The sequence below is a fragment of the Actinopolyspora biskrensis genome, from assembly GCF_013408175.1.
Lineage (GTDB): Bacteria > Actinomycetota > Actinomycetes > Mycobacteriales > Pseudonocardiaceae > Actinopolyspora > Actinopolyspora biskrensis.
Genome location: NZ_JACBYW010000003.1, coordinates 229816 through 286409 on the forward strand (window position 1 = coordinate 229816; position 56594 = coordinate 286409).

At 68.4% G+C, this 56594-nt stretch carries 55 protein-coding genes and 4 tRNA genes (1 of these 59 running past the window's edge); 14 read left to right on the forward strand and 45 right to left on the reverse strand.

Annotation, left to right across the window (positions count from 1 at the left end):
- Positions 1-145 precede the first annotated feature (145 nt).
- From FHR84_RS09390 to FHR84_RS09400, 3 genes are read left to right on the forward strand one after another with little or no spacing between them, the layout of a single operon-like run.
- Positions 146-559, forward strand: coding sequence for a hypothetical protein (locus FHR84_RS09390; protein WP_179535093.1), 414 nt, complete (start codon positions 146-148; stop codon positions 557-559).
- On the forward strand, positions 556-1488 hold the full coding sequence (locus FHR84_RS09395) for a hypothetical protein (protein ID WP_179535094.1): 933 nt from the start codon (positions 556-558) through the stop codon (positions 1486-1488). The genes FHR84_RS09390 and FHR84_RS09395 overlap by 4 nt, the downstream gene beginning before the upstream one ends.
- 50 nt (positions 1489-1538) lie before the next feature.
- A complete protein-coding gene (locus FHR84_RS09400) occupies positions 1539-1967 on the forward strand; it encodes a hypothetical protein (RefSeq protein ID WP_179535095.1) in 429 nt (142 codons plus the stop codon).
- A gap of 10 nt (positions 1968-1977) precedes the next feature.
- On the opposite strand, the gene FHR84_RS09405 is transcribed toward FHR84_RS09400, so the two are convergent.
- The 5 genes from FHR84_RS09405 to rplJ form a co-directional block, all read right to left on the reverse strand.
- On the reverse strand, positions 1978-2340 hold the full coding sequence (locus FHR84_RS09405) for a hypothetical protein (RefSeq protein WP_179535096.1): 363 nt from the start codon (positions 2338-2340) through the stop codon (positions 1978-1980).
- Between the two features lie 196 nt (positions 2341-2536).
- A complete protein-coding gene (locus FHR84_RS09410) occupies positions 2537-3304 on the reverse strand; it encodes a Mut7-C RNAse domain-containing protein (protein ID WP_179535394.1) in 768 nt (255 codons plus the stop codon).
- 118 nt (positions 3305-3422) lie between these two features.
- Positions 3423-3917 (reverse strand): STAS domain-containing protein, encoded by a 495-nt coding sequence (locus tag FHR84_RS09415; RefSeq protein ID WP_179535097.1) that lies wholly within the window; start codon positions 3915-3917, stop codon positions 3423-3425.
- 500 nt (positions 3918-4417) lie between these two features.
- A complete protein-coding gene (rplL, locus tag FHR84_RS09420) occupies positions 4418-4804 on the reverse strand; it encodes a 50S ribosomal protein L7/L12 (protein ID WP_179535098.1) in 387 nt (128 codons plus the stop codon).
- Positions 4805-4896: 92 nt separating this feature from the next.
- Complete coding sequence (gene rplJ, locus FHR84_RS09425) at positions 4897-5412, reverse strand: 50S ribosomal protein L10 (protein ID WP_179535099.1); 516 nt, start codon at positions 5410-5412, stop codon at positions 4897-4899.
- A gap of 349 nt (positions 5413-5761) precedes the next feature.
- Between rplJ and FHR84_RS09430 the strand changes: the two genes are divergently transcribed.
- Positions 5762-6598, forward strand: coding sequence for a hypothetical protein (locus FHR84_RS09430; protein WP_179535100.1), 837 nt, complete (start codon positions 5762-5764; stop codon positions 6596-6598).
- Positions 6599-6788: 190 nt separating this feature from the next.
- Entirely contained in the window at positions 6789-7199 is a 411-nt protein-coding gene (locus FHR84_RS09435) for a hypothetical protein (protein ID WP_179535101.1), read from the forward strand.
- Between the two features lie 270 nt (positions 7200-7469).
- Here FHR84_RS09435 and FHR84_RS09440 read toward each other — a convergent pair whose 3' ends face one another.
- The 6 genes from FHR84_RS09440 to FHR84_RS09465 all read right to left on the reverse strand — a co-directional run bounded on the left by FHR84_RS09440 (position 7470) and on the right by FHR84_RS09465 (position 10946).
- Positions 7470-7889 (reverse strand): hypothetical protein, encoded by a 420-nt coding sequence (locus tag FHR84_RS09440; RefSeq protein WP_343075211.1) that lies wholly within the window; start codon positions 7887-7889, stop codon positions 7470-7472.
- A gap of 140 nt (positions 7890-8029) precedes the next feature.
- Positions 8030-8743, reverse strand: coding sequence for a 50S ribosomal protein L1 (gene rplA / locus FHR84_RS09445; RefSeq protein ID WP_142078237.1), 714 nt, complete (start codon positions 8741-8743; stop codon positions 8030-8032).
- A gap of 119 nt (positions 8744-8862) precedes the next feature.
- The gene (rplK, locus tag FHR84_RS09450) at positions 8863-9297 is read right to left on the reverse strand and encodes a 50S ribosomal protein L11 (RefSeq protein WP_017976849.1); all 435 of its coding nucleotides are present in this window, start codon (positions 9295-9297) and stop codon (positions 8863-8865) included.
- 156 nt (positions 9298-9453) lie between these two features.
- Positions 9454-10278, reverse strand: coding sequence for a transcription termination/antitermination protein NusG (nusG, locus tag FHR84_RS09455; protein WP_179535102.1), 825 nt, complete (start codon positions 10276-10278; stop codon positions 9454-9456).
- A 95-nt stretch (positions 10279-10373) separates the two neighbouring features.
- Positions 10374-10763: a preprotein translocase subunit SecE gene (secE, locus tag FHR84_RS23225; RefSeq protein WP_179535103.1), complete on the reverse strand. Its 390-nt coding sequence runs from the start codon at positions 10761-10763 to the stop codon at positions 10374-10376.
- A 110-nt stretch (positions 10764-10873) separates the two neighbouring features.
- Positions 10874-10946, reverse strand: a tRNA-Trp gene (locus tag FHR84_RS09465).
- Between the two features lie 207 nt (positions 10947-11153).
- Here FHR84_RS09465 and FHR84_RS09470 point away from each other — a divergent pair.
- Positions 11154-12386: a pyridoxal phosphate-dependent aminotransferase gene (locus tag FHR84_RS09470; protein ID WP_179535104.1), complete on the forward strand. Its 1233-nt coding sequence runs from the start codon at positions 11154-11156 to the stop codon at positions 12384-12386.
- A gap of 365 nt (positions 12387-12751) precedes the next feature.
- Here FHR84_RS09470 and FHR84_RS09475 read toward each other — a convergent pair whose 3' ends face one another.
- The 7 genes from FHR84_RS09475 to FHR84_RS09505 form a co-directional block, all read right to left on the reverse strand.
- Positions 12752-13177, reverse strand: coding sequence for a MaoC/PaaZ C-terminal domain-containing protein (locus FHR84_RS09475; protein ID WP_179535105.1), 426 nt, complete (start codon positions 13175-13177; stop codon positions 12752-12754).
- Positions 13174-13638 carry an FAS1-like dehydratase domain-containing protein gene (locus FHR84_RS09480; protein ID WP_179535106.1) on the reverse strand — a complete coding sequence of 155 codons (465 nt, stop codon included), beginning with the start codon at positions 13636-13638 and terminating at the stop codon, positions 13174-13176. The genes FHR84_RS09475 and FHR84_RS09480 overlap by 4 nt, the downstream gene beginning before the upstream one ends.
- Before the next feature lie 137 nt (positions 13639-13775).
- The gene (gene rpmG, locus FHR84_RS09485; RefSeq protein WP_083921655.1) at positions 13776-13946 is read right to left on the reverse strand and encodes a 50S ribosomal protein L33; all 171 of its coding nucleotides are present in this window, start codon (positions 13944-13946) and stop codon (positions 13776-13778) included.
- A 112-nt stretch (positions 13947-14058) separates the two neighbouring features.
- Positions 14059-14130: transfer RNA gene (locus tag FHR84_RS09490), tRNA-Met, on the reverse strand.
- An 88-nt stretch (positions 14131-14218) separates the two neighbouring features.
- Positions 14219-14291: transfer RNA gene (locus FHR84_RS09495), tRNA-Thr, on the reverse strand.
- A gap of 216 nt (positions 14292-14507) precedes the next feature.
- The gene (locus tag FHR84_RS09500; RefSeq protein ID WP_179535107.1) at positions 14508-17168 is read right to left on the reverse strand and encodes a putative bifunctional diguanylate cyclase/phosphodiesterase; all 2661 of its coding nucleotides are present in this window, start codon (positions 17166-17168) and stop codon (positions 14508-14510) included.
- Positions 17169-17486: 318 nt separating this feature from the next.
- On the reverse strand, positions 17487-18470 hold the full coding sequence (locus FHR84_RS09505; protein WP_343075212.1) for an alpha/beta hydrolase: 984 nt from the start codon (positions 18468-18470) through the stop codon (positions 17487-17489).
- Positions 18471-18498: 28 nt separating this feature from the next.
- Between FHR84_RS09505 and FHR84_RS09510 the strand changes: the two genes are divergently transcribed.
- Positions 18499-18921, forward strand: coding sequence for a TIGR03668 family PPOX class F420-dependent oxidoreductase (locus FHR84_RS09510; protein ID WP_179535108.1), 423 nt, complete (start codon positions 18499-18501; stop codon positions 18919-18921).
- 138 nt (positions 18922-19059) lie between these two features.
- Here FHR84_RS09510 and FHR84_RS09515 read toward each other — a convergent pair whose 3' ends face one another.
- Positions 19060-19323 carry a hypothetical protein gene (locus tag FHR84_RS09515; RefSeq protein ID WP_179535109.1) on the reverse strand — a complete coding sequence of 88 codons (264 nt, stop codon included), beginning with the start codon at positions 19321-19323 and terminating at the stop codon, positions 19060-19062.
- Between the two features lie 276 nt (positions 19324-19599).
- Here FHR84_RS09515 and FHR84_RS09520 point away from each other — a divergent pair, with 276 nt between their 5' ends.
- On the forward strand, positions 19600-19944 hold the full coding sequence (locus FHR84_RS09520; RefSeq protein ID WP_179535110.1) for a hypothetical protein: 345 nt from the start codon (positions 19600-19602) through the stop codon (positions 19942-19944).
- 327 nt (positions 19945-20271) lie between these two features.
- On the opposite strand, the gene FHR84_RS09525 is transcribed toward FHR84_RS09520, so the two are convergent.
- The 4 genes from FHR84_RS09525 to FHR84_RS09540 are packed head-to-tail and all read right to left on the reverse strand — an operon-like array spanning position 20272 to position 25547.
- Complete coding sequence (locus FHR84_RS09525; protein ID WP_092525831.1) at positions 20272-20877, reverse strand: GTP-binding protein; 606 nt, start codon at positions 20875-20877, stop codon at positions 20272-20274.
- Entirely contained in the window at positions 20858-21478 is a 621-nt protein-coding gene (locus FHR84_RS09530; protein WP_179535111.1) for a DUF742 domain-containing protein, read from the reverse strand. Before FHR84_RS09530 ends, FHR84_RS09525 begins: the two co-directional genes overlap by 20 nt.
- 7 nt (positions 21479-21485) lie before the next feature.
- A complete protein-coding gene (locus tag FHR84_RS09535; RefSeq protein ID WP_017976863.1) occupies positions 21486-21926 on the reverse strand; it encodes a roadblock/LC7 domain-containing protein in 441 nt (146 codons plus the stop codon).
- Between the two features lie 57 nt (positions 21927-21983).
- Positions 21984-25547 (reverse strand): nitrate- and nitrite sensing domain-containing protein, encoded by a 3564-nt coding sequence (locus FHR84_RS09540; protein WP_179535112.1) that lies wholly within the window; start codon positions 25545-25547, stop codon positions 21984-21986.
- 793 nt (positions 25548-26340) lie between these two features.
- Between FHR84_RS09540 and FHR84_RS22855 the strand changes: the two genes are divergently transcribed.
- Both FHR84_RS22855 and FHR84_RS09550 read left to right on the forward strand, forming a co-directional pair.
- Positions 26341-26763, forward strand: a complete 423-nt coding sequence (locus FHR84_RS22855; RefSeq protein ID WP_179535113.1) for a DUF485 domain-containing protein — start codon at positions 26341-26343, stop codon at positions 26761-26763.
- Positions 26760-28370 carry a solute symporter family protein gene (locus FHR84_RS09550; protein ID WP_179535114.1) on the forward strand — a complete coding sequence of 537 codons (1611 nt, stop codon included), beginning with the start codon at positions 26760-26762 and terminating at the stop codon, positions 28368-28370. The genes FHR84_RS22855 and FHR84_RS09550 overlap by 4 nt, the downstream gene beginning before the upstream one ends.
- A 62-nt stretch (positions 28371-28432) precedes the next feature.
- Here the strand turns inward: FHR84_RS09550 and FHR84_RS09555 are convergent, their stop codons facing one another.
- The gene (locus FHR84_RS09555) at positions 28433-29347 is read right to left on the reverse strand and encodes a haloalkane dehalogenase (protein WP_179535115.1); all 915 of its coding nucleotides are present in this window, start codon (positions 29345-29347) and stop codon (positions 28433-28435) included.
- A 183-nt stretch (positions 29348-29530) separates the two neighbouring features.
- Positions 29531-29614 (reverse strand) — tRNA-Tyr (locus tag FHR84_RS09560).
- Positions 29615-29735: 121 nt separating this feature from the next.
- Here FHR84_RS09560 and FHR84_RS09565 point away from each other — a divergent pair.
- Both FHR84_RS09565 and rfbA read left to right on the forward strand, forming a co-directional pair.
- Positions 29736-30227: a YajQ family cyclic di-GMP-binding protein gene (locus FHR84_RS09565; RefSeq protein WP_017976868.1), complete on the forward strand. Its 492-nt coding sequence runs from the start codon at positions 29736-29738 to the stop codon at positions 30225-30227.
- 71 nt (positions 30228-30298) lie between these two features.
- Positions 30299-31189: a glucose-1-phosphate thymidylyltransferase RfbA gene (gene rfbA, locus FHR84_RS09570; RefSeq protein ID WP_179535116.1), complete on the forward strand. Its 891-nt coding sequence runs from the start codon at positions 30299-30301 to the stop codon at positions 31187-31189.
- 180 nt (positions 31190-31369) lie between these two features.
- Here rfbA and htpX read toward each other — a convergent pair whose 3' ends face one another.
- On the reverse strand, positions 31370-32242 hold the full coding sequence (gene htpX, locus FHR84_RS09575) for a zinc metalloprotease HtpX (protein ID WP_179535117.1): 873 nt from the start codon (positions 32240-32242) through the stop codon (positions 31370-31372).
- Positions 32243-32684: 442 nt separating this feature from the next.
- On the opposite strand from htpX, the gene FHR84_RS09580 reads away from it, so the two are divergent.
- Positions 32685-33578, forward strand: a complete 894-nt coding sequence (locus FHR84_RS09580) for a YceI family protein (protein ID WP_179535118.1) — start codon at positions 32685-32687, stop codon at positions 33576-33578.
- A 144-nt stretch (positions 33579-33722) separates the two neighbouring features.
- Here the strand turns inward: FHR84_RS09580 and ddaH are convergent, their stop codons facing one another.
- Positions 33723-34595 (reverse strand): dimethylargininase, encoded by an 873-nt coding sequence (gene ddaH, locus FHR84_RS09585; RefSeq protein ID WP_218862610.1) that lies wholly within the window; start codon positions 34593-34595, stop codon positions 33723-33725.
- A gap of 75 nt (positions 34596-34670) precedes the next feature.
- Between ddaH and FHR84_RS09590 the strand changes: the two genes are divergently transcribed.
- Positions 34671-35111 carry an Lrp/AsnC family transcriptional regulator gene (locus FHR84_RS09590; protein ID WP_179535119.1) on the forward strand — a complete coding sequence of 147 codons (441 nt, stop codon included), beginning with the start codon at positions 34671-34673 and terminating at the stop codon, positions 35109-35111.
- Positions 35112-35231: 120 nt separating this feature from the next.
- Here FHR84_RS09590 and FHR84_RS09595 read toward each other — a convergent pair whose 3' ends face one another.
- The 18 genes from FHR84_RS09595 to FHR84_RS09680 form a co-directional block, all read right to left on the reverse strand.
- Positions 35232-36710, reverse strand: a complete 1479-nt coding sequence (locus FHR84_RS09595) for a sunset domain-containing protein (RefSeq protein ID WP_179535120.1) — start codon at positions 36708-36710, stop codon at positions 35232-35234.
- A 90-nt stretch (positions 36711-36800) separates the two neighbouring features.
- Positions 36801-37838 (reverse strand): polyprenyl synthetase family protein, encoded by a 1038-nt coding sequence (locus tag FHR84_RS09600; protein WP_425489878.1) that lies wholly within the window; start codon positions 37836-37838, stop codon positions 36801-36803.
- Positions 37839-37885: 47 nt separating this feature from the next.
- On the reverse strand, positions 37886-39457 hold the full coding sequence (gene nuoN, locus FHR84_RS09605; protein WP_179535399.1) for an NADH-quinone oxidoreductase subunit NuoN: 1572 nt from the start codon (positions 39455-39457) through the stop codon (positions 37886-37888).
- Positions 39458-39531: 74 nt separating this feature from the next.
- Positions 39532-41130 carry a complex I subunit 4 family protein gene (locus FHR84_RS09610; RefSeq protein ID WP_179535121.1) on the reverse strand — a complete coding sequence of 533 codons (1599 nt, stop codon included), beginning with the start codon at positions 41128-41130 and terminating at the stop codon, positions 39532-39534.
- A 52-nt stretch (positions 41131-41182) separates the two neighbouring features.
- Entirely contained in the window at positions 41183-43111 is a 1929-nt protein-coding gene (gene nuoL / locus FHR84_RS09615) for an NADH-quinone oxidoreductase subunit L (RefSeq protein ID WP_179535400.1), read from the reverse strand.
- Positions 43112-43220: 109 nt separating this feature from the next.
- Complete coding sequence (nuoK, locus tag FHR84_RS09620; protein WP_142079208.1) at positions 43221-43520, reverse strand: NADH-quinone oxidoreductase subunit NuoK; 300 nt, start codon at positions 43518-43520, stop codon at positions 43221-43223.
- Positions 43517-44599, reverse strand: coding sequence for an NADH-quinone oxidoreductase subunit J (locus FHR84_RS09625; RefSeq protein WP_179535122.1), 1083 nt, complete (start codon positions 44597-44599; stop codon positions 43517-43519). The genes nuoK and FHR84_RS09625 overlap by 4 nt, the downstream gene beginning before the upstream one ends.
- Entirely contained in the window at positions 44599-45165 is a 567-nt protein-coding gene (gene nuoI / locus FHR84_RS09630) for an NADH-quinone oxidoreductase subunit NuoI (RefSeq protein WP_179535123.1), read from the reverse strand. Before nuoI ends, FHR84_RS09625 begins: the two co-directional genes overlap by 1 nt.
- Positions 45152-46486 (reverse strand): NADH-quinone oxidoreductase subunit NuoH, encoded by a 1335-nt coding sequence (gene nuoH, locus FHR84_RS09635; RefSeq protein ID WP_179535124.1) that lies wholly within the window; start codon positions 46484-46486, stop codon positions 45152-45154. Before nuoH ends, nuoI begins: the two co-directional genes overlap by 14 nt.
- A gap of 2 nt (positions 46487-46488) precedes the next feature.
- Positions 46489-49170, reverse strand: a complete 2682-nt coding sequence (locus tag FHR84_RS09640) for an NADH-quinone oxidoreductase subunit G (protein WP_179535125.1) — start codon at positions 49168-49170, stop codon at positions 46489-46491.
- Complete coding sequence (nuoF, locus tag FHR84_RS09645; protein ID WP_179535126.1) at positions 49167-50513, reverse strand: NADH-quinone oxidoreductase subunit NuoF; 1347 nt, start codon at positions 50511-50513, stop codon at positions 49167-49169. The genes FHR84_RS09640 and nuoF overlap by 4 nt, the downstream gene beginning before the upstream one ends.
- A gap of 9 nt (positions 50514-50522) precedes the next feature.
- On the reverse strand, positions 50523-51302 hold the full coding sequence (gene nuoE, locus FHR84_RS09650; RefSeq protein ID WP_179535127.1) for an NADH-quinone oxidoreductase subunit NuoE: 780 nt from the start codon (positions 51300-51302) through the stop codon (positions 50523-50525).
- On the reverse strand, positions 51303-52655 hold the full coding sequence (locus FHR84_RS09655; RefSeq protein WP_179535128.1) for an NADH-quinone oxidoreductase subunit D: 1353 nt from the start codon (positions 52653-52655) through the stop codon (positions 51303-51305).
- Positions 52656-52725: 70 nt separating this feature from the next.
- Positions 52726-53475 carry an NADH-quinone oxidoreductase subunit C gene (locus FHR84_RS09660; RefSeq protein ID WP_179535129.1) on the reverse strand — a complete coding sequence of 250 codons (750 nt, stop codon included), beginning with the start codon at positions 53473-53475 and terminating at the stop codon, positions 52726-52728.
- 6 nt (positions 53476-53481) lie between these two features.
- The gene (locus tag FHR84_RS22355; protein WP_179535130.1) at positions 53482-54186 is read right to left on the reverse strand and encodes an NADH-quinone oxidoreductase subunit NuoB; all 705 of its coding nucleotides are present in this window, start codon (positions 54184-54186) and stop codon (positions 53482-53484) included.
- 78 nt (positions 54187-54264) lie between these two features.
- Positions 54265-54630 (reverse strand): NADH-quinone oxidoreductase subunit A, encoded by a 366-nt coding sequence (locus FHR84_RS09670; protein WP_179535131.1) that lies wholly within the window; start codon positions 54628-54630, stop codon positions 54265-54267.
- Between the two features lie 160 nt (positions 54631-54790).
- The gene (locus FHR84_RS09675) at positions 54791-56089 is read right to left on the reverse strand and encodes a geranylgeranyl reductase family protein (RefSeq protein ID WP_179535132.1); all 1299 of its coding nucleotides are present in this window, start codon (positions 56087-56089) and stop codon (positions 54791-54793) included.
- 378 nt (positions 56090-56467) lie between these two features.
- Positions 56468-56594, reverse strand: the 3' portion of a protein-coding gene (locus tag FHR84_RS09680; protein ID WP_179535133.1) for a demethylmenaquinone methyltransferase. It continues 563 nt past the right edge of the window; the window shows 127 of its 690 coding nt (coding positions 564-690); its start codon lies beyond the right edge, outside the window — the gene reads right to left on this strand; it ends in the stop codon at positions 56468-56470.

Below are 56594 nucleotides of genomic sequence, written 5' to 3' on the forward strand. Positions count from 1 at the left end.
ACCCTGGGCATCGGCACAACGGCACGGAGGGAAATACGCTGCTCACGCACGTTCCAGCACGGCGTCCCACTCGGCGAGGCACACCGATGGCGGCCACGCACGGTGTCTCCTCGGACACGTCCCGCGGCACGGAGTCGTCGAAACATTGAGCGATATCCACCAGAACGACGTGGCCGTGGGACTGCACCTGGTCGTCACGACGAGAACGATGGCCGATGCCTCCAGAGAGTTCGGCCCACTGCTGTCGAAACTCGAACCGAAGCGCTGCGCGTTGCATCGCTCCTCCGAACACGGGCATCACGAGTTCGACCTGCTGACCGGCACGACGGGGTCGGTGACGCGGCGAACGCTGCGCGACATGGAGACCTGGAGCGACCGCGTGCTCACCAGCCTCGGTCTGGCCTCGGACTACCACATTCTTTTCGACCCGGACGAAGGCTGGACCGTCGAGGACTGCTCGAAAAGCCCGGAGGAAGCGGCGTTGATCCACCCCTCGTGCATCCACTACCACCTGCGCGCCACCATCGGCTTCGATCCGTGGGATGTCGATAGCCGATGACCGCCCATCACGAGGAACCGGAGTTCCACGGCCGCCCCTCGCCGGAAGAGGACTCGCCCGTAACGGTGACGATCCTGATCCTCACGCTCGCCGGTGAGGACTTCGGCGCGGCGATGGACGAGTGTCGAACGCTGCTCGAAAGGCTCGCACCCACCGACTTCGAGATCGAGGCCTCCGAGGAGACGCGCGGGCGGGGTTTCCGGGTGCGGCTCGTCCGGTACGACGGCTACGACCCGAACGTCGAGGAGGGCCACGACGCCTGTCTGCGGACCGCGTCCGCGCGGCTGGCCGACCTCGGGGTCACGGCCGAGGGGCCGACACCGGCCGCTTCCCCGGACGGGGCCGTCCGCGTGGAGGCACCGCTGGCCGGGCACGAGGACGTGCTGCCCGCCTCCACCGAGGAGCACGAGCTCGCGGTGCACGAGCGTGACTGGCGGCAGGGCCCCGAGGAGCTCGAATTCGAGGAGGCGGTCTTCGAGGAGGAGTTCGAGTACTCGGCCGAGGAGCTCGACGAGATCACGGCGCGGCACACCAGGCCCTCCCGGGGCGTGCGGGAGGACTGCAGGATGCTGCTCCGGGTCGAGACAAGCGGATGCGACGGCACCCGCGCGCACGAGCACGCGAACAAGCTCGCGACCCTGCTGAGCAAGCTCTGGTGGAGCGAGGTCGGCACCGTGAAGGTCGACAAGCCTGCGCTGCTCGACGACGGGACGGTGCGGGTCGACGTCGAGATCTGGCGGACCCACCACACCCCGGACTCCGCCACGTTCCAGCTGATGGAGCTGATCCACGGAGGAACCTGGACCAGGCCCGTCCGCATGGACGAGGAGGACTCCCCCCGGGTCACCGCCACCTGGTACAGCGCCGACCCCGCGGCGGACGGCCCCGCCAGGATCGAGCTCTGGTGCCAGGCCACCGTGGCGCGGTGAGCCTCCTGCCACTCACCCGCTGATCACCCACCGAGCTTCCAGGGGACTCCGTGCGTTTCGCAGCAGAACACATCGTCACCAGAGCGTGCTTCGACGCGGACGCGGACGATCCGATCGACTGTCCGGCGACCGTGCTGAAGCCCGCCGAGTGGCTGGGGGCCACGGCACTGACCGTCGAACCCAACACCGGTGAGGACGTCAAGCACGACTACCGCGCCTCGACAACGGTGGCCACCACGCACGAGCGGGGCACGACGATCGCGGAACTCCTGCACGCGGAGGGGATGCCCGTGCTGGAGATGTTCGAGGTCGCCGCGAAGCGATACCTGGTCGAGGAGACCGACGAGGGCCGCACGGAGGCCGAGCTGATCGGCCCGGACGAGCCCTTCGAGCCGCTGCGCGGACTCAAGCTGCTGAGCCTGCGCGGTAGGGACGACGCGGTGGCCGCCGACTACGCCCCGGCCGAGACCTCCGGCTGATCCCGGGAACTCACAGGTCCGGGAGCGGGTCCGGAGGCTGCCCCTCGCCCCGGGACGGTTCGGCGGCGGCGTTGATCACCGCCACGTAGTCGTCGTCCACGTGGTAGTGCACCCCGTAGAAGGTGAACCACGGGGTGGTGTTGGTGTCCACCGGCCCGAGCCGGGCCCCGCGCGGGTTCCGGGACAGCACTCTCCTCGGGCGGTCCCGCCGCAACGCGGTCGTGGAAAGCACCACCGTCGCCCGGTCGGACACCACGAAAACGACGTCGGGCAGGAAACTGCCGACGAGCTCGGCCGGGAAGACGTAGCGGATCTCCTCGCCCGGATCCAGGAGGTCACGAACACGTTCCCGGAACCTCGCGGAGATCGGCATGCGGGCATGCTGGGCAGCTCATGCCGGTGGGAGCCACACGCTATCCGTGAAAAGCACGAAGCGAACAGCTTTCGCCGCATGGGAGCACCGAACCGCGGCAGCGACGCGACCGGACCTCCCGTGCGGGAGCACCGACGGGGAACCGGCTGACAGCACCGGAGCGTCCGCCGGCAACGAGGTCCTCCCCGGCGCCCCGCTACCCGCTGCCCGGCCGGTCCGGGGGGCCGGGATGCGCGGCGCGGGCCGCTTCGACGATCCCCTCCAGCTCCCTGGAGTGCGCCCCGCGCCAGTAGACCCTCCCGCACGAGCGGCAGCGGGCGAACACGTCGTAGCACCCGCGGGTCCCGGGCTCCAGGCGTGCCGAAACCTCCCCCTTGCTCACCGCCTCCAACGATCCGTTGCAGGACACGCACCTGCTCCACGGGCGCAGTGGAGGGGCGAACCGGTTCAGCACCTCGCGGAGCTGGTCGTCGGGCCGGGAGGAGCGGACGAACGCCCCCTCCGGGAGTTTCCTGCGGCGCAGCAGCCCCCGGTCCCTGCTGAGCAGCACGCGCCGCTGCCGCGCGGCCTGTTCGACCAGCTCGTCGTCGGTGGCGTCGTTGCGGTAGGCGGTGTCCAGGCCGAGCAGGCGGAGCCTGCGCGTCAGGGTGCCGAGGTGAACATCCAGCACGAAGCGTCTCCGCACGTGTTCGGGCCAGTCGAGCGGCCGCACCTCGAGCAGACTGCCGTCGGTCGGCCTGGTCTCGGGGGTGGCGGCAGCGCCGTCGAGGAACAAACCGCCCACCTCGGTCAGCGGCACCCCCAGCGACTGGACCACGTGCCCGACCGAGGCCGTCCCGTCGTGGGGCACCCGCAGCCGCTCCCGCCTGTTCCGCGGGGCCGCGAACAGCCGCAGCTCGGCAGCGAGCCGGACGAACACGGCGCCGGGAACCGCTCCTCCCGCGTTCCGCTCCGGCACCGACATCACGACCGCGGTGGTCTCCCCGGCGATCTCCCCCACCGCTCTCCTGGGACACGCGCGCGAGGGTCCCCGGCGAAGCCCACGCCGGGGACCCTCGCGGCGTTGCCCGTCCGCGCCACGCTCAACGACTCATCGCGGCCCAGTCGCTGGCCCGCTGCCGCGGCGGCTGCGGCGATGGGCGGGGCTGAACCAGCTCCGCGCGCTCGGTGCGCTGCTCGAACACCGGCCTGCTCCCGTAGGTGAACCGCGCGGCCAGGCCCAGTGCTTCCAGGGGGCGGTCCACCGCTCGCACACCGGTGACCAGCGAGAGACGCTTCCCGGAGAGGTGCGCGCGCAGGTCCAGCTGCGCCAGCATCTTGATCGCCTCGACTCCGAGAAACGTCACGCCGGTCAGGTCCAGCACGATCACGGGGGCCGAGGAGTCCACCCGCTGCTGAACGATTTCCGTGAACCGGGGGACGGTGATCATGTCCAGGTCACCGAACACGCTGATCACGATCACACCGCGCCGCGGTCGCTCCGTGCTCAACCGAAACGCGACGTTGTCGTTGCTCTCTTCGACAGCTCGCACGTGGTCCGCGACGTAGTCGCTTCCCCGAACCGATGTTTCAGTCATATGATCCACCTTTTGGTTTCACCAAGGTGGCGCAGAGCCGACGTCTCGCTCTTGATCGGATAATCGCGCCACGACGCGTCACATTCGGCGAATGCGACCTTTCGGGGTCCCTTTTTCCGTGTAACCCGACGTCACCGACGACTGTAGCCAGCCCGCACAACGCGCGCCAAGAGAAACAGGTCACAGAGGAAAAAAGCTCAGCCCACACGCACACACACAGCGTCACCGGTGGCCACGGCCTTGATCAACAGCAGGCGCACCCCGAAGGCGATCAATTTCGGCACCACTACGATACGTGCTCCCCGACTTTTTCTCTCAGAATTATTTCAGGAAACGCTCAGCCGAAAAGAAACTGATTTACACATTCAGTTCACACAAAAACACTCGTCCCGGTGATAAAGCACCCAAAGCAGGCACGCAGCGCGCAGGACCCTGCCCGGCGAAGCGCGAAAAAGGGGCGACCACCCGATGGGTGGCCGCCCCTCGAAGGAACCGAGAGATCACTTGAGGGTGATCTTGGCACCGGACTCCTCGAGCTTGCCCTTGACCTCGTTGGCACGCTCCTTGTCGACCTTCTCGACAACCGGCTTCGGAGCGTTCTCGACCATCTCCTTGGCCTCCTTCAGGCCCAGGCCGGAGACGATCTCGCGAACAGCCTTGATGACCTTGATCTTCTCCTCGCCGGCGTCGTCGAGCATGACGTCGAACTCGTCCTGCTCTTCCTCCTCCTCGGCAGCGGCACCGGCGGCCGGGGCGGCGGCGACGGCGGCCGGGGCGGCGGCGGAGACGTCGAAGGTCTCCTCGAACTGCTTCACGAACTCGGAGAGCTCGAGCAGCGTCATTTCCTTGAAGACGTCCAGCAGCTCTTCGTTGCTCATCTTGGCCATGGTGGTGTTCCTTTCACATCAGCATCGCGCCGACGCGCGGCGCACGGGTGTTGCTCGCGGAGGAGGAGTCGAACCGCACACGCGGTTCCGGTTCACTCTTCCTTCTTGGACTTCAAGTCCTCGGTCATCCGCGCGACCTGGGACGCGGGAGCCGCGAACATGACAGCGGCCTGGTTCATCTTCGCCTTCAACGCACCGGCCAGCTTGCCCAGCGTGACCTCGCGCGAATCCAGATCGGCGATCCGCTCGACCTCACCGGCCGAGATCGGGCCGCCGTCCATGTAGCCGCCCTTGATCTCAAGGGCCTTGTGATCCTTGGCGAAGTCACGCAGTGTCTTCGCCGCCTCCACCGGCTCACCCTTGATGAAGGTGAGGGCGGTCGGGCCCTGGATCAGGTCGTCGATGCCCTCGACGCCTGCCTGTTCGGTCGCGCGCCGAACCAGCGTGTTCTTCGCGACGCGGTAGGTCGCGTCCTCACCGAGGTTACGACGCAGCTCCTTGAGCTGGCCCGTCGTCAGCCCGCGGTACTCGGTAACGACGGTGGCGGTCGAGTTGCTGAAGTTCTCCGAGAGCTCATTGACCGCGTCAACCTTTTCGGGCCTCGCCATGTCGCCTCCTCTCTAGTGCCTCGCGACTGTGTGCCGGTCGCCAAGAGCCCTGAGACGACAAAACGCCCCGGCGCATTCGGCACGGGGCGTGAAAAGATTCACCGCGCGCAGCACGCGCTGCGCCAGCCTCGTCCTCCTGCGCGGGTCGCCCGTCTCTACGGGACCTTCGTTCTCCCCGGTGCACGGCGCCGATACCGGCACCCCACCGGCGGAAAAGACCAGCGGTCTCTGGTGGAACCTCTTCCACGGTACGACACGACCCGCGCGAACGGGAACCCGCCCCCGGTGGAGGACGTCCGCCCGGCGCGGCCGGGCGCGCGCGGCTTGCCCGGCACGGCATGATGTCCCCGTGGCCGATCATCGAGATCCCTCGGAGCACGCCGAGTCCCCGGGACGGCAGTCCGACTCCGCCGCGCCCCCTCCCGAGATCGTCGACGCCGAAGTGGTCCCCACCCCGGACGAGCCCCGGCGCGGACTCCCCGGCCGGGAGGAACGGCCCACCGGAACGGCGAGCTCCGACGAGGAGGCCTTCCGCGAGTACCAGCAGTTCCTCGAGTTCCGGCGCTTCCAGGAGTGGCAGCGCCGCTACGGCGACGCCCCTCCCCCCGCGACGACGGGCGGCTCCCCCGGGGAGGCACCGAAACGACCGTGGTACCGCAGGACGCTCGGGCTGCTGCGCTTCAAGGCCGTGCGCAGGCTGCTGTACCTGCTCGTGATCGTGCTGGTGCTGATGTACCTGTACAACAGCATGTTCGGCGGCGGGGGGCGCGACGCACCGCGGGGGGCTTCGGGAGGCGGTGGAGGGGGCGGCAGCAGTTCGGCCGTGCTGCAGACCTCCCCGCGCGGGGCGGTCGTCTCCGCGTACGACCTGCTGGCCGGCGACTCCCCCACCGATGTGTGCCTGCTGTTCACCGACGCGGCCGAGAGCGAGTTCGCCGCGGCCCGCGGGGCCGAGGACTGCGCGGCCGCCGCGAAGGCGATCGGCGAGGAGATCACCGACAAGTACTCCTACAAGAACCCGAGCATCGCCCGCGACGCCGCGGAGAAGATCGGCGACCGCGCGAGGCTGTCCTCCTGCGACCTGCGAGTGAGCGGCGGCCCCCGGCTCGGCGAGTTCGGCATGGCCCGGCAGGGCTCCGGCGGGTGGAAGATCGACAGCTACCGGCCCGCGGAGTGCGGGGGCTGACTCGCGGTACCCCACGGGACGGCCGTGATTCCGAGGGCACGATCCTTCGGGATGTCGGTCCGGATCCCGCCTCGGCTGCTCGTGCAGCAGCCCGCTAAAGCGCTCATCCACCGCGTGCACCTCCCGACGCAACCACAGCTTTGAGACCCCTTTGTCTTTCATTGGCTGCAGCGAAACCCCGAAGGACACCATGAACGAAGAGAACGCTTTCGAAACCCGCTTTCGTGAAGCACAACTCGAGGACGGGCACTGGAGAACCGCAAGCACCGACGACTATCTGGCGATGTGGCGGGAGCTAGTAGCGCTGTGCGAGGATGGATACGATGATATTACGGACGAGTACGAATTCGATCTGCAGGCGAGGGACGCACTCGAAATAGCCCTGAACGACCCCGCACTCAACGAGCACGAGGAAATCAGCGAGCTACGCGCGCGGGTCTTCGAGATCGATGCGCGAATCCGTGACATCCTCTGCGACCACCCGGTAAAGAATCCGGACAGCCACCCGTGGTGGAACTGTTACATACCTCGGTTCGGCCGTCGAGACTTCGCGGAGGACGTCTACTCGCGATACGGATTAAGCATCCGAATCGTGGACTGATGCTCATGTCCGAGAGGTCGCGTACAGGAAAAAGTCCGGAATCGCTCACAGTTCGGACAGCGGGACCTGCGGACCCCCGGGGGCGAACACCATCCGCCGAATAACTTTCCGTTCCGATTCCCGAATTTCCTCGGCTCGTGATCCTACAGTCCGAAGCGGCTCCGCCCCGCCCGGGAAACACACCGGACCTCCACCGGCCCCCGCAACAGCAGGGCCTTCAGGATGTCCGCTCGACATCCCGAAGGCCCTCAGCCGACCGATGAAACTCCGCTACTCCACGACCCGGATGTTCAAGCCGTGCATCCTGTACATGTCCTCCGCGAACTCCCGACCGGCGAACCGCGGGACATACGCGTACCACCAGGGACTACTCGCCGGATCCCGCCTCGGCTGCTCGTGCAGCAACCCGCGAAAACGTTCGTCCACCGCGTACACCTCACGACGCAACCACTCGATCTCGGCGAAACCGTTGAGCACCGGATCGTTCAACGCCTTCTCGAGCGTGTCCCTGTCCTCGAGGTCGTGGTCGTACTCGAACTGATCCTCGTCATAGCCCTGCTCACACGAGGAGACGAAATCCTGCCAATTCCCCAACACATCCTCGGGATCGGATACCTTCCACTCCCCGCTCTCCGCCAGAACCTCGCAGAAACGCGCCACGAACGCGTCCCCTACATCCACCCTGCTCACCCGACAAACCGCTTCGAGCGTTCCACTCGATGCCGATCGTCTCGGAACCTGGGCCGAAACACCACCACCGGACGAGAAAAACCGGGCCGCCCCCGAAGGGACGGCCCGGTCTCATCCGGAACTAGAGCCGAGGAAAGGCCTCAGACGCTCGCCTCGGTCATGTTGCGGGTCCGGTTCGCGTCGACCGTGATGCCCGGGCCCATCGTGGTGGTGAAGCTGACCTTCTTGAGGTAGCGGCCCTTCGAGGTGGCCGGCTTGGAACGCAGCACCTCGTCCAGCGCGGTGGCGTAGTTCTCCAGCAGCGCCTCGTCGGAGAACGAGGCCTTTCCGATGACGAAGTGCAGGTTGGCCTGCTTGTCCACCCGGAAGCTGATCTTACCGCCCTTGATGTCCTGGACGGCCTTGGTGATGTTGGGCGTCACCGTGCCGGTCTTCGGGTTGGGCATCAGACCACGCGGGCCCAGCACCCGGGCGATCTTGCCGACCTTGGCCATCTGGTCCGGGGTGGCCACAGCCGCGTCGAAATCGAGCCAGCCGCCCTGGATACGCTCGATCAAGTCGTCGGAACCGACGGCGTCGGCCCCGGCGGCCTCCGCCTCGGCCGCCTTCTCACCGGAGGTGAACACGACGACGCGGGCGGTTTTGCCTGTACCGTGCGGCAGGTTCACGGTCCCGCGGACCATCTGATCCGCCTTGCGCGGATCCACACCAAGCCGCAGGGCCACCTCGACGGTGGGGTCCATGTTGGTCTTGGCGGTCTTCTTGGCCAGCTCGACGGCGTCCTTCGGGGAGTAGACCCGGTTACGGTCGACCAGCTCCGCTACCTGCTTGTATGCCTTGCTGCGCTTTGCCATGTCTGTTCCTGTTCAACGGATCAGTTGTGGTGTCGGGGCCGCGCCCGGCCCTCCCACACTCGGTGGAGGAAACAGCCGCGCACGATCGCGGAAACCCGCCGATCGCGCGAGGCGGGGACTCAGTCCTGGATGCGGAGCCCCATGGAGCGGGCGGTCCCCGCGATGATCTTTTCCGCCTCGTCCATCGAGTTGGAGTTCAGGTCGACCCACTTGGTCTGGGCGATCTCGCGGACCTGCTCGGTGGTCACCGACCCGACCTTGGTCTTGTGCGGCTCGCCACTGCCCTTCTGGACACTGGCTGCCTTCATGAGCAGCTTCGCTGCCGGCGGCGTCTTGAGCTTGAAGTCGAAGGACCGGTCCTCGAACACGGAGATCTCGACCGGCACCACGTCACCGCGCTGGTTCTCCGTGGCGGCGTTGTAGGCCTTGCAGAACTCCATGATGTTGACGCCGTGCTGACCCAGCGCCGGACCGACCGGCGGCGCGGGGTTGGCCTGGCCAGCGGAGATCTGCAGCTTGACGATAGCTGCAAGTCGCTTCTTCTTGGGCGGCATTTCGTTCTTCCTGTCTTCGTTACCTGTCGTCCGTGCCGGACGCGTCACCGCGCCGACAGCGATCACGGGCGGCTCGAGGTCCGAACCGCCCGCCGAAGATCCGCGACGAGTCCCTGCCGACCGCCGCGGCCACCACGTTCCCCTGTCGGGAACGGGTTAGATCTTGGAGACCTGGTCGAAGGACAACTCGACCGGTGTCTCGCGGCCGAAGATCGAGACGAGAACCTTGAGCTTCTGCGCCTCGCCGTTGACCTCGCTGATGGTGGCGGGCAGCGTCGCGAACGGGCCGTCCATCACGGTCACCGACTCGCCCACCGAGAACTCCACCTCGACGGCCTTGCCCGACTCCTGCTTGGAAGCGGCGGCGGACTTCTTCTCCGCCGTCTGCTTCGCCTCCCGCTCGGCCTGCGGAGCGAGGAACTTCAGCACCTCTTCGATGCTGAGCGGGGAAGGCTTGGAGGTGGCTCCCACGAACCCCGTGACACCCGGCGTGTTGCGCACCGCCGACCACGAGGCGTCGTTGAGCTCCATCCGCACGAGGACATAGCTCGGAAGCACTTTGCGCTGAACGAACTTGCGCTGACTGTTCTTGATCTCGGTGACCTCTTCGGTGGGCACCTCGACCTGGAAGATGTAGTCCTCGACGTCCAGCGTCTGCGCGCGGTGCTCGAGGTTGTTCTTCACCTTGTTCTCGTAGCCGGCGTAGGAGTGCACGACGTACCACTCACCCGGTGCGCGCTTGAGCATGGCACGCAGCTCTTCCACCGGGTCGCCCTCGGCTTCCTCCTCGCTCTCCTCGGAAGCCGACGCACTGTCCGCTGCCTCGTCGGTGACCGCGGCGCTGTCCTGATCGGCCGAGGCGGACTGCTCGGGCTGCTCGGACGCGTCCGAACCCGCCGCGGGCTCCTCCGCGGACTCCTCGGTCCGGGTGTCCCGCTCTTCGGACAGGCCGGTCAAATCCTGGCCGTCGTAGGAGGTCACAGTGGGTCTCGCTTCCTCTCGTGCGTTGCGTGCCCGGTGGATGGCATCCGCCACCGCACGTTCGTGCGGGCGCCTTAGCTGCCCATGGTCGAGCCTCACTCGCCGAACAGTTGGAGCACGCCCTGCGCGAAGAGCAGATCCAGTCCGGCGATGAACGCGACCATGATGCTGACGAACACCAGCACCACCGCAGTATAAGTCAATAGCTGCCTACGCGTCGGCCAGATGACCTTGCGAAGCTCTGCGACCACCTCACGGAGGAAGCGACCGATCTTCCGGAACAGCGAAACCCGTTCCTTACGGCCGTCCCGGGAGGGAGTCGGCTTGCCCTTCGGATCGGTCGAGTCCTTCGAATCGGCTCCACTCGCCCCTTTACGAGCGCTGGAACGCCCTGAGGCTCGGCGCCCGCGGCGCGCGGCGGCACTGTTCGGGCGAGACTCCTGCTCGCGGTCCTCACCCGAATCCTGCTCGCGGTCCTCGCTCACGCCCCCTCCTAGCTGGCGCTCGTCGGACGCGTGAGCCTGGCTGTGGAGGCCACCGAGCGGGTGCGCGGCGCTACCGTCCACATCCTGCTAGCTCACCGTCTACATCGACGCAGGGGTGACAGGACTCGAACCCGCAACCTGCGGTTTTGGAGACCGCTGCTCTGCCCATTGAGCTACACCCCTTCGTGACCGGATCACCGACCACTCGGCGGTACACCCTACCGACCCGATCTGCCCACCGAAAGAGCGGGGGGCCGAAGGGCCGCCGGGTATCCCGGTTACGAAAGTGTACTTCACGGGTGAAGTCGATTTCCAACCGCATCCCCGCGAAGCCCGTTATCGGTGGGCACGGGTCATCGAGACCGGACGTTCGTCTGAGACGATGCCCACATGGGCGCACCCGAGACACCAACAGCCTCCACCGAAACGCGCGTCTCCGCACGCGTCGACGCGATCGCCGAGTCGGCCACCCTCGCCGTTGACTCCAAGGCCAAGGCACTCAAGGCCGAGGGGCGTCCGGTGATCGGCTTCGGCGCGGGCGAGCCGGACTTCGCCACCCCGGAACCGATCGTGCGCGCGGCCCAGGAGGCCTGCGCCGACACGCGCAACCACCGCTACAGCCCCGCGGCAGGGCTTCCCGAGCTGCGCGAGGCGATCGCCACCAAGACCGCCAGGGACTCCGACTACGTCGTCCAGCCGAGCCAGGTGCTGGTCACCAACGGCGGGAAGCAGGCCGTCTACCAGACGTTCGCCACGCTGCTCGATCCCGGCGACGAGGTGCTGCTGCCCGCGCCGTACTGGACCACCTACCCGGAGGCGATCTCCCTCGCGGGAGGGGCCACCGTCGAGATCCCCACCGACGAGTCGACCGGCTACCTGGTCACCCTGGAACAGCTCGAGGCGGCCCGCACCCCGCGGACCAAGGTGCTGCTGTTCAACTCCCCCTCCAACCCGACCGGGGCGGTCTACCCCCCCGAACGCATCGCGGAGATCGGCCGCTGGGCGGTCGAGCACGGCATCTGGGTGGTCACCGACGAGATCTACGAGCACCTCGTCTACGGCGACACCAGGCACGTCTCCATGCCGGTCGTCGTTCCCGAGCTCGCCGAACGCTGCGTGGTGCTCAACGGCGTCGCCAAGACCTACGCCATGACCGGATGGCGGATCGGCTGGATGATCGGCCCGAACGATGTGATCAAGGCCGCCGCGAACCTGCAGTCGCACCTGAGCTCCAACGTGGCCAACGTCTCCCAGCGGGCCGCCCTCGAAGCGGTCAGCGGTTCCCTGGACGCGGTGGCCGAGATGCGTGCCGCCTTCGACCGGCGCAGGCGCACGATCGTGGAACGCCTCTCGGCCATCCCCGGGGTCAACTGCCCCGAGCCGCAGGGAGCCTTCTACGTCTACCCCTCGGTCAAGGAGCTGCTCGGCAAGGAGATCCGCGGAACCCGCCCGCGGACCAGCGCCGAGCTGGCCGAGGTCATCCTCGAACACGCCGAGGTGGCCGTGGTCCCGGGAGAGGCCTTCGGCACACCGGGCTACTTCCGGATGTCCTACGCCCTCGGGGACGAGGACCTCGCCGAGGGCGTCCGCCGGATGGGCGAGCTTCTCTCCGAGGCGCGGTAAGAGAACGCACAGGTTGGCCTGCTTGGGTGGTTCCGTGGCGGAACCTCTCGCGGCCTGGTCGAGCTGCTCAGGCTCGTAAGCGCCTGCGTCGGATAGCACCCTCATGCTGGCAGTTCCTGTCTAGGATCCGGCGCAGGCGCGTCGAAGGAGAACTCTGCGCACTTCCGGCAGAAGGTTCCGTTCGACGCGAGTGCTTCAGCCCGAGCAGGACGAGAAGCTCCGGTGCGTGAGTCGGATGCGTTGCAAGGCGGGAGGGCACGTGGCGTAGGCCGCTACTCGAGGTGCCCTCCAACGCTCCCAAGGCGCCGACTCACGTGACGGCTAACCAACCACCCGAGCAAACCGAGCAGCCACAACGTCAAGACCTAGGAAAGGCGCACGAGGGCGTAGGCCCCGCCGAGCACTCCCTGCCCGGCGCACTTCGCGGTGAGGTTGAGCTTGGCCGTGCCGTCCTCCTCGTCGACGGAGACGACCTTTCCGGACAGCTCCACCCGCGCCCCGTTCTCGTCGTCCGGCACCACGACCGGACGAGTGAACCGGACACCGTGCTCGATGATCCGCCCCGGATCGCCCAGCCAGTCGGTGACCAGCCGAGTGGCAAGCGCCATGGTGAGCATGCCGTGGGCGATCACGTCGGGCAGCCCCACCTCCTGGGCGAAGGCCCCGCTGTAGTGGATCGGGTTGAAGTCCCCGGAAGCTCCCGCGTAGCGCACCAGGTCTCCCCTGGTGACCGAAATGCTCAGCTCCGGCAGCTGGTCACCCTTGCTCACCTGCGACAGTGTCGGCGTCACGCCTGTTCTCCCTCCTCGGCGGTCCCCCTGGCCACCAGGGTGGACGTGGCCGTGCAGACGGGCTCGCCCTCCACGGTGCCGATCTCGGCACGCACCGTGAGGAAGTCGTTGCCCGCACGGGCCTTGATGTCGTCCACGTGCACGACGGTGACCAGCACGTCCCCGGCCCGGATCGGCCGATGATGCCGGAAGGCCTGGTGCCCGTGCACCACCCGGCTGTAGTCCAGACCGAGCTGCTCGTCCCCCACGACGACGTCCTGGGCGGTCATGGCCAACCGCATCGCGAACGTCGGCGGAGCGATCACGTCCTGGTAACCCGCGGATTTGGCCGATTCGGCGTCGCGGTACAGCGGCGAATCGTCCTTGACCGCGTCCGCGAACTCGCGGATCTTCTCCCTGGCGACCTCGTACGGACTGCTTGGCGGATACTCACGTCCGATGAAACCTTCGTCGAGCGGCACGCCGGGCAGACTATCGCAGCACGAGAGAGGCCCCGCCCCGGCCGTGGCCGGAGCGGGGCCTCTCGGGAAAGCCTCGTATCAGCTCCGAGCGGAGTGCCTCGTGAGGACACCCCGGAGCGGTGCCCGCCGAACAGGTCTCAGCGGGTCTCCTTGTGCGCGCGATGCGCGTTGCAACGCGGGCAGTGCTTCTTCAACGACATCCGGTCCGGGTCGTTGCGCCTGTTCTTCTTGGTGATGTAGTTGCGCTCCTTGCACTCCTCACACGCAAGAGTGATCTTGGGGCGAACATCGGTGGGCGTCTTAGCCACGGGAGACCTCTCTTCTCGTGTCTGGAACCGGGCAATCGCGTTGTCCGGCGCGCTGTCCGGTTCACTCCACGTGGATACCGCCCCGGGCCGGGCGGCATCGCAGCCGCAGGAGTAGCGGTGGCCGGATTCGAACCGGCGACACAACGATTATGAGCCGTTTGCTCTGCCCCTGAGCTACACCGCCTCGCGGACATTCCGCGCGGGTACACAGTGTACCCCTCACAAGACGGCCGCAGCACTCAGTGTACCGAGTACCGCGGCCGGCCCTGCAGAGCCCCAATACGGACTCGAACCGTAGACCTTCGCCTTACCATGGCGACGCTCTGCCGACTGAGCTATTGGGGCGTGCCCTTGCGGAGCGATTACTACTCTACACAACATCCACGCACCGTTTTCAACGGGGGTACCCTTCCGCGTATTCCCAGTTCATCACCCCCGAAGGGGGGTGTCCACCACGCGGCCCCCTCTCCACCGCCCCCGGAAGCCCCCGGCGAACAGACTTCGCTCACAGCGCTTTCCGGTCGAGCCGTCGGCGCGGCAGGGAAGAACGGAAAGCACCGGTCAGTTCACCCGGAGGACCGTCTCCCCGGGGACGGCGCCGCACTCGTCCGGAGTCACCTTGCTCGTGCGCGCCCACAGCCACGCCTCGAACCGTTCCTCGGACAGGGGACGCGAGATCAGGTAACCCTGCGCGGTGTCACAGTCCATCCGCACGAGCTGGTCCCGCGCGGCATCGTCCTCGACCCCCTCGGCCACCACGCTCAGCTCCAGGGAGTGCCCGAGCTCGACGATCGAGCGCACCACGGCCATGTCGCTGAGGTCGGTCCCCATGCCGAGCACGAAGCTCTTGTCGATCTTGACCTCGTCTATGGGCAGTTGCCGCAGGTAGGCCAGCGAGGAGTAGCCGGTGCCGAAGTCGTCCACCGCGAGCACGACCCCGAGCGCACGGAGCCTGCGCAGAACCGGCAGCGAGCGGTCCGGGTCGGCCATGACGCTCGACTCGGTGAGCTCGAAGGTCAGCAGCCCGGGGGGCACCTCGTAGCGGTCGAAGGCTTCGCTCACCCGATCGGGGAAGGTCTCGTCGGCCAGATTGCGGACCGACAGGTTCACCGAGACCGAGAGGCGCAGCCCACGGTCCAGCCAGTTCCTGATGCGGCCGAGCGCACGCTCCAGCACGAAAGAAGTAAGAGCATCCACCAATCCGGTGGCTTCCACCACGGGAACGAACTCGTCCGGGGAAAGCCGCCCGTACTCCGGATGGGACCAGCGGACCAGCGCCTCGGACCCGACCACGTTCCTGCTCGGCAACGCGACCTTGGGCTGGTAGTGCACCTCTATCTGCCCGCACTCCAGCGCCTGCCGGAACTGGGTCACCAGCTGGAAGCGCCGCAGGAATATCTGCCCCATGCTCGGGACGTAGCCGCGCACCCCGTCCTCGCCGTTGCGGGCCGCCCTGACGGCCACGTCGGCGCGCTGCAGCAGCACGTCCACATCGCCGGCCGAGTCCTCCTCGGCGGGAACCGAGGAGACGTAGCCCGCCACGGCGGTCGCCTCCACGACCAACCGGTCCAGCGGGTAGGGCTCGGCGATGATCTCGCGCAGGGCGGTCGCGATCTCCGCCGCCTGCGTCTCCGTGTGCCCGTGCAGCAGCACCGCGAACGAGTTGGCCTCCAGCCGCGCGACGGGAACGTGCGAGCCGAGGTACTCGCGCATCCTCCTGCCCGCCGCGACGATCATCCGGTCGCCCCAGGCGTAGCCGAGGGCCTCGCTGACCGTGGTGAGCAGTTCGAGGTCGACGCGCAACACCACGGCCGCGTCCTCGTGCAGCGCCTCCGCGGTCATCTCCCTGAAGCCGGTCCTGTTGAGCAGCCCCGTCAACGGATCGTGGTAGGCGTCGTGCCGCAGCCTGGCCAGCAGCCTGCGGTTGTCCATCGCGGTCGCCAGATGGCTGGCCAGGGTGTGCAGCAGCCGGACGTCCGCCCGCCCGAAACCGCGCCAGCGACTCACCCTGTCGTGCACCTCGATGGCCCCGAGCAGCTGGTTGGTCCCGCGCAGCGGGACCACCAGGGCCTCGTGGGCGCCTCTGTCGCGCAACGACCGGCGGATCTCCTCGGGGGCGTCGAGCAACCGGAACGAGCGGACGTGCGTCCCGGGAAGCTGAAGCAGCGGGCACTCCCGCAGCAGGGCGGCACCGTCGTCGGTCGTCTCCTCCGGTTGAGCGGTCCCGGAGACCAGGGTGCTCACCTCACCGCGCGGATCCAGTGAGAGCCGCAGCACCACACGGGTGGCGTTCAACTGCTCGCGGATGCGCTCGGCCACGGGCTCCCACTCCTCGACCGAGACCTGCTCCCCGATGGCGCTGACGGCCGGAGTGCCCGAATCGGACAGTGCGCGGGCCGCGTGCTGCCCGGAGCGGGCCACGCGCAGGCTCACGTCGCTGAGCGCCTCCAGGTCCCGCTGTTCCCGCAGCAGACCGGAGTACGCCCGGTACAGCGCGAGCACCCCGACCGCCAGCACGGTGACCAGCGCCCACCCCCAGCGGGTGTTGGTCGCGAGTTCGTACCCGACGAGGCCGATCGAGGTGTTGAGCAGCCCCACCACGAAGGTGCGACCGCCGAGCAGCAATCCGGCCGAGGCCCGCATCCCGTTCCCCAGCGCGTGCAGGGCGGCCACCGCGCAGCCGCAGCTGATCAGCGAGGAGCTGACCGCACCCACTCCGGCGCAGAACCACAGGGGCACGGCCGAGCCGAACAGGTCGTGGCAACCGGCGGCCACCAGGAAGGGAACGGCGATCTCCCAGCACAGCACGCCCGCGTTGTAGGAGACGTGGGTGGCGGCCCGCTTGCCGACCTGGGCCGCGAGCCCCGCCACGAGATTGGCGGCCAGCACCACCTCGAAGGGCGCCGTCAGCAGCCCCAACAGCAGCGGGATCTCGGTGAACGAGATCGTCCAGCCCACCCGCTTGGCGTCCACGTCTATCGTGAGCTGCTCGACGAGCAGAAAACCCGCCGCCAGCAACGGACCGATGACCAGCAGGTCCGGGTCGTAGTGGAAGGGCAGCGCCCACGCCGCGACCACGGCGACGAGGACTCCGGTGAGCAGAACGGCCAGCGAGAAACCGTTGAAGATGCGGCGTCGCCGCGGGGACACTTCCGAGCGCACCGGAGGACGCGGGACCTCGGTGTCCACTGTCGCTCCCGAAGAGCGGTGATGCTCGATCATCCACGCCCCTCCCACCAAGCGACCCGACGAGTCGCGCTACTCAGCGTCGATCGTGACGCACGACCACACTGGTTGACCAGCTTCGGATTGGTGCCATCGTGGACGACACTCCGGGCAGATTACTAGAGGTGACCACTCGCCGTGCTCAAACCTCGCTGCCCGTGCCCGACCACGGGAAAAGGTTTTCGCACGAATACACCACGGAACCGAAACAGGAACGGATAACGCAGAGCAACCACCGGCCACTGTGAACATTGCCGCAACAACCCGAGAGGGCGAGCACGGTACGTGTCAGGGGAACACTTCCCGTGATCGTGGTCAGTGCGGAACCCGGAACTCCTCGAGGAAGTCGCGCACGGAGCGGTCCAGTTCGGCCAGTCCCGCCTCCTCGCTCGGCAGGTGACCGGAACGCACCAGCGAGACCGCTCTCTTCGGAGCCGCCAGTCTTTCGAAGAAGCGCTCCGAATGGGTTCCCGGGGTCCAGCGGTCCTCCTCGGGACGCACCAGCAGCACCGGAGGTCCGGTGAACCGTTCGGGAACGACCGCGGGACGCAGCCGCAGATAGGAGCGGAACAGCTCCAGCGGGATCCTGCGCGCACCACCCAGCTCGTCGGCGGCGAAGGCGGCGGCGAAGCGCGCGTGGTTGGAGACCGCGGTGACGTCGAGCAACCACCGCAGCGGGACTTCGTGCACCGGAGGAACGAGCGGAACCCCGGCGAACACCCCGGACAGCAGCCCGGCCCCGGGATTGGCCGCCAGCCCGTCACGCACCCCCGCCACCCTCGGGTCGGCCAGCCCGGTGACGAGCAGGGCGGCGACCCGGCCGGGAACGCGGGCGGCGACCTGATAGGCCAGCCAACCACCCGTCCCCACTCCGAACAGGACGATCGGCCTGTGGTCGCGAGCCCGCTCGGCGGCCAGCAGGTCGATCACGAAATCCACCCACTGCCGGTAGCCGACCACGGACCCGGCCGAGCTCAACCCGTGCCCGGGAAGGTCCGGAGCCAGGTACTCCAGGTCCGCCAGCGCGGGCAACCTGGAGTAGGAAGCCAGCATCCTCCCGTAACCACCGATACCGTGCAGCACCAGGAGCTTGCCGGGTGCACCGTCCCTGCGGACGACGTCCAGGTGCACGGGAGCCCCCCGCCAGGACCACCACCGTTCCTCCGGGGCGTTGTCCGGGGAGACCCGCAGGCCTCCCGGGAAGAACTCCTGATAGCGCGTCCAGTGCGAACGCTGCTCGTAGCTGGGTGCGGCCCCGGGGCCGCGAACGGGAGATGTTGACCGCGAACCGGAAGACACATTACGAACATACGGAGCGAATCGCCACATGCGCATCGACCGACAGCAGGCAACGGGCCTGCTCGAGCGGGCCCGGGTCGCGCGGTTGGCCACGGTGGGCCACGACGCGCAGCCCCATCTGGTTCCGGTGACCTTCGCCGTGGACCGCGGAGCCGATCGGATCGTCACCGCGGTGGACCACAAGCCCAAGACCACCACCTCGCTGCGCAGGCTGCGCAACATCGAGCAGAACCCGCGGGTGTCGGTGCTCGCCGACCACTACGAGGAGGACTGGGGAGCGCTGTGGTGGGTACGCGCCGACGGCGTGGCCGAGGTGGCCCCCGCCGAACAACACCCGGAGCTCGTGCGGGCGCTGACCGCCAAGTACGAGCAGTACGCCGACCACCCGCCGCGGGCGAGCGTGATCGTGATCGGGGTGAGGCGGATCACCGGGTGGTCGGCCGGCGAGTGAACCGACCGCGAAGAACCACCCCGAACGAGAGAGCGCCCCGCGCTCGACCGGCCTGGGGGTCACCGGGAGCGCGGGGCGCGCCATCGACACTACGGACGGAGTGGAGCCGCTGTCGAGTCCTTCGGAGCATGCCGACGCTCACTTTTCCGATTCCGAGCCGTTCCCCCTCGGACGCAGCCGGATCGGTCGTTCCGCCGGGTCGTCCCCCACGCCCTCCCCGGCGTGCCTGTCGTCCTCCTTGGCGACGGCGACCCACTCGGCCCGCTCCAGCCGGTACTTGCCGCCCGCCTCGAACAGGCCGTCCACCCCGGTCACCGCATCTCCCCGGTTCTCGGCGCGGCGCGTTCGGGTCTCCCTGCGTGCTTGTCTGCGTCTGGCACGTTCGACGCGGTCGATGCTCACCGCGCCATTCTAGGCACCGGAACGCCCTGTGGAACACGAAGCGGTGAGTCCGGTGCGCACCCACGGAGAAACCGGTGAGAAACATCACCGCCACACCTTCGGGGTTCCCTCCTGCCAAGTCGGCGGCCGAAGCGATGCTCCCGGCGCCGAACGGCCACGCCGTCCCCCGGCGCTGCCGCGGGAGGTTCCGCCGAGCAACCACCCGCGACGGGGGAGGACCGAACTCTTCGGTCCCGCCGGTTCGACCGCCCCGCCCCGACTTCGTAGGGTTTCGGTGTGCAGCAGGATCCGTATCAGGTGCGGGTGTCGACCGACCGGCTCTCCCCGTTGGAGCGGGCGATGGACGTGGTCGACCGGCACGCCGAACTCAACCACCGCTACCGCAAACTCATCCACGACTCACGGGAGATGCTCGCGGCCCCCGACGTCCGGCTGACGCAGGCACGGGGCATGGGCAAGAAGCTCATGGTGCTCGTGCGCGCGGCGGGCGAGGGTTTCCGCGAGGCGCTGCCAGCCGAGCAACGTGCGGAGCTGGACGCCGGGCTGACGCAGGCCGACGACCTCGTCTACGGCGACACCTCGGAACGCGACACCTCGGAACGCGACACCTCGGGGCGGTGACCACGTCCTCCGAACCGGCCCGGTCACCGGAGCGCTCCTCCGGCCCGGGCACGGCGGGAGCGGCCGAGCGCGCGGCGGGGCCCTTCCGCGAAGCCGCGGCGGTTCGACGCGGACGGCGCCGGGGGCTCGCCACCGGCACCTCCCGCGCCAAGGCCCCCGCGCGGAACGGTCCGCCAGGTCGGGGCTCGGACGCCCGGACACGGTGCTCCACCCGCCACTCGGAACCACCGGGCCCGGCCGCCACTGGGCCGGAGGCACACCCGCGGCGAGAGCGGCGGAAGGCTCCGCCGGAGCGAGCAGCCCGACGACCGGAGCGGAAGAGCTCCGTCAGGCACTGCGGCCCGAGGCCACCCACTTGCTCATCGCGTACTCGACCAGCGAGATCAGCGCCTCCTTCGTCGATGCCTGATCCCGTGCGTCACAGCTGAGCAGGGGGACGTCGGAGCCGACGGCGAGCGCCTCCCGCACCTCCTCGAGGTTGTGCTGCAGCCTTCCGTCGAAGCAGTTCACCCCGATGACGTACGGAGTTCCCCGGTCCTCGAAGAAATCGATCGCGGAGAAGCAGTCCGCCAACCTGCGGGTGTCCACCAGCACGACGGCTCCGATCGCACCACGTACCAGGTCGTCCCACATGAACCAGAAACGCTGCTGGCCCGGAGTGCCGAACAAGTAGAGGATCAGGTCCTCGTCCAGCGACAACCGACCGAAGTCCATCGCCACCGTGGTGGAGTTCTTTCCCGGTGTGGCGGCCAGATCGTCGATTCCCTGGCTGGCCTCCGTCATGACCGCTTCCGTGGTGAGCGGGACGATCTCGGAAACCGAGCCGACGAAGGTCGTCTTACCCACCCCGAATCCACCCGCGACCACGATCTTGGCCGAACTTGTGGACGATTTTCCGGTCTGCTGGGGCGCCTTAAAGCCGGCGGAGTCCACTCAACACCCTTTCCATCAACATCATGTGCGGTTCACTGCCGCTGTCGGTCACGGTCTGATGGACGTCGACCAGCCCCTGTTCGGCCATGTCCGCCAACAGAACCTTGGCCACACCGAATGGCACACCGAGCAGCGCCCCGACCTCGGCTACCGACCGGGGATGGCCGCACAGTTGCACCACTGATTGGTACTCCTGCCGCAACGGCGCACCCGGACGGTAGTTCGCGCCGGTGGAAACCAGAGTCTCCAGTTCGAGTTCCACATTGGTCTTGGTCCTGCCCCCCGTCCACGCGTACGAGCGAATGCTGGCCGCAGGCGTGTCCTCCGGGTAGGCGCCCCCCGCGTCCTGCCCTTCCGGGATCGGAGCCGGGGAGGGGCCGGGGGTCGACCGTTCAGGGGGCCGCTGGGGCTCCTGCTGCGAACCGTCCGACTCCCGCTCCTCCTCCGAGCGGCGCTTCTTCCGGCCGCGCTTGCTGCCGAAACTCAGACCACTGTAGACGTCGGCGAAAGTCGCTTCGTCGAAGTCCTGCCCGTCTTCCCGCCCGTACCGTCGCCCGGCTTCGTCCTCGGGACGTTCGCCGTAGCCGGAATTCCTGCTCATGGTGGCCTCACACCAGTTGCTCTGACACGGAATTACCCGCACCCTGCAAATGCGAACGCAATTCGGGCGTGAGGATCCGACCGACGCGTTCGACCAGCATCGCCATCTCGTAGGCGATCAAACCCATATCACACTGCGGTGCCGCCAACACCGTCAAGCAGGAACCGTCGCTTATGGACATCTGCAGCATCATGCCGCGGTCCATCTCGACGATGGTCTCCTTGACCTGCCCCGCTTCGAAGCAACGAGCGGCCCCCTGGGTGAGGCTTAACAGACCCGAAGCCACCGCCGCGAGCTGTTCGGCCCTGTCCTGCGGCAGCTTGGCCGAAGACGTCAGCAGCAGCCCGTCCGCCGACACGACGACCGCGTGCGCGACTCCGCTGACGCGCTCGGTGAAGTCGGTGATCAACCAATTGAACTGGTCGATCTTCGCCTGCTGGGTTGACATCGCGCCTCCTTCGATAGATCCGGCAGTGAGCGAGCGGGCGTAACTCGGCTCCGCCTGCTACTCCCCAGCGCTGTGCCTGCCCCTGCGCACGCCCTGCTGGAAGCTGGACAACCGACCCCGTGTCTCGTCCGGTGCCGGTGTGTTCTGCTGCCCCGAGTTCCCCCCGTCCGAGGACGGTGCGGCGCTTCCCGGAGCCAGGTGCTGTTTGGGAACCCTCCTCGGCAAGCCCGCGGAGGTGTAATCCGCGGGTTCCGGATTCGACGCGGCCGCGGCTCCGTCCCGGGGCTGGTCGGTCGAGAAGTTCCACGGGGAGGACTCGTTCACGGGCGACTCCGATCGAGTGTCTTCACCCGCCGCACCGGGCCGCGGGTGCTGCCGTCCGTCCGGCTGGTGAGCTGCTCCTCGCGGATCCCCGGACGGCTCGTCACCCGCCTGCCGCGGTTTGCCCGGCCTCCGCTGCGGCAGCCCCGTGGCCGACAGGCCGTCCGCACGACCGCTCCGGGCCGAAGGAGCACCGAAGTCACTCCGCCCGCTCTCGTTCCGTCCGTCCGCCGGGGCCTCGGACCGTCCCTCGGAGCCCTGGAGGGTCGCTTCCTCCATCCAGCTCATTCCACCGCGGCCGTCGGAGGAGCTCCGCCCGGCGGCACGGCCACCGGAGGCGTCCTCCGCGGAGCCCGTGCCCGCCGTGCCGTCCAGCTCCGCACGCGGAGTCCGACGTGGCAGCCCCGAGTTCGTGTAACCGCCGGGCTCGCTGCGCGGGGCGGGACCGACCGAGCCGTCGACCTGCTGGTGCTCGCTCCGCCGGGGTTCGCCCGGAGTGCTGGAGAAAGCGGCGGCGGAGCCGGCGGAGGCGTCCGCCCCGGAGACGTCGTCGTCGCTCGGCCACTGCCACTGCGCGGCCTCGTCCGGCGAGGTGTCCCCGGCCTGGTACCGCGCGTTCTCCGGGGCCGGGTGGAACCACTGCGGGGAGGAGTCGGTCGGGTTCGACCCGGTGCCCGCTCCCTGAGCGCCCACGCCCGGCGGAATCGATCGGACGACCGTCGGGGCGCTGTCCGAGAAGCGCTGTTCCGGAGTCCCCTCACCGGCCAGCCCGTCGAAGTGCAGGCTGCCCTCCTCCGCGACGAGGTTCTCCTCCTCGTCGGTCTCCTGGTACTCCTGCCCCTCCGGGGGTTCGAACAGCCCCCGGACACGTCCCTCGGGCTCCAGTGCCGGGGCGGGGGCTGCCTGCTCCTCCCGCGGGGCGGGCTCCGGCGGGGCGGTGGGTTCCGAACGCGGGGCCGGATCCGGTTCCGGAACCGGCTCTCCGGGATGCACGCGCTCGATCTGCTCGGTCCACTCCCCCGTCTGCGGTGGCTGGGCCTGCTGCGCGGACCGGGTGTCCCGCTCCCGCGCGGGAGCGGAGGACTCCTCCCGCAGATCGAATCCGGGTAAACCGCCCTCCAGGACCTGACGCCTGCTGGTGCCGTTCACCTTGGGCTGCTGGGAGCGCTGGTCCGCGCCGTTGCGCTTCGGCTGCTCGGCGACCTCCTCGTTGCTGGTCAGCTGCTGCTCGATGGGCGAAGGCCCCGGCGGGGTGCTCGGAGGCCCCTGGGACGGCCCCGTGGGGGTCGGTGTGGACTGCTGCGGAACCTGGACGGATCCGCTGCGATCCGGAATGACGAGGTCCGGGGGGATGTGGACGGTGGCACGTATGCCGTCCACGTCGTCGCCCCCGTGCAGTCGCACGGTGATCCCGTGCCTGCCGGACAGCCGCGCGATCACCAGCAGTCCCATCCGGCGGGACACGGACAGGTCCTCCTCGTCGAAGGAGGCCAGCCGCTCGTTGGACTCGACGATCTCCTGGTCGCCCATCCCGATGCCGTGGTCGAGCACGTCGATGGTCAGGGAGGAGTCCTCCGACTGGCGGCTGGACACCGTCACCGAGGTCTCCGGCGAGGAGAAGTTCGCGGCGTTGTCCAGCAGTTCCGCCACCAGGCGAACCAGGTCACTGCCCGCGTAGCCGACCAGCCGGGCCGCGGGCGGGGACTGCACCACGACCCGTGGGTAGTGCTCGATCTCCGACACACCGGCACGCAGCACATCGGCCAGCTCCACCGGTTGGGTGAAACGCCTGGCGATGTCGCTTCCGGACAGCACCATCAGGTTCTCGTTGTTCCGGCGCATCCTGGTTGCGAGGTGATCGAGCCGGAACAGGGTGGACAGCTGGTCCGGGTCGTCCTCGTCCTGCTCGAGCTGCTCGAACAGGCGCAGCTGGCGTTCCAGCAGACTCTGGCTGCGCCGGGAGACGTTGACGAACGAGTCGCTGTACCCGCGGCGCAGGTTCGCCTGCTCCGAGGCCAACCGAAGCGCCTGCCTGTTGACCTCGTCGAAAGCGCGCGCCACCTGGCCGACTTCCTCGGTCGTCTCGACCGGAACCGCGTCGACCTCTGTTTCGGCTTCGTTGCCCTGCCGAATGCGCTCCACCGCGTGGGGGAGCTGCTTGTTGGCCGCGTCCAAAGCACCGCGGCGGAGCTGCCCGAGGGAACCGAGCATGTGCCTGCCGATCAAGAACATCACGGCCACCGCGATGACCAGCGCGCTGAACAGCAGCACCGTCGTCGTCCCGGCGCGGTTGCTGGCGTCGTTGTACAGCGAGTAGGCGCGCTCGTTGAACCTCTGGGAGAGCTCCGAGCGAACCTGCCCGGTGCGCTGGATCAACTGGTCGGACAACTGGTCCCACTGCCCCAGGGTCAGCGAGGAGTGGACCTCGTCCACCCGGATGGCCCGCATCAGCTCGTCCTCGGCAGCGGCCCAGCGCTCCATCTCCGCGCTGTTCACGACCTCACGCGCCTGACGCGGCTCGGAGTTGGCCACGGACTCGAAACTGCTCACGCGTGAATCCAGCCGTGCTCTGGCGTCGTTCAAGGCGTCGGTCAGCGCCGGGGAGAACTCGCTGCGCGGAAGCGCGGCGTCCACCAGCGCACGCTGCATGCGGATCTCGTCCTCGGCCCTGGAGAGCTCGTGCAGCGCGTTGATCATCGTGTACAGCCCGGAGTCGTCGATGGTGTTGATCACGGCTCTTTCCATCGACAACAACGAGTCGATGACGTTGTTGTAGCGCTGGATGGCGTCGACCGGGCTCAACGCCCCGGTGACCACGCCCTCGCGCAACTCCCGAAGACCGCTCAGCTCCTTGCGCAGCTCGTCGAACTGGGCCGAGGTGACCGGGCTGAACTTCTGGACGTTGTCCAGCACCTGCGGGGCCTGCTTGACGTACCCGGTGACCTTCTCGTACTGCCCCCGGTACTCCTGCATGGCTCCCGGCACGCCGCCCAGCACCTCGGCGGCCTTCGTCCGCTCCGTCTGCAGGCCGGTGAGCAGCGGCTGGATCTTGTCACGCGCGGTAGCCAGACGGCTGATTTCCTCGTACCGGTTCGCTTTCGTTACCTCGTCGTGGATCTGGACGACGCCGAGCGTGACCGCGAAAACGACCGGAACCAGGACCACGGCGGCGAGCTTGATCGGAATGCGCCAGTTGCGCCAGTCGGTCAGCGCCGCCCGACGCGCCCCTCCGGGCCTGTTGGGCGCGGCCGAAGCATCCTGGGCTTGCTCTCGGTTCGCCCGTCGTGCCGCCGCACTCACAAAAGCCCCCGGAAGTCAAGCTGTCGTTCGTCCTGCTCTGTCACAGTGCGGGTCCCTTCCGAACGAACAAATCGTAGGAGAACGGCATCTGCCACTCGGTCGAGTGAAGGCTTATCTGCCTGCCAGCCGAGCAGATCTGAGCTCACCGCAGATCGTTTCGGTTCGCAGTATTCTCGGCGAAGGGGATCCTTGCAATACTCTCCGTCACCAATAGTCGCCCACCGCAAGGAGTCACTTCACCGGCCTTTTCAACGGGTGACGCGCGGCTCGTGGCCACCCCGGATTGTAAAGACAGCGGCCAACATACCGATCACGGGGCGTCTTTTCCAAACCTCGGCAGGTGAACTGCGAAATCGATTGCCAACAAGATCACCCCTCGGGGCCACCGACACGACCGGGCCCCACCGGCCGGAGCCACACCGGACAGTGGGAAACCCGATCACTTTAACTGATTTCGCGCCGGATGAAAACGGGGACAGCCGCAACTCCGCGCAGTAACTGTGGTACTCATCAGTAATGGCTTATGAGCTGCGGACACCGCAACCCGAGCCGCCGCGGCCCGCACCGCGGCACCCCGCCGCGGACCAACCCGACCCCTACAACAGCAGGACCATCGTTCACCCTTTAGTAGGAGTGGGTCGTAGTATGTTGCGCTGACCCCGCTGGGTCCGGCGGACCACGTCGGACACGGTGAGCCAACCGCTCACGACTTTTCTCGACGCGGTCACGCGAAGCGGCACCGAATCGGAACAATACTAGTCAACACAGTTCACCGACTTCGGAAGAAGGGCGCATGAGCAACACGACACCACCGCCGCTACGGTCCCGGCACGGGCAGCGGAGCGACAAAACGCAAGCTTCCTTCGGTGGCATCGACAAAAGCGCGGCGCGGAACTTCGGCAGCGCCGGACCCGATTTCGCCGGAATCGCGCGTTCGGCCGAATTCGCCGAGATCCGTTCTCGATCGAAGCGATTCATAATCCCGATGACGGGGCTGTTCCTCGTGCTCTACGTCGGGTACGTGCTGCTCGCGGCCTACGCACCGGACTTCATGGCGGAACCGGTGTTCGGGCACATCAATGTCGGGCTGTTGCTCGGAATCAGCCAATTCGTTTCCACGCTCCTGATCACCACGTTGTACGTCCGTTTCGCGACGCGGAAGATCGACCCCGAGGTCGACGAGATCCGGAAGACGGCCGCTGGAGGTCAGCAATGATCACACACGCCCAGGACGAACCGGCGCTGGGCACCGGCAGTCCGGCCGTGAACATCACGGTGTTCGCGGCTTTGATCCTGGTCACCCTGTTCGTCACCTACCGCGCCAGCAGCCGCAGCAGCACGAGTGACTACTTCGCGGCCGGAGGGACCTTCTCCGGAGCGCAGAACGGGATCGCGCTCTCGGGTGACTTCCTGTCCGCCGCGTCCTTCCTCGGCATCGCGGGCGCCATAGCCATACACGGCTACGACGGCTTTCTCTACTCGATCGGCTTCCTCGTGGCCTGGCTGGTGAACCTGCTGCTCATCGCCGAACGCCTGCGGAACACCGGGCGGTTCACCATGGGCGACGTGCTCAGCTTCCGGATGCGTCAGCGCCCGGTACGCGCCGCCGCCGCCGTGTCGACGCTGTTCATCACCGTCGTGTACATGATCGCTCAGATGGCCGGCGCCGGTGACCTCGTCGCCCTGCTGCTCGACGTGCGCAGTTCATCGGGACAGGCTCTCGTGATCGCCGTGGTGGGCGTGGTGATGGTGCTCTACGTGCTGATCGGCGGAATGAAGGGCACCACCTGGGTGCAAATCCTCAAGGCCGGAATGCTGCTGCTCTCCGTGGCCCTGATCACAATTTTCCTGTTCGGCAAGTTCGGCTTCAACTTCAACACTCTGCTGCAGCAGGCTTCCGACAACAATCCGCTCGGTGACCGAATTCTCGCCCCCGGCGCACAATACGGCGAAAGCGCACTGACCAAGCTGGACTTCGTCTCCCTCTCACTGGCCCTGGTTTTCGGAGTGGCGGGGCTGCCCCACGTGTTGATGCGTTTCTACACGGTTCCGAACTCGCGGGAGGCGCGTCGTTCCGTGGTGTGGGCCACCTGGCTGATGTCCGCGTTCTACCTGTGCACCCTGGTGATCGGTTTCGGCGCCTCGGCGATGGTCGGGGTCGAGGCCATCCGCGCCGCGCCCGGCGGGGAGAACTCGGCCGCCCCGCTGCTCGCCTACGAGATCGGTGGCACGGTACTGCTCGGGGTGATCTCCGCGGTCGCGTTCGCGACGATCCTCGCGGTCGTCGCCGGGCTGACCCTGACCGCCTCGGCCTCGTTCGCCCACGACTTCTACGCCAACGTGATCCAACGCGGCAACGCCGACCCCGACTCCGAGGTCCGGGTCGCCCGGATCACCGCGATGGTCATCGGCGGTGTCGCCATCCTCGGCGGGATCCTGGTCAACGGGCAGAACATCGCCTTCCTCGTTGGGCTGGCCTTCGCCATCGCCGCCTCGGCGAACCTGTCCACGCTGCTGTTCACGCTGTTCTGGAAGAGGTTCAACACCACGGGGACCCTGTGGGGCATGTACGGAGGACTCGGCTCCTGCCTGGTGCTGATGCTGTTCTCGCCCGTCATGTCGGGCGCCGAGGACTCCATCGTCCCCGCCGTGGACTTCAGCCTCTTCCCGCTGAGCAACCCGGGGATCGTCTCCATCCCGTTCTCGTTCCTCTGCGGAATCGTCGGAACCTTCCTGCACCGGGAGAGGGCCGACCCGAAGGACTTCGCCGAGATGGAGGTCCGCTCGCTCACCGGCATCGGGTCGCGCGGCGCCGGGGTCTGACCGAGTTCGGAGGAACCTCGCGGGTGGGTACGGCACGGCACCGTACCCACCCCTTTCTTTCGTCACCCGTGGTTCCTCCGCACGAACTCGGCCACGGCCTCGCCCAGTTCGGCGCCCACGTCCTCCTGCAGGAAGTGCCCAGCGTTCTCGAGCGTGGTGTGATTCTGCCCGTCGGCCCCGGGAACCTTTTTACGCAGCACCGGCCCCAGCGCACCGGTTATCGGGTCACTGTCCCCGAAAGCGGTGAGCAGCGGGATCCGGCTTTCGGCGAGTGCGCGCCAAGCCGCCCGGTTGGCCTCGGTGGCCGGATCGTCCGGGGTCGTCGGCACCAAGGTGGGCATGGCGCGCGGTCCCGCCTTGTAGGACTCGTCGGGGAAGGGAGCGTCGTAGGCCGCCCGGACCTCCCCGGGCATCGGCCGGGCACAACCGCCCTCCACCAGCCGCCCGACGTCGAGGTTCGCGGCCTTCTCGACCGTGCGGCGGAACCGCCACCACACCTCGGGCATGTCGCGGTCCCCGGTGGGCATCCCGGTGTTGGCCGCCACGGCACCCGAGAACCGCTCCGGGTGCTCCGCGAGAAGCCGCAACCCGATCAGCCCGCCCCAGTCCTGGCCGACCAGCGTCACCCCGCGAAGGTCCAGCACGTCGAACGCCAGGGCGCGGACCCACTCGACGTGTCCGGCGTAGCTGTGGTCGGCGGGTTCGAGAGGCTTGTCCGAGCGCCCGAATCCGACCAGGTCGGGGGCCACGGCGCGGAACCCCGCAGCGGTGAGCACCGGGACGACTTTCCGGTACAGGAACGACCAGCTCGGTTCCCCGTGCAACAGCAGCACGACGGGTCCCAGCCCGGGCCCTTCGTCTATGTAGGACATTCTGAGTGTCCCGCCGTCCTGGTCGGGAACCTCGGCGTAGTACGGCCGGTAGTCGAACCCGGGGACCCGCTCGAAAGCTTCCTCCGGGGTGGTCAACACGCGCATGCGCGGACGCTACAACCGCACCGGCCGAAATAGCCACATCGGCGGACCCCGCTCGAGCGCTCCGCCGAGACTCCCGGAGGGGGGCAAGTGCGGCGCCGATGGTCGGACACGACGAGACGCGGTCGGACACACAGAAAACCGCCCCCTGTCCCGTCTTCGCGGGTCAGAGGGCGGTTCCGCCGATGGTGCCGGGTAGAGGATTCGAACCTCTGAAGCTTGCGCGGCTGATTTACAGTCAGCTCCCTTTGGCCGCTCGGGCAACCCGGCTCGTGAGCCATCCGCTGTTGGCTTGTACCAAAATCATACACACCGTCGGACGCGCCTTCACAACGGGGGGCGGGTAGCGTGTCCGGGCACCACAAGCGCAACCGAAGGCGAGGAGTTGAAGATGGCCGACCCGTCGTTCGACGTCGTGAGCAAGGTCGACCGCCAGGAGGTGGACAACGCGCTCAACCAGGCCGCCAAGGAACTGGCCAACCGCTTCGACTTCAGGGGCACCGGCACCAGGATCAACTGGGCCGGTGAGGAGAGCGTGACCCTCGAGTCCGAGACCGAGGAACGCTGCAAGGCGGCCGTGGAGGTCTTCAAGGAGAAGCTCGTCAAGCGCGGGGTGTCCCTGAAGGCCCTGGACCTGGGCGAACCGACCAGCTCGGGCCAGGTCCACAAGGTCACCGGCAACCTCAAGCAGGGCATCGCCCAGGAGACGGCCAAGAAGATCTCCAAGAAGATCAGGGACGAGGCCCCCAAGGGCGTGCAGGCCCAGATCCAGGGGGACCAGCTGCGCGTGTCCGGCAAGAAGAAGGACGACCTGCAGGAAGTCATCTCACTGCTCAAGAACAGCGATTTCGACGTGGCGCTCCAGTTCGAGAACTATCGTTGACACCGTGATCGCCCGCTCGCCGTCCCCACGGCTGGGGCGAGGGGCGCCGGTGACCCCACGGGAGGAGTCAGGTGAAGGGGATCGTGCTCGCAGGAGGCAGCGGAACACGTCTGCACCCGGTCACGCAGGTGGTTTCCAAGCAGCTGCTCCCCGTCTACGACAAACCGATGGTGTACTACCCGCTGTCGGTGTTGATGCTCGCGGGCATCAGGGACATCCTGCTGATCTCCACACCGGCCGACCTGCCGCTGTTCCGCAGGCTGTTCGGGGACGGAAGCCATCTCGGGCTCCGCATGGACTACACCGTCCAGCCCGAGCCCAACGGGCTGGCCGAGGCTTTCGTGATCGGGGCCGACTTCATCGGTGACGACTCGGTGGCCCTCGTCCTCGGGGACAACATCTTCTACGGCCAGGGCTTCTCGAAGCTGCTGCAGCGCAGCGCCCGCGAACTGGACGGGTGCACCCTGTTCGGCTACTCGGTGCGCGACCCCCAGCGCTACGGGGTCGGCGAGACCGACTCATCCGGCCGCCTGATCTCCCTCGAGGAGAAGCCGAACCACCCGCGCTCCGACAAGGCGATCACCGGGCTGTACTTCTACGACAACGAGGTCGTGGACATCGCGCGCTCACTGACCCCCTCCGAACGGGGCGAGCTGGAGATCACCGACATCAACTCGGAGTACCTGAGGCGGGACAGGGCCAGACTGACCGAGCTGGGACGCGGCTACGCCTGGCTGGACACCGGCACGCACGAGTCGCTGCTGGAGGCGGGGCAGTTCGTGCAGGTCCTGGAGAACCGGCAGGGCGTGCGCATCGCCTGCCTGGAGGAGATCGCCCTGCGAATGGGCTACATCTCCGCCGAGGCCTGCCACTCGCTCGGGGCCGGACTGGCCAAGTCCGGCTACGGCGAATACATCATGGAAGTGGCCCGCAGCGTCGCCGATCCCCCCTCGACGGACTGAGGGGTCGGCGGCTCGGCCGGCTCGACGGTGCGGTGGCGGAACCTCTCGCGGTCTCGTGGGCTGGTGGCCCGACACCGGGTAGCGCCCCTGCACAACGTCGGGGCCGTCCTCGCGAGAGCACCACGGGAGACCCCGACGCAGCCACTGGTCCCGCCTGGCGCCCCGCAGCGGCGCACGGGCTCAGTGCGAGGGCAGCCTGCGACCGGCCATCCCCTCCAGGCGCTGCACCCGGTCCGAGATCGGCGGATGGGTGGAGAACAGCCGCGCCATGCGCTCCCCCGGGCGGAACGGGTTGGCGATCATCAGGTGGGACTCGCTGACCAGCCCCGGCTCGGCCGCGAGCGGTGCCTGCTTGGTCCCGTGCTCCAGCTTGCGCAGCGCCGAGGCCAGGCCGAGCGGGTCCCCGGTGAGCTCCGCGCCCGAGGAGTCGGCCTGGTACTCCCGGGAACGGCTCACCGCCATCTGGATCACTGCGGCCGCTATCGGGCCGAGCAGGGAGACGAGCAACATCATGGCCAGACTCGGCCGGTCCTCGTCGTCACCCCCGAAGTGCGCGAAGAGCATACCGAAGTTGGCCAGGAAGGTCACCGCGCTGGCCAGCGCCCCGGCCACGCTGGAGATCAGAATGTCACGGTTGTACACGTGCGAGAGCTCGTGGCCGAGCACGGCACGCAGCTCGCGCTCGTCCAGCAGTTCCAGGATGCCCGCCGTCGCGCACACGGCCGCGTTGCGCGGGTTGCGGCCGGTGGCGAACGCGTTGGGCGCCTTCGTCGGGCTGATGTACAAGGTGGGCATCGGCTGCTTGGCCGCCGTGGCCAGTTCCCGGACGATGCGGTACATCCCCGGTTGCTCCGCCTCCGAGACCGGACGGGCCCGCATCGAACGCAGCGCGAGGTTGGCCGAGTTGAAATAGGCGTAACCGTTCACGCCGAGGGCGATCAACAACGCCACGACCATCCCGGTTCGGCCGAACAGCGCTCCGATCAGCACGATGAGCGCGCTCATGCCTCCCAGCAAGAGCGCCGTTTTGACTCCGTTCCACTGCCTGTGCACTGTGCTCCCGCCTTCGCCCGGACTCCGAACCGTTCGGCGAGTACCCGCGCCGGAACCGGGAACGTGGCCGCGAACCACGCCCGCCACGCGTCGGTGGGACCGCCCACGGCCCCCGACTCCGCCGGCACGTCCGAAAGCCGTGCCTGGTTCCGGGCACCTCGCGAAGAACTCACCTGGTCAACGTCGTACGCCTCCCCCTAGTTCCGCGCTCCCCGACGACGAACACGTCACACGTGACCACCTGCGATCTTGAACACGGCCACCACCGATCATCTTTGTCTTCCCGGCAAACTAAACTACTGACCAGTTGAAGGTTCGTCTCGTAATGCCCCCGTAGAACCGCACGGACTTCTCCGACGACCGTGCTCACGATTGACGAACGGGCTCCTGTGTACTGCCGCCGAACGCCGAACCGGTGACCGGCGGCGGAGAGGATTTTCGGATGGTCTTGTCCAAACTGCGTCAACGTGGTTTCACCCGCTCCAGGAAACCCGGCAGAGAGGGTGCGAGCAACGCGCTGCCCCCGACGCCTCTCGACGGCGGGACGTTGAGTTGCCAGGTGCACGACGAGGCTGATCGTCCGCTCCCCGAAGCGACCGTCACCGTGGTCAACCGACTCAACCAGCAGGCCGCCGTCGGCACCACCGACGGATACGGCTTCTTCCTCGCCACGGTTCCCCCCGGCCAGCACAAGGTCTCCGTCACCGCGGGCGGCTATCAACGGTTGGGCACGCGGGTGGAGATCCGCACCAACCGGCACACCTCCATCGGTGCCGTGCGGCTGGCGCGCGACCCCGAGAGCGCCGCCCTGCCCGAGCCGGGTGTGTGGACCTTCGACCCGGACCACACCGAGATACGGTTCATCGCACAGCACATCGGCATGTCGAAGGTGCACGGGGCCTTCCGCGACCTCGAGGGACGCATCATGGTGCGCGAGCCCTTCGAGGAGTCGAAGGTCGAGGTGGCCATAGACGCGTCCAGCATCGACACCGGAGTGCGCATGCGCGACGAGCACCTGCGCTCGGCTGACTTCCTGGACGTCGCCAATCATCCGAAGCTGTACTTCCGCAGCGACAGGATCACCCAGCTGCGCGGTGACAAGTGGCAGATCAGCGGCAACCTCACGCTGCGCGGAAACTCCAGCCCGGTCCAGCTGGAGACCACCTATCTCGGCACCAGGAGCTGGAACGGCACCCGCACCGCCTGCCACTGCACCACCGAACTGCGGCGGGAGGACTTCGCGGTCAACTGGCAGCAGCTGTTGAACAAGGGGATCGGCGTGGTCGGCCCCACCGTTCAGGTGAAGCTGGACATCCAGGCCGTGCTGGAGGAGTGAGCGGCGCCGCCCGCGTCGTCGCCCCCGGGCAGCGTTCCGGAACGGCACGTCGCGGGGCGGCGGAGCCGCACCACGCGGCACCGCCGATTCGACCGGTGCCGCCGGCTCGGTGAGACCGCCGGGAACGCCCGCACGGCCCCGAGTTCACTCGCCGTGCAATTCCATTGTGCAGCACTTGGGGCCGCCGCCGGACTTGCGCAGCTCCGAGACATCGGTCAGTACCGGTTCGTACCCCCGTCGTTCCAAGCTGCGCGCCAGCCCGGTCGCCTCGCTGGGCAGCACCACGTGTTCGCCGTCGGACACCCCGTTCAGCCCGAGGCACTCGGCGTCTGCGGCATCGGCGACGACGGCGTCGGGGAAAAGCCTGCGCAGCACCCGCTGGGACCCCGCGGAGAAGGCCTCCGGGTAGTAGGCCACCTGGGGATGCGGCCCCTTGCGCAACACGAACAGCGCCGTGTCCAGGTGGTAGTAGCGGGGATCGGTCAGTCCGAGCGAGACCACCGGCACACCGAGCACCTCCTGCGCCTCGGCGTGGGCGCCCGGATCCGTCCGGAAACCGCTGCCCGCGAGCAGCAGCTGACCCGTCCAGGCGAAGTCCCCCTCGGCCTCGTTGATGCTGGAGGGCATCACCAGGTCGCGGTACCCCTTGGTGGAGAACCAGCGACGGAAGTGCTCCGCCTCGGGAGCGCGCTCCTCGGTGCGGAAACGAGCCCCGAGCACCTTCCCCCCGATGACGGTGGCCGAGTTCGCGGAGAACACCATGTCCGGCAGGCCGGGCCGCGGCGGAACGGTCTCGACCGTGTGCCCCAGGCTCAGGTAGATGTCCTTCAGCGCACGCCACTGGGTCATCGCCAGCTCGGTGTCCACGGGCGTGCTCGGATCCATCCAGGGGTTTATGGAGTACTCGACCGTGAAGTGCTCGGGTGGGCACATCACGTAATGACGCCGTGTGGCGACGTTGGCCACGTCCTCGGGGCCGGGGACGGCGTTGGGCGCAGCGGCAGTGGGCACCGACATGATTCGTAATCTAATCCTCGCCCGTAGTAGTATTCAATGCGTCTTCATTGCGGCGAATACGGCAGAATGTTGCACATGGACCCCCTGGACCAGCGAATCGTTTCGCAACTCGTCACGGATGCCCGAGCCAGTTACGCCGAGATCGGCAACGAGATCGGTCTCTCCGCCCCGGCCGTGAAACGGCGTGTGGACAAGCTGCTCGACGCCGGCATCCTGCAGGGCTTCACGGCCGTGGTGGACCCGGAGGCCCTCGGCTGGGGGACCGAGGCCTTCGTGGAGGTGCACTGCCACGGGAACGTGCCCACCGAGAGGCTGCTGGCCGGTCTGGAGCCGCTGCCCGAAGTCGTCCGCGCCTACACCGTCTCGGGCGAGGCGGACGCGATCGTGCACCTGCGCGCCGCCGACATCCACCACCTGGAGACCGCGCTGGAGCGGTTGCGCGCCGTGGAGTTCATCAACAGGACCGTCTCCACCGTGGTGCTGTCCCGCCTGCTCGACCGCCCACCGCAGGCCTGACAGCACCCGAAGGTGGTGGGACGTTTCACGCGAGACGTCCCACCACCCGATGTCGGGCCTGGCCGGAGCGAGAGCCCGCGAGAGGTTCCGCCACCCACACCGCTCAGCGAACCGAGCCGCTCACTCCGATTGGGAGTCCCAGGGTTCGAACCCCGCCTGCTCGGCATCGGCGGCGTTGCGGAACCAGACCTCGGCGACCACGTGTTCGAAGTACGGCGAGTCGGGGGTGTGGTACTGCCGCGAGGCGAGTTGGCCCTTGACCGTATAGCTCTCGTCCGGCCGTTCCTGGTCGGGAAGCTGCTCGTCCGGGTACCACTCCTGGGGTCTGTCCCCGGCCGCGCTCGAGTTCTCCTCACCGGCCGGTTCGGAGGCCGGACCTCCCCCAGTTGCCGGGTGGACGGCGGCGTCCTCCGGCGGGTCGAGCACCCTGCCCATCATCACCGGACGGGCACTGGGCGGGGTTCCCGGCCTGCTGGTGTTCCCCGGAACCCGCCTGGGCAGTTCCTCGGCTTCACCGGGCTCCCCCGCCGATCCGGCCGCGCCTTCGTGCTCCGCCGCCCCGCTCGGCTCCGCACCGCCGCGACCGGGGGGCCGCTCAGCTTCCTCCGGAGGCGCCCCCTCCTCGGCAGCGGGGTTCCGCGGCGGGAGCTCCACCCCTTCCCGGTCCGGTTCGATCCCCGGGGCGGCGAGCGGTTCGAACAGCGAACGGAGCCTGCCGGTCAGCTCGCCCTCGGACTCCTCCGGTTCGCGCACCGCGAGTGTCTCCGTCGATTCGCCGTCCGCGGGCCCCGCCTCCGGAGCGGAGGCACCGGAGTCGCTCCACCGCGGGGTCGCGTCGACGCCGGGGGATTCGTGCTGCCGCTGTTCGACGCTGTCGGTGTCGTACATGTCGAAATCCGCCGCGGCGAACCACGTGTTCTCCCGGTGCGGAGCCGAGAACTCCCCTCCCGGGCTCAACTCGGCAGGCGCCGTGGGCGGTTCGGAGCGTTCCTCCGTGTTCACGGAGGCCCGGGAGATCCCGGGGTTGGTCTCGCGGTCCCGTTCCAACCGCAGCTCCGCGTCCTCGACGGGAACTCCGCTCACCGTTTCCGGGGTCTCCTGGACGGGCTGCCACTCCGCGGCCGTGGGCTCGAACTCCTGCTCGACGCGCGTCGGCTCCGCACCGGAACGCTCGTCGGAGAAGGCCTGGCCACCGAAGTCCCCGGCGGCGACCTCCATCCAGCGTCCGCGCCCACCGCCCGAGGACGAGGTGCTCGGCTGTTCGAAGGACGTCCCCTCCGCCGCGTGCTCTCCCGCTCCCCTTTCCGCGGTGCTGGGCACGCGGAACGGCCGGTCCCCGGCAGGCCCCACCTCTTCCGCCTCGTTCGCGGAGTCCACGTCCAGCAGGTCCCACACGGCGGTGTCGGATTCCTCCCTGGGGAAGGCGTCCTCCGCCTCCCCCACCGGACCCGTCGTGTCCGGCCCGGCCGCTCGCTGCCGCTCGCGCAGCTCGGTCAACTGGCGATGGGCTGGGCGGACGAACAGCAGCCAGGTCAGCCCCACACCGCACAGAAAGCCGGCGAAGCTCCACAACCAGACCTGGGTAAACAGCCACGTCACCGCTGCGGTCCTTTCTCTCGCGACGCTGCCGGGCCACGAGTATGACCGCGGTGCCCCCCTTCGCGGTAGTCGGAGGTGCGCAGCGTCAACTCACCGGGTACGGGCAACCACGTAGTCGACCAGCGCGTAGAGCGCGTCACGCGGCGGGGAGTCCGGTAGCCGGGCGAGTTCCTCGTTGGCCCGTGCGGCGTAGTCGTCCAGGGTCTCGCGAGCTCGTTTCAAACCGGTCGAGTCGCGCAGCCTGCGCAGCGCCTCCTGCACGTCCTCGTCCGTTTCGAGGGATCCCGAGAGCAGTTCCCGCAGCCGGGGGTCGGCGTCGGACTCGGTGAGCTCGTACAGCATCGGAAGCGTGCGGACGCCTTCTCTGAGATCCGTGCCCGGGGTCTTGCCCGACTCGTCGGGCGGGGAGGCGATGTCGATGATGTCGTCGGATATCTGGAACGCCGTGCCCACGATCTTGCCGATGTTCTCCAGCACCCCGACCAGCTCCGGCTCGAGCCCCGAGAACAGAGCTCCGAAACGCCCGCAGGTGGCGATCAGCGATCCGGTCTTCTCGTAGATCACCTCCAGGTAGTGGTCCACGAGACCGACCTCCGGCTCGGCTCCCACGGTCTCCCGCATCTGACCGGTCACCAACGACTCGAAGGTCCGCGCCAGCGACCGCACCGCGTCGCCGCCGAGGTCCGCCGCGAGCCTGGAGGCCTGTGCGAAGAGGAAATCGCCGGTGAGGATGGCCACCGAGTTGTCCCACCGCGCGTTGGCGCTGGTCGCGCCGCGCCGCATGGTCGCCTCGTCCATCACGTCGTCGTGGTAGAGCGTGGCCAGGTGGACCATCTCGAGCACGGCCGCCGACTTGACGACGCCCTCCCGGTCCGACTCGCCGAACTCCGCCACCAGCAGCGTGAACAGCGGGCGGAACCTCTTCCCTCCCGCCTCCACGAGATGCAGCGAGGCGCGGGTCGCGAAGTCCAGATCGCTGTCCACCGCCTCGTGCAGCAGTCGCTCGACCCGAACCATCCCCTCGCGCACCGACTCAGCGAGCGTCGAATCAGCAATGTCGAAACCGCCGACGGCGGTGGCCGCTTCCCACGGCACACCGCTCGTCGGATCACCAACTGGGCTGGTCACGTCACCGTCGCCTTCGTCTCCCCCGGAAATGCCCTGCGAGGGACACCCTACGACACGAAGCCACCGACACTCGCCCAGTCCAGCGCCAGCATCGGAACCACTCCGAGCAGCAGGGTCATCACCACGCCCAGCGTGACAGCCGCCGTGGTGAACGCCCCGGGCACGCTGACGGTCGGCCCGTTCGGGTCCGGATCGTTGAAGAACATCAGCACGATGACCCGGATGTAGAGGTAGGCGGCCAGCGCGCTGGCCAGCAGCGCGATCACCACCAGCGGAGCCATTCCGGCGGAGAACGCCGCCGAGAAGACGGCGAACTTGCCCATGAAACCGCTGGTCGCGGGGATACCGGCCAGGGCGAGCAGCAGGAAGGTGAACACGCCGGCCACCAGCGGCGAGCGCTTGGCCAGACCGGCCCAGTCGGAGAGGTCGGTGGCCTCGCCCTCGGAGGTGCGCACCAGGCTGACGACGCCGAAGACCGCCAGTGTGGTGAAGCCGTAGGCGAGCAGGTAGAACAGCGTCGCCGCCAGCCCGCGGTCCGTCAACGTGATCGAACCGACCATGAGAAATCCCGCATGAGCTATCGACGAATAGGCGATCATGCGCTTGATGTCCTGCTGGGTCAGTCCGAGCACCACGCCGATGACCATGGAGAGCACGGCCACGGTCCACAGCACCCAGTGCCACTCCCAGCTGGAGGCCTCGAAGGCCACGTGCAGCAGCCGCAGCAGCCCGCCGAACGCGGCGACCTTGGTGCAGGCCGCCATGAAACCGGTGACCGAGGTCGGCGCACCGTGGTAGACGTCAGGGGTCCACAGGTGGAACGGCCCGACCGATCCCTTGAACAGCAACCCGACCACCACCAGGCCGAGGCCGGCGAACAGCAGGGTGTCCGACCGCAGGCTCCCCGCCGTGGCGGCGGCTATCTCGGACAGCTGTACCGAGCCCGCGTAGCCGTAGAGCAGCGCCAGCCCGTAGAGGAAGAAGGCCGAGGCGAAGGCTCCGAGCAGGAAGTACTTGACCGCCGCCTCCTGGGACAGCAGCCTGCGCCTCCTGGCCAGTCCGCAGAGCAGGTACAGCGGCAGGCTCAGCACCTCCAGCGCCACGAACATCGTGAGCAGATCGTTGGCGGCGCAGAACACCATCATCCCGCCGAGCGAGAACAGCGTCAGCGGGAAGACCTCGGTCCGCATCCCCACCGCTCCGGCGGCGCGGTCCATCACGGCGGCCGAGGCGGCCCCCGGCGCGTCCACCGGGGTGCCCGCGGGGGGCCGTCCCTCGGACACGCTGTTCGTCTCGGCGACGAACGCGCCCCCCGGTTCGATCGACCGGTCCGCGATCAACAGGAGCGCCCCGAAGGACAGGACCAGCAGGGTTCCCCACAGGAACAGGGTGGCCGGCCCCACCGCGAGGGTCTCGGCCAGGGTCGTCGCCCCGGTGTTGATCTCCTGCGCGTGCAGCCCGAGGAAGACCCCGGCCAGGAGCACGGCGAGCAGACTGATCCCCACCTGAACGGGCCATCGCCGACCGGCGGGCACGAAGGCCTCGACCAACACCCCGATGCAGGCCGCCCCCAACACGATCATCAGCGGCGCCACCGCCGCGTACTGGATCGACGGCATCTCGGCGGACTGCTGGGCCAGCACTCCCGAAGGCGGGGGCAGAGCGGCTCCCGCTTGCGCTACCACTCCCACTGTCAGTTACCTCCCTGAGAGGTCACGGGGTCGGTAACGCCGACCTCGCTCATCGTTGCTTCCACCGACGGTGTGATCACGTCCAACACCGGCGCGGGGTAGACGCCGAGCAGCACGACCAGCACCACCAGAGGTGTCAACAGGCCGATCTCCCTGCCGTTGAGATCGCGCAGGGTTCCGCGGGCGGTCGCACCTCCGGAGTCGTCCCGCGGGAGGGCTTCCGGATCGGTCGCGGCCCCGGGGCCGCCGACAGCGTCGAGCACCGCCGTTCCCGAAGGGGGACCCTGCATGACGCGCTGGTACAGGCGCAGCACGTAGACGGCGGCCAGCACCAGCCCGAGCGTGGCCAGGGTCGTGAAGACGGGCCTGGTGGGGAACGAGCCGATCAGCACGAGGAACTCGCTGACGAAGGAGTTGGTCCCCGGCAGCGAGAGGGTGCTCAGTCCCGCGATCAGCAGCATCCCCCCGAGCAGCGGGGTCACCCCGGCCATCCCCCCGTAGTCGGCGATCCGCGTGGAACCACCGCGCGCGATGATCATTCCGACCACCAGCACCAGCATCCCCGTGGCGATGCTGTGGTTGACCATGTACGAGGCCGCGCCCACCTGGGCCTGCGAGGTGAACGCGAATATCCCCAGCGCTATGAACCCGAAGTGCGCGATCGAGACGTAGGCGATCAGGCGCTTCAGGTCGGTCTGGCCGAAGGCCTGCAACGACCCGTAGAGCACACCGATCACGCCCAGCGTGAGCACCAGCGGGGCGAGCAGCTGGGACGCGTCCGGAGCCAGCGGCAGGCTGTAGCGCAGGAACCCGAAGGTGCCGACCTTGTCGAGCACCCCGACCACGATGACGGCCACCCCGATCGGGGCCTGCTCGGCCGCGTCGGGAAGCCAGGTGTGCAACGGGACCAGCGGGGCCTTGATCGCGAAGGCGGCGAAGAAGCCGAGGAAGATCCACACCTGCACCTCGGTCGGGGCGTCGGCGAGAACCGTCTTCAGCGTGGCCCAGTCGAAGGTTCCGACCCCGGTGGTCTCGGCCGCGTAGGCGTAGGCACCGATCGCGGAGGCCAGCATGATCAGGCCGCCGAGGAACGAGTACAGGAAGAACTTCATCGCGGCGTACTGCCGACGCTCGCCGCCGTAGCCCCCGATGAGGAAGTACATCGGGATCAGCATGATCTCGAACAGCACGTAGAACACGAAAACGTCGGTGGCCGCGAACACCGCGACGGTCAGGGACTGCTCGAGCAGCAGCAGCGCGAAGAAGCCTCCCCGCGTGCGCCCGGCGGGAAGTCGCTCGCCCCAGCTGAAGGCGAGCACGAGCGGCACGAGCAGCGCGATCACCGCGACCATGACCAGGGCGATGCCGTCGAGCCCGAACGACAGGCTCACCCCGTAGTGCGGGATCCATTCCACCGAACCGGCGAGTTGCATCCGCGCGCCGCCCGGCTCGTAGACCACCCACGCCGCGGCGGCGAGCACGAGTTCGAGCAGTGCGCAGACCAGCGCGGCCGGTTTCGCCGCGCGCTCGTTGCCACGCAGCAGCGCGACGACTGCCGCGCCGAGCAGCGGCAACAGGATCAGCGCGAGGAGCAGGTTCATCGCGTCCCCTCTTCTCCGGCTATTTCGCGAGAATTCGACCGGCGGACCACCGTCATGGGGTCCCCACCGAGAGCAGGGCGGCGACCAGCAGGACACCGCCGACCAACATGGACATCGCGTAGGACCGGACGAAGCCCGTCTGCCACCGGCGCAGTACCTGCGAAGCGGCGCCGAACGACGAGGCGATCCCGTTGACCGCGCCGTCGACCCCGGCACGGTCGAACCGGGTCAGACCGTCGGCCAGCCCCACGGCCGGGCGCACGGCCACGGCGCGGTTCAGGGCGTTGCCGTACAGGTCGGCGCGGGCGGCGCGGACCAGTGGCGACACCCGCTGCGGGCGGGTCTCGGAAACGGGGCCGCGTCCCACCACCAGCCAGGCCAGCAGCACGCCGAGCGCGGAGAGCCCCAGCGTCAGCACCGGGATCACCGAGTGCGGGAGAACGGCGTGCCCCTCGTGCAACTCGCCGAGGGTCGGGGACAGGAAGCTCACCAGCATGTCTCCCCTGGTGAACACCAGACCCGCGGCCACGGACCCGACGGCGAGCACGATCATGGGTCCGGTCATCACCGGCGGGGACTCGTGCGGGTGGAACGGCCTGCCGTCGGCGGAGGTGCGGTTCTCCCAGCGCCGCTCGCCGAAGAAGGTCATCAGCATCAGGCGGGTCATGTAGAAGGCGGTCAGCCCCGCGCCGAGCACGGCGGCGCCGCCGAGCACCCAGCCCTGCCATCCCGGCGCCCCGAAGGCCGCGGAGACGATCGCCTCCTTGGAGTAGTATCCGGACAGGAACGGGAAACCGATCAGCGCCAGGTAGCCGAGTCCGAAGGTGACGAAAGTGACGGGCATGTAGCGGTACAGCCCGCCGAAGCGCCGCATGTTCACCTCGTCGTTCATGCCGTGCATGACCGAGCCCGCGCCGAGGAACAGCCCCGCCTTGAAGAAGCCGTGCGTGAGCAGGTGCATGATGCCCAGCGCGTACCCGGCCGGCCCCAGTCCGACCGCGAGCATCATGTAGCCGATCTGGCTGACCGTGGAGTAGGCCAGCACCTTCTTGATGTCGTCGTAGGCGCAGCCGATCACGCAACCGACCAGCAGGGTCACCGCGCCGACCAGGGCCACGACCAGCTGCCCCGTCCCGGTCAGGCTGTAGAGCGGATTGGCCCTGGCGATCAGGTAGACGCCGGCGGTGACCATCGTCGCCGCGTGGATCAGCGCCGAGACCGGGGTCGGACCCTCCATCGCGTCGGGGAGCCAGGCCTGCAGCGGAACCTGGCCGGACTTGCCGCAGGCACCGAGCAGCAGCAGCAGGGCGACGGCCAGCAGCACCCCCGCGGGCAGCTCACCGGCGCGCGCGAAGACCTCGGAGTACCGCGTGGTTCCGAGGTGGGCGAACATCAGGAAGATCGCCAGCGCCAGCCCGACGTCGCCGACCCTGTTCATGACGAACGCCTTGGTGGCCGCCCCCGCGGCCGAGGCCCGCTGCTGCCAGAACCCGATCAGCAGGTAGGAGGCGAGTCCGACGCCCTCCCAACCCAGGTACAGCGTCACGAAGCTGTTGCCGAGCACCAGGATCAGCATCGCCGCGACGAACAGGTTGAGGTAGCCGAAGAACCGGCGGCGTTCGGTGTTGGCGCTTCCGGTCCTGCCCCGCTGGTCGTGCGCCATGTAGCCGATCGAGTAGATGTGGATCAGCGCGCCGACCCCGGTGATCAGCAGCACGAAGACCAGCGACAGCGGGTCGATCCGGAGCCCGAAGTCCACTTGCAGGGAGTTGACGGGAATCCAGGAGAACAGGTGCACCGACCGGGCTGCCGCCTCCCCACCACCGGTGGAGGAGAACAGGGCCAGGGAGTACCCGAAGGAGGCGATCACCGTGGCACAGCCGAGCAGGTGCCCCCACCCGTTGGCACGTCTACCGGCCAGCAGCAGCACCGCCGCACCGAGCAGCGGTATCGCGATGATCAGCCACGCGTTGCCCTGGATCGCCCCCTGAGCTGCCTGTACCGGCTCCGGAGCGGCCAGAATGGAAGTCGTCACGCTGTCTCCCCATCCGTTCCGTGGGTCCATTCGCTGTGCGTCCGTTCGGTGTGGGCTAGTACTTCAGCAGGTTGGCGTCGTCGACCGAGACGGATCGGCGGGTCCGGAAGACGGACATGATGATCGCCAGGCCGACGACCACCTCGGCGGCGGCGACGACCATCACGAAGAAAGCCATGACCTGCCCGTTGATCGACCCCTCGATCCGGGCGAAGGTGACCAGCGAGAGGTTGACCGCGTTGAGCATCAGCTCCACGCACATGAACAGCACGATCGCGTTTCGCCGCACCAGCACCCCGACCGTGCCGATGGTGAACAGCAGCGCCGAGAGCAGCAGGTAATGAGTGGGGGTCACTGCCTGACCTCCTCGGGTGAGTCCGCGTCGGTTCCGGGGTTCTCGGTGACGCCGTCGTTGCCCACCGGGGCGGAACCGTTGTCCTCACCCCGACCGTTCTTGCCGTTGGTTCCGCTGCCGCTGGACGGGTGTTCCTGTTCTGCGGAACCGTTCACCGGGCCCTCCGCCGCGGTGTCGTCGGTGTCCGCACCGGCGGAAGACCGCTCGTCGCCCTCGTCGGCACCGTCCGCAGGGGAGGGTCCCCCGGTCAGCGCGTGCGCGTCGGGTTTCCGGGTCCGGCCGGAGACCGCGTTCCGGTCGGCGCGCAACCTCTCCACGGGAGTGGTGTCCAGGATGTCCGACAGCGAGTCCTCGGCCACCGAACCGTCCGGCAGCAGCGCGGGTGTGGCCACGGAGTTCGCCGTGGCGTAGACCCCCGGTCCCGGAAGCGGTGAGGGCCGGGAGTACTCGCCCCGGAAGCGCGCCTCCACGGTCTCCCGCTGACTCATGCGCGGCTTGCGTCCCTTGCCGCCGTAGGCCAGCACCATCGCACCGAGCGAAGCGGTGATCAGCAGTGCCGAGGTGAGCTCGAACGGGAAGAGGTAGTCGGTGAAGATCACCTGACCGAGGCCTCCCGCGGCTCCGCCCCCCGGGGCCCACGGGTCCAGCGGGGCGGCCGGGACCACGTCGGTCAGCGAACGGGCCAGCCCCGCCACGAGCAGCGCCGCGAACGCCACTCCGAGCACGGCGGCGGCCAGTCGCTGACCGCGCAGGACCTCGACCACCGAGTCGGAGGCGTCCCTGCCGACCACCATCAGCACGAACAGGAACAGCATCATGATCGCGCCGGTGTAGACGATGATCTGGGTGAACCCGAGGAACTGGGCGCTCTGGGCCATGTAGAGCACGCCCAGGCTCAGCATCGTCAGCACCAGCCACAGCGCCGAGTGCACCGCGCTGCGCGCGAACACCATGCCCAGCGCGCCGAGCAGCGCCAGCGGCCCGAGGATCCAGAAGACCACGGTCTCGCCCGTGCCCACGGCACCCTGCTGGGCCAACGTCGTCTGCGCGAGCGTCGCGCCGGAAACCGCGAAGGTCATCACCGAACGGCCTCCTCGCCACCGGTCTCGACCGTCGTGTCGGAGGGCACTCCCTGCTGACGGGCGAGTTCCGGACCGTTGACGTAGTAGTCCTGCTCGTCCTCACCGAGCCGCATGTCGTGCGGTGGTTGCTCCATGCCGGGCAGCAGCGGTGCGAGCAGGTCCTCCTTGGTGTAGATCAGGTTCCGGCGGTCGTCGTCGGCGGTCTCGTACTCGTTTGTCATCGTCAGCGCCCTGGTGGGGCACGCCTCGATGCAGAGCCCGCAGCCGATGCACCTCAGGTAGTTGATCTGGTAGTCGAACCCGTAGCGCTCACCGGGCGAGTAGCGCTCGTCCTCGGTGTTGGTCCCGCCCTCGACGAATATCGCGTCGGCCGGACACGCCCAGGCGCACAGCTCGCAGCCCACGCACTTCTCCAGCCCGTCCGGGTGCCTGTTGAGCTGGTGCTTGCCGTGGAAGCGCGGAGCGGGGATCTTCTTGACCTCCGGGTACTCCTCCGTGAGCACCGTTTTGAACATCTTGGACAGCGTGACTCCGAAGCCCTTCAGGGGATCAGTCATTCCCATCGGGTGCCTCCTTAGTTGAGCTGGTGGGCTCCTGTCCGGCCTCCGGTAGCCGGGAACGCGTCCCCGAGGCCGTCGGGACCGTGGTCGCGCGCGGGTTCTCCGGAACCTTCAGGTCCACGGGGGGTACCGGGTAACCGCCGCCGGAGAGCGGTACTTCGTTCTCGGCGGTCTCCTCCTCCGGAGGTTTGCGGTCCGGCACGAGGAAGGCCAGGATCAGCAGGGCCACGACCACACCGCCGCCGATGAACAGGAACTGCTGCGAACCGAGCAGGTCGGCGTTGCGCACCCCCCTTATCGCGGTGACGGCGCAGATCCACACCAGACTCAGCGGGACCAGCACCTTCCACCCCAGGTTCATGAACTGGTCGTAGCGCAGCCTCGGCAGCGTGGCGCGCAGCCAGACGAACACGAACAGGAAGGACATCGTCTTGAGCAGGAACCACAGCACCGGCCACCAGCCGGTGTTCAGCACCCCGTCGCCCACCAGGTAGAGCGGCCACGGCGCGTGCCATCCGCCGAGGAACAGCGTGGTCGCCAGCGCGGAGACGGTGACCATGTTGATGTACTCGGCGAGGAAGAACAGCGCGAACTTCAGCGAGGAGTACTCGGTGTGGAAACCGCCGACCAGCTCCGACTCGGCCTCGGGGAGGTCGAAGGGCGCGCGGTTGGTCTCACCGACCATGGCGATCGCGTAGACGACGAAGCTGAACGGAAGCAGCGCGAAGAACCAACCGTTCTCCTGGGCCGCCACTATGCCCGATGTGGACAGCGTTCCCGCGTAGAGGATGACCGCGATGAACGACAGCCCCATCGCGATCTCGTAGGAGATCACCTGCGCGGCCGACCGCAGGGCACCGAGCAGCGGGTACGGCGACCCGGAGGACCAGCCCGCCAGCACGATGCCGTAGACCCCGATCGAGGCGCAGGCGAGCACCACGAGCAGGCTCACCGGGAGTTCCACCAGCTGCAGGGCGGTGCGCTCCCCGAAGATGGTCACCTCGCCGCCGACCGGGATCACCGAGAACGCCACCAGGGCCGGAGTGGCCGAGACCACCGGGGCCAGGATGTAGATCCACTTGTCGGCCAGCACCGGACGTATGTCCTCTTTGAACGCGAGTTTGAGGCCGTCCGCGAGGGACTGCAGCATCCCGAAGGGACCGGCCCTGTTCGGACCGGGGCGCTGCTGCATCCTCCCGATGACCCTGCGTTCCGCCCAGATGGTCAGCAGGGTCATCACGACGAGGAACGCGAAGGTCCCCACTACCTTGATCAGGATCAGCCAGATGGGGTCGTCCCCGATCAGGCGTGCCGTCTCGTTCATGTTCACGCGCCACCCCCGTCGGTGTCCGCACGGCCGGCCCCGGCCGGCCCGGAACCGTTCACGCCGCCGTGCTCGGGGCCGTTCCCGTTGGCGCGGTGGGCGTGTGCGAGCGCGGATACCGTGCCTTCCCGGTCCGCCGCCCCGGCCGGGTTCTCCGCCCCGGCCACCTCGTCCGCTCCGGACGGGGCCGTCCGCGAGGGCGAAACCGGTCCGGCAGCTATGTCCACCACGGAGCCGTGCCCGGCTCCGAGCACTCTGTTCGGCCGCGCCGAGCCCGAGTTTCCGGGCAGCCACACCACGTCGTCCGGCATCTCGACCACCTCGGACTCCAGCGTCAGCTCCCCGTGCGCCGTGCTGACCCGCACCGCCTGGTCGGCGGCCAGCCCCAGCCGCCGCGCCGTTCCCGCGGAGATCCGCGCGACCGGGGGCCGGGCCGTTCCGGCGAGGTTCGGCTCCTCGGCCTGCAGGCTCCCGTTGTCCAGCAGGTGCCTCCAGGTCGCCAGCAGCGCCCTGCCCTCCCCGGGACTGCCGGGGCGAGCGGCCGGGACGTCCGGGGGTTTCGGCCGCGCCCCCGGGTTCGGGCCGAGCCGGGCGAGCTCACCCGCCACGGCGGCCGGGGTCTGGGTGAACAGGTCCACGTCCATCTCGACCGCGAGCGTGTCCAGCACGCGGCAGTCCGGAAGCGCTCCGGTCCCCTCGATGGTGATCTCGAACTCGCGGGCACGGCCCTCCCAGTTCAGGAAGGTGCCCGACTTCTCGACGGTGGGAGCCACGGGCAGCACCACATCGGCCCGCTCGGTCACTCCGCTGGGGCGCAGTTCGAGGCTCACGACGAAATCCGCCGCCCGCAGGGCCCGCCCCGCCTGCTCGGGATCGGGCAGATCGTCCGGATCGACTCCGCCCACCAGCAGCCCGGAGAGCTCCCCCGACTCGGTCGCGGCGAGGATTCCCTCCAGCTCCTTCCCGGGAAGGCCGGGGATGCCGCCCTCGTCCATTCCCCACTGCCGCTCGACGTCGGCCCGCACGACGGAGTCCGAGACCGGGCGCCCGTTCGGCAGCAGCGTCGGCAGGGTGCCCGCCTCCACCGCTCCGCGCTCGCCCGCGCGGCGCGGAATCCAGGCCGGGCTCGCCCCGGTGCGCTCGGCCACTCGCATCGCGGCCGAGTACAGGCCGGGAATCTGGGCGCAGCGCTCGCCGAGCAGCAGCACCGAGCCCGGTTCCCGCAGCTCCCGCTCCACCTCCTCCGGAAGTTCGGACAGCACGGCCGCCTCCTCTCCGGGAAGGCACCGCAGCAGTTCCCCGCTGTGGATCGGACTGCCCGCGTCGGCGATCTCGGTGGTCTTCTCCACCCCCGGCGAACCCCACTGGCCGAGGTGGTGAATCCTGGTCCCCTCGTTCCTGGCGGCCTTGCGCAGCCGCAGGAAGACGATCGGGGACTCCTCCTCCGGTTCGAAGGCCACGCACAGCACCGTCGGGGCGGACTCGATCCCCGCGTAGGTCACTCCCGCGTCCGGGCCGGTCCCGACGACGGCCGCACCGAGGAAGTCGAGCTCCTCCGTGGAGTGCGGCCTGGCGCGGTGGTCGACGTCGTTGGTGCGCAGCGCCACCCGGGCGAACTTCCCGTACGCGTAGGCGTCCTCGCGGGTGAGCCTGCCGCCGGGCAGCACCCCGACCCCTCCCGAGTCGCGGGCGCTGAGCAGCCCGTCGGCCGCCACCCGCAGCGCCTCGGTCCACGAGGTCTCCCGCAGCCGTCCCGAGTCGCGGTCACGCACCAGCGGCCGGGTGAACCGGTCCGCGGCCGTGGCGTAGCGGAACGCGAAACGTCCCTTGTCGCAGTTCCACTCCTCGTTGACCTCCGGGTCGTCCCCGGCGAGCCTGCGCATCACCTTTCCGCGGCGCCAGTCCGTGCGCTGGGAGCAGCCCGCGGAGCAGTGCTCGCAGACCCCCGGCGTGGAGACGAGGTCGAAGGGCCGGGAGCGGAACCGGTAGGCCGCGCTGGTCAACGCGCCCACCGGGCAGATCTGGATGGTGTTGCCGGAGAAGTAGGACTGGAAGGGCTGCTGCTCCCCGGTTCCTATCTGCTGCAGCGCACCGCGTTCCAGCAGCTCGATGAACGGGTCACCCGCTATCTGCTTGGAGAAGCGGGTGCAGCGCTGGCACAGCACGCAGCGCTCCCGGTCGAGCAGGATCTGCGAGGAGATCGAAACCGGTTTCGCGAACGTCCGCTTCTTGTCCACGAAACGCGAGTCGGCGCGCCCGTGCTTGAGCGCCTGGTTCTGCAGTGGGCACTCCCCACCCTTGTCGCAGATCGGGCAGTCCAGCGGGTGGTTGATCAGCAGCAGCTCCATCACGCCCTGCTGGGCCTTGTCCGCCACCGCCGAGGTCTGCTGGGTCCTGACGACCATCCCGTCGGCGACGGCCATCGTGCAGGAAGCCGCGGGCTTGGGCATGGGTTTGCCGTTGACCTCGATCTCCACCAGGCACTGCCTGCAGGCGCCTGCCGGGTCGAGCAACGGGTGGTCGCAGAAACGCGGGACCACGATGCCCAGCCGTTCGGCCGTGCGGATCACCAGCTCCCCCTTCGGGGCGTCCACCTCGATCCCGTCGATCGTCAGTCGGACGTGCCCCTCGGGCACCGGCCGGTTCTCCGCGGTGTCGTTTCCGGACGCGGATGCCACCGTCATCGGGCCACTCCTGCCAATGCGGATTCGGAAGCCTCTGTCGTGTCCTGACCGCGATTGCTCTCGCACAGTGCGCGGAACTCCTCGCGGAAGTACTTGATGCCGCTGGTGATGGGGCTGACCGCGCCGTCACCGAGCGCGCAGAACGAACGGCCCAGCACGTTGTCGCAGACGTCGAGCAGGGTGTCGATGTCCTCCTCGGTCCCGCGGCCCTCGACCATCCGTTCCAGCACCTGGGCCATCCAGAAGCAGCCCTCGCGGCACGGGGTGCACTTGCCGCAGGACTCGTGCTCGTAGAACTGGGTCCACTTCATCACGGCCCACGGCACCGAAACCGTCTCGTTGAAGATCATCAACGCCGTGGTCCCCAGCATCGACCCGGCCTCCGTCGCGCCTTCGAAGTCCAGCGGCACGTCGAGGTGGTCGGCCGTGAACAGCGGGGTCGAGGAACCGCCCGGCGTCCAGAACTTCAGCGGGATGCCGTCCTTCATCCCGCCTGCCAGTTCGAGCAGTTCCCGCAGCGTCGTCCCCAGCGGGGCCTCGTACTGGCCCGGACGTTCGACGTGCCCGGACAGGGAGAAGATCTTCGGCCCGGGGGACTTCTCGCGCCCCATGGAGCGGAACCAGTCCGCCCCGCCGTTGACGACGTAGGGCACCGAGGCGATCGTCTCGACGTTGTTGACCGTGGTCGGGCAGGAGTAGAGCCCGGCCTGCGCGGGGAAGGGCGGTTTCAGCCTCGGTTGTCCGCGCTTTCCCTCCAGGGAGTCCAGCAGCGCGGTCTCCTCGCCGCAGATGTAGGCGCCCGCCCCGGCGTGCACGACCACGTCCAGGTCGAACCCGGAGTCGAGGATGTTCTCGCCGAGGTAGCCCGCCGAGTAGGCCTCCCGCACCGCGTGGTGCAGCCTGCGGATGCAGTGCAGCGCCTCGCCCCGCACGTAGATCATGCAGTGGTTGGCGCGCATCGCGTAGGCGGCGATGACGCACCCCTCGATCAGCGAGTGGGGGTCGGCCATCATCAGCGGAACGTCCTTGCACGTTCCCGGCTCACCCTCGTCCGCGTTGATGACCAGGTAGTGCGGCTTGGACCGGTCCTTGGGCATGAAGCCCCACTTGACGCCGGAGGGGAACCCGGCCCCGCCCCTGCCGCGCAGCCCCGCCGCCTTGACCAGCTCGGTGAGCTGGTCGGGGTGGGCCGCCAGAGCGGTGCGCAGGGCGGTGTAGCCCTCCAACTCCTCGTAGGTGCGCAGTGACCAGGACTCCGGCGACAACCAGCGCCGGGTCAGCACCGGGGTGAGCGGGTTGGTCGCCGCGCGCCCCTCGACCTCGTGGGCATTCGCTTCGCTCATCGCCTGCCCTCACTTCTTGTCCGGAATCGGCGGAAGTTCGACTTCCTCGGGCATCGGCGGGGCCGTCCAACCACGCTCGCGGGCCTGATCGGCGCCACGGACCGTCTCCGGAGCCGCGGCGGACGCCGTGGCGGCCTCCTCCGCCCCCGGACCGTCGAAGAAGCCGGCGAGCTGACGCTCCGTGTCGCGGAAGTCGGTCAGCGGCGCCCCGCGGGTCGGAGACCGGCGTTCGCCCCGCCGCAGCGCGCGAACCGTCTCCAGGGCCCCGGCCACCGTCTGGTTGTCGAAGTACTCGTAGTTGACCTGCAGGACCGGGGCGAAGTCGCAGGCGGCCAGGCACTCGGCGTGCTCCAGCGTCACCGACCCCTCGGCTCCGGGGGTGCCCGCCGTTTCCTCGTGCCCGGCCTCGAGCTCCTCGGACAGCGCGCGGTATATCTCGTCACCGCCCATGGCCGCGCACAGCGTGTTGGTGCAGACGCTGACCAGGAACTGTCCGCACGGTTGGCGCTTGTACATCGTGTAGAACGTGGCGACCGCGTTGACCTCCGCCGTGGACAGCGCGAGCTGCTCGGCGCAGAAGCGCATCCCCTCCGCGGTGACGTGCCCCTGCACCGACTGCACCAGGTGCAGCATGGGCAGCAGCGCCGAACGCGATTCCGGGTAGCGTTCCACGATGAGCCGTGCCTCGGCACGCACCCGCTCGTCGAAAACCGTTTCCTCCGCGGCGGGGTCGGCCGCTTCGGGGCCGACCACGTGCTCGGTCGTGGTGTAGTCGAACTGCTCGGTCATCTAACGATCCACCCCACCCATCACCGGATCGATCGAGGCAACGACGGCGATCACGTCCGCGACCAGACCGCCCTCGGCCATCGCGGGGAACGCCTGCAAATTCACGAAGCTGGGGTCGCGCACGTGCACCCGCATCGGCCGGGTGCCGCCGTCGGAGACCACGTGGTACCCGAGCTCGCCGCGCGGCGCCTCCACCGGCACGTAGACCTGCCCCGGTGGGACGTCGAAACCTTCGGTGACCAGCTTGAAGTGGTGGATCAGCGACTCCATCGACTGACCCATGATCTTGCGCACGTGGTCGAGCGAGTTGCCCATGCCGTCCGGCCCGATGGTCAGCTGCGCGGGCCAGGCGATCTTGGGGTCGTCCACCATGACCGGCCCGGACTCCATCTTGTCCAGGCACTGCCGCACGATCCGCAGCGACTGTCTGATCTCCTCCACCCGCAGCAGGAACCGCGAGAAGCAGTCGGCGTCGTTGCTGGTCGGGACGTCGAAGTCGTACTCCTCGTAGCCGCAGTACGGCTGCACCTTGCGCAGGTCCCACCCGAGCCCGGCCGAGCGCAGGATCGGGCCGCTGGTGCCGAGCGCCAGGCACGCGTCCAGGGGCAGGTAGCCCACACCGCTCAACCGCTGCTTCCAGATCGGCTGTCCGGAGAACAGCTTGTCGTAGTCGGTCAGCCTGTTCTCCATGACCTTGCAGAACTCCAGGACCTTCTCCCGGTAGTTCTCCGGCAGGTCCTGGGCCACTCCGCCCGGCCGGATGAACGCGTGGTTCATCCGCAGCCCGGTGAGGAACTCCAGCAGGTGCAGCACCTCTTCCCTGTCCCTGAACCCGAAGGTCATACCGGTGGTGGAGCCCAGCTCCATGGCACCGGTCGCCAGGAAAACCAGGTGCGAGGAGATGCGGTTCAGCTCCATCAGCAGCACCCGGATCGTCTCCGCCCGCTTGGGCGCGGAGATCCGCAGCAGCTTCTCCACCCCCATGGAGTAGGCGGCCTCGTTGTGCAGCGGCGCCAGGTAGTCCATCCGCGTGACGAAGGTGACTCCCTGGGTCCAGGTCCGGTACTCGGTGTTCTTCTCGATACCGGTGTGCAGGTAACCGATCACCGAGCGGGCCTTGGTGACCCGCTCGCCTTCCAGCTCCAGCACCAGCCGCAGCACACCGTGGGTCGAGGGGTGTTGCGGTCCCAGGTTGATGACGACGCGCTCCTCCTGCTCCGCGTCGTCCAGGAAGTCCTCCCAGTCACCACCGGTGACCGTGTACACCCTTCCTTCGGTGGTCTCCCTCGCCTCGGCCGAGAACGGGTCCGCCCCGGAGCGGGCTCCGCTGTCCTGTTCGGCGTCGATACTCATGCGTCCTCCTCGAACAGCGCGACCGGCCGGGCAGCGGCCCGGTGATCGCACCCGACGGATCCACACCCGCTCACGTGTAGGACCTGCGCTGATCGGGCGGGGGCACCTCGGCGCCCTTGTACTCCACCGGAATGCCGCCGAGCGGGTAGTCCTTCCGCTGTGGATGCCCCTCCCAGTCGTCCGGCATGAGGATGCGGGTCAGCGCGGGGTGGTCGTCGTAGACGATTCCGTACATGTCCCACGCCTCGCGTTCCTGGAAGTCGGCCGTGGGGTACACGTCCACCACCGAGGGGATCCGCGGGTCCTCGGCGTCGACGGCCACCTCCACCCGGACCCTCCGCCGGTAGGTCATGGACGTGAGGTGGCAGACCGAGTGCAGCCGCTGGGGGACATCGGGACCGTAGTCCACACCGGACAGACTGCTGCAGAACTCGAACCGCAGGTCCGGCTCGTCCCGGAAAGTGCGGCAGATCCCGACCAGATGCCTCCTGTCGACGTAGAAAGTGATCTCGCCCCTGTCCACGGTTATCCGCAGCACCGCGTCGGAGGGGATTCCCCGCCGGCCCATTCCGTCGAACAGACCGTCCGCGACCTCGTCGAACCAGCCGCCGAAGGGGCGTTCCGCGGCGGGCGGCACGTAGGCGGGCACCCGCAGACCGCCGTAGCCCGAGGTGTCCCCGCTGCCCGTGACGCCGAACATCCCCTCGCGGGCGCGCCCGGCGACCACCCGCTGCGCGTCGGTCCCCGGGTCCTGTTCGGGCGGACCGCTGTGCTCCGCCGCGGTCTCGGGAAGACCGCCCGCGGTCCCGTCACCGCTCATCGACAATCACCTACCCGTCGACATCTCGTCGCGTCGCCGCTTGTCCCCGGAATCGCCACCGGGCGGCAGGCTCTCCACGCCGGCAGCGCCCAGCTCGCCCTCGGCACCCATCTCGCGCCGCTGCGCGTCCTGCTGCCTCTCGGCCATCCGACGCTTGCCCGCCCGCTTCGGGGCGTACTTCTCCGAGGAGGCGGTCAGCTCCGTGCGCTGACCCTCCTCGACCTGGATCGCGGCACGCTTGCCGTTGATCGGCTCGTCCATGACCTTGGCGTGCAGCTTGAGAATCGCGTCGAGCAGCATCTCCGGCCGGGGAGGGCACCCGGGCAGGTACATGTCCACCGGAACCACGTGGTCCACGCCCTGCACCACCGCGTAGTTGTTGAACATCCCTCCGGTGGAGGCGCACACGCCCATGGCGAGCACCCAGCGGGGTTCGGGCATCTGGTCGTAGATCTGACGCAGCACCGGCGCCATCTTGTTGGTGACCCGCCCCGCCACGATCATCAGATCGGCCTGGCGCGGGGTGGCCGAGAATCTCTCCATTCCGAACCGCGCGATGTCGTAACGGGATCCGCCCACCGTCATCATCTCGATCGCGCAGCAGGCCAACCCGAAGGTCGCCGGCCACATCGAGGTCTTGCGGGTCCAGTTGACGAGTTTTTCCACATTGGCCAGCAGGATGCCGTTGGGCAGGCTTTCCTCAAGCCCCATCTCGGCACTCCCTTCCACGAGTAGCCCCGACCCGCGGGACGACGCCGATCCAGACGTCTCCCCGGTTCGCCCTCACGTTCAGTCCCAATCGAAGCCACCACGCCGCCACACGTAGAGATCGGCGAATCCGAACGTGACGATGAAAAGGATCACCGCGACCACGCCGTAGAGGCCGAGCGCGTCGGCGGAGACCGCGTACGGGAACAGGAAGACCATCTCGATGTCGAAGAGGATGAACATCATCGCCGTCAGGTAGTAGGCGACCGGCATCCGGCCACCACCTCCGACCGGGTGCGGCGAGGGTTCGATACCGCACTCGTAAGCGTCGAGCTTGGCCCTGTTGTACCGGCGCGGACCGACCAACGGCGCGATCGCGACGGAGAACGCGGCGAAGCCGAACGCCAACGCGAACATCAGCACCAGCGGGATGTATGGATCCAGCACCGTGCCCGCCTCCTTACTCCAGTTCCCGCGACGCCCCGAGCGAACTCGGTGACCGTTATTCGGCACTGTATGCGGTCGGTCGGGCCCGACCCGTAGTGAGGTGAACCTAACTTTATGAATTACCGCACAAGGCCGGTGGAATCTGATCAGACACGGCCCCTCAGGCGCTAGGCGTGAGCCGAGTCGTGGCACTTATCACACGGTCCATCGCGTCACCGCCCCTCCGGTCGTAGAGGTTGGCCAGCAGCTTGAGCACGAAGCGCATCAGGGTCGCCCGCGGCAGCCCGTGCTTGGTGGCCATGCTCATCACGGTCGGGTGACCGATGAGCCTGCTGAACAGATTTCCCATGCGGAAGTAACCGCCGAGCGACTCGGCGACCGCGTCCGGATAGCGCGCCAGCGCTCGCTCGCGGGCGATCCCCTCGGGCCGGGCCCTGGCCTGCACCACGCACTCGGCGGCCAGGCGTGCCGACTCCATCGCGTAGGCGATCCCCTCGCCGTTGAACGGATTGACCATTCCGCCGGAGTCGCCCACCAGCAGAAGGCCGGAACCGTAGTGCGGCTTGCGGTTGAATCCCATGGGCAAGGCGGCCCCGCCGATCTTGCCCGTCGCGTTGTCCTCCCGCAGCCCCCAGTCGTCGGGGGTCCCGTCCAGCCAGGTGCGCAGCAGGGAGCGGTAGTCGGTCTTGCCGTAGGCCTTCGAGGTGGAAAGCACCCCGAGCCCGACGTTGACCGTGCCGTCGCCCATGCCGAAGATCCAGCCGTACCCGGGCAGCAGCTTCGGCTCCGCCGGGTTGGAGCGGTCCCAGAGCTCCAGGTGCGACTCCAGGTAGTCGTCCGCGGCGCGCGGGCTCTCGTAGTAGCGCCGGACCGCCACCCCCATCGGGCGGTCCTCCCTGCGCTGCAAGCCCATGGAGAGCGCGAGCCTGCCGGACACCCCGTCGCAGGAGACCACCAGCGGGGCGCGGTAGGTGACCTCGGCCCGTTCCGGCCCCGACTTTGCGCGCACCCCGGCGATCCGACCGGTGCGCTCGTCGGTGAGGGCCGAGGTCACCGAGGTGCGTTCCACCAGCCTGGCGCCCGCCTGCTGCGCGTGCCGCACGAGGAGGTCGTCGAAGTCGTGCCGGGGGCGCACCAGCCCGTAGGGCGGGTACTCGGCCAGGTTCGGCCAGTCCAGCTCCAGGCGGACCCCGCCACCGACCACGCGCAGCCCCCTGTTGTGCAGCCAGCCCGCCTCCTCGCGAGTGTCCACCCCGAGGTCGATGAGTTCCTTGACCCCACGTGGGGTGATGCCGTCGCCGCACACCTTCTCCCGCGGGAAGGCGCTCTTCTCCAGCACGAGCACGTCCAGTCCCGCCTTGGCGAGGTAGGCCGCGGCCGTGGCCCCCGCCGGTCCCGCTCCGACGACGATCACCTCGGCGTCATCGGCGTTTCCTGTTCGACCGGGGGTGGTTGTCATGACACTCCTTGCGTTCGCGGTTCGCCGAACCGGCGGGTACCGGTCCGACCGTCACAACGCGCCGGAGCGTCTTTCGCGCCCTCTTTTCGCAGGCCCTCGGACGTCCGCCGCTTGTGAACGAGTTCACTAGCAAGTCTAGGACGGACATCTCGCACGATCGAGGCATCAGGAGCACACGTCTCGCGATGACACCGCGCACACATGGCCGTTCCGCGCGGAACGCTCCGTCCGGAACCGTTCCGGGAACAACGTCGCGCGAGCGAAGCCCACCTCGGGTCCGCGGGAACCGAAAGAGGCGGATTGCCGGCGCCCCGATCGCGGGACCGCGGGAGGTGCCGCCGAGCGCCCACCCGCGGCAGCCCGGACGAAAAACCTCGATCAGGCGGGTTTCACGGCCCGGTGCACGGCGACGATTCCCCCGGTCAGATCACGCCAGGCCACCTCCGACCAGCCGGCACGGCCGATCTCGGCGGCCAACCTCGGCTGGTCCGGCCAGGCCAGGATC

Bases quoted from the DNA above. Each gene is read 5' to 3' on its own strand.
- FHR84_RS09395 (WP_179535094.1), top strand. From the start codon at position 556: ATGACCGCCCATCACGAGGAACCGGAGTTCCACGGCCGCCCCTCGCCG.
- FHR84_RS09405 (WP_179535096.1), bottom strand. From the start codon at position 2,340: ATGCCGATCTCCGCGAGGTTCCGGGAACGTGTTCGTGACCTCCTGGAT.
- FHR84_RS09410 (WP_179535394.1), bottom strand. From the start codon at position 3,304: ATGTCGGTGCCGGAGCGGAACGCGGGAGGAGCGGTTCCCGGCGCCGTG.
- FHR84_RS09415 (WP_179535097.1), bottom strand. From the start codon at position 3,917: ATGACTGAAACATCGGTTCGGGGAAGCGACTACGTCGCGGACCACGTG.
- rplL (WP_179535098.1), bottom strand. From the start codon at position 4,804: ATGGCCAAGATGAGCAACGAAGAGCTGCTGGACGTCTTCAAGGAAATG.
- rplJ (WP_179535099.1), bottom strand. From the start codon at position 5,412: ATGGCGAGGCCCGAAAAGGTTGACGCGGTCAATGAGCTCTCGGAGAAC.
- FHR84_RS09435 (WP_179535101.1), top strand. From the start codon at position 6,789: ATGAACGAAGAGAACGCTTTCGAAACCCGCTTTCGTGAAGCACAACTC.
- rplA (WP_142078237.1), bottom strand. From the start codon at position 8,743: ATGGCAAAGCGCAGCAAGGCATACAAGCAGGTAGCGGAGCTGGTCGAC.
- rplK (WP_017976849.1), bottom strand. From the start codon at position 9,297: ATGCCGCCCAAGAAGAAGCGACTTGCAGCTATCGTCAAGCTGCAGATC.
- FHR84_RS09470 (WP_179535104.1), top strand. From the start codon at position 11,154: ATGGGCGCACCCGAGACACCAACAGCCTCCACCGAAACGCGCGTCTCC.
- FHR84_RS09500 (WP_179535107.1), bottom strand. From the start codon at position 17,168: ATGATCGAGCATCACCGCTCTTCGGGAGCGACAGTGGACACCGAGGTC.
- FHR84_RS09510 (WP_179535108.1), top strand. From the start codon at position 18,499: ATGCGCATCGACCGACAGCAGGCAACGGGCCTGCTCGAGCGGGCCCGG.
- FHR84_RS09530 (WP_179535111.1), bottom strand. From the start codon at position 21,478: ATGAGCAGGAATTCCGGCTACGGCGAACGTCCCGAGGACGAAGCCGGG.
- FHR84_RS09535 (WP_017976863.1), bottom strand. From the start codon at position 21,926: ATGTCAACCCAGCAGGCGAAGATCGACCAGTTCAATTGGTTGATCACC.
- FHR84_RS22855 (WP_179535113.1), top strand. From the start codon at position 26,341: ATGAGCAACACGACACCACCGCCGCTACGGTCCCGGCACGGGCAGCGG.
- FHR84_RS09550 (WP_179535114.1), top strand. From the start codon at position 26,760: ATGATCACACACGCCCAGGACGAACCGGCGCTGGGCACCGGCAGTCCG.
- FHR84_RS09555 (WP_179535115.1), bottom strand. From the start codon at position 29,347: ATGCGCGTGTTGACCACCCCGGAGGAAGCTTTCGAGCGGGTCCCCGGG.
- FHR84_RS09565 (WP_017976868.1), top strand. From the start codon at position 29,736: ATGGCCGACCCGTCGTTCGACGTCGTGAGCAAGGTCGACCGCCAGGAG.
- FHR84_RS09580 (WP_179535118.1), top strand. From the start codon at position 32,685: ATGGTCTTGTCCAAACTGCGTCAACGTGGTTTCACCCGCTCCAGGAAA.
- ddaH (WP_218862610.1), bottom strand. From the start codon at position 34,595: ATGTCGGTGCCCACTGCCGCTGCGCCCAACGCCGTCCCCGGCCCCGAG.
- FHR84_RS09590 (WP_179535119.1), top strand. From the start codon at position 34,671: ATGGACCCCCTGGACCAGCGAATCGTTTCGCAACTCGTCACGGATGCC.
- nuoN (WP_179535399.1), bottom strand. From the start codon at position 39,457: ATGCCGTCGATCCAGTACGCGGCGGTGGCGCCGCTGATGATCGTGTTG.
- FHR84_RS09610 (WP_179535121.1), bottom strand. From the start codon at position 41,130: ATGAACCTGCTCCTCGCGCTGATCCTGTTGCCGCTGCTCGGCGCGGCA.
- FHR84_RS09625 (WP_179535122.1), bottom strand. From the start codon at position 44,599: ATGACCTTCGCGGTTTCCGGCGCGACGCTCGCGCAGACGACGTTGGCC.
- nuoI (WP_179535123.1), bottom strand. From the start codon at position 45,165: ATGGGAATGACTGATCCCCTGAAGGGCTTCGGAGTCACGCTGTCCAAG.
- nuoH (WP_179535124.1), bottom strand. From the start codon at position 46,486: ATGAACGAGACGGCACGCCTGATCGGGGACGACCCCATCTGGCTGATC.
- FHR84_RS09640 (WP_179535125.1), bottom strand. From the start codon at position 49,170: ATGACGGTGGCATCCGCGTCCGGAAACGACACCGCGGAGAACCGGCCG.
- nuoF (WP_179535126.1), bottom strand. From the start codon at position 50,513: ATGAGCGAAGCGAATGCCCACGAGGTCGAGGGGCGCGCGGCGACCAAC.
- nuoE (WP_179535127.1), bottom strand. From the start codon at position 51,302: ATGACCGAGCAGTTCGACTACACCACGACCGAGCACGTGGTCGGCCCC.
- FHR84_RS09655 (WP_179535128.1), bottom strand. From the start codon at position 52,655: ATGAGTATCGACGCCGAACAGGACAGCGGAGCCCGCTCCGGGGCGGAC.
- FHR84_RS09660 (WP_179535129.1), bottom strand. From the start codon at position 53,475: ATGAGCGGTGACGGGACCGCGGGCGGTCTTCCCGAGACCGCGGCGGAG.
- FHR84_RS22355 (WP_179535130.1), bottom strand. From the start codon at position 54,186: ATGGGGCTTGAGGAAAGCCTGCCCAACGGCATCCTGCTGGCCAATGTG.
- FHR84_RS09675 (WP_179535132.1), bottom strand. From the start codon at position 56,089: ATGACAACCACCCCCGGTCGAACAGGAAACGCCGATGACGCCGAGGTG.